Here is a 55,390-nt window from a genome sequence, read left to right as displayed (position 1 = left end):
TGCGCGGCGTGTCCTTTGACATTGCCCCGGGCGAGATTCTGGGACTGGTCGGGGAATCCGGCTGCGGCAAAAGCATGACATCGCTGGCGGCGATGGGTCTGTTGCCACCCGCGATTGGCGTGACCAAAGGGCGCATCCTGCTGGGCGGCACCGACATCACCCGTCTTGCCCCCCATGAACGGGTCGAACGGGGATGTGGCCGGATCGCGATGATATTTCAGGAACCGATGACATCCCTGAACCCCGTGCTGCGCATCGGTGACCAGATAGAAGAGGCGATCCGGGTTCACGATCCGGATGTCGTGCCTGCGGTCCGGGCGCGTGAACTGCTGGATATGGTGCGCATTCCCGACGCGGCGCATCAGCTTTCGGCCTTTCCGCACGAATTGTCGGGGGGGATGCGGCAACGTGTGATGATCGCCATTGCGCTGGCCTGCCGGCCTTCGGTGCTGATCGCGGATGAGCCGACCACCGCGCTTGACGTGACCGTGCAGCGGCAGGTTCTGGGGCTGATCCGCGAGCTTTGCGATACGCTGGACATGGGGGTGCTGTTCATCACCCACGATCTGGGCGTCGTGGCGCAATTGGCCGATCGGGTGGCGGTTATGTATGCGGGCGGCTTGGTGGAAACCGGCGATGTGGTGCCTTTGTTCGCAGCCCCCCTGCACCCCTATACCGCCGGGTTGATGGGCTGCCTGCCAGACCCGGACTCCGACGATCCACTGCTGGCCACGATCCCCGGCAGCGCGCCGCGCCCTGATGAGGTTGGCGACGGTTGTCCCTTTGCGCCGCGCTGTCCGCGCGTCGCCGACATCTGCCGCCGGGGGGCGGTGCCGGTGCGCCACACGGACACCGGACAGGCGGTGCGGTGCCATTTTCCTTTGAACGGCGAGGCAAGCACATGACCGACGACACCGTTCTGGACATCCGCAACCTCTCCAAGGCCTATCATGTGCGGCGCGGCGGCAAGAACCACGAGGTTCGCGCGGTCGACGACATATCGCTGGCCGTGCGGGCGGGTGAAACCCTTGGCATCGTGGGAGAATCCGGCTGTGGAAAATCCTCGCTGGCCCGGGCGGTGATGGGGTTGACCCGCGCCGATGGCGGCAAGGTGATCCACGATGGCGTAGATCTTCTGACGCTGGACCGGCGCAGTTTGGCCCGTGCAAGGCTACGCATCCGCATGGTGTTTCAGGATCCCTATGCCTCGCTCGATCCGCGACGCTCGGTCGGCGATTCCGTGGCCGAGGCGGGGGACATCCACGGAATCTTTGAGAGCAGTGCAGAACGCAAGCGTCTGGTGGGCGAGGCGCTGGACCGTGTCGGGCTTGGTGCGGGTTTCGCCGACCGTTTTCCCCATGAACTGTCCGGCGGCCAGCGGCAGCGCGTCGGCATCGCCCGCGCGATCCTGCCGGAACCGGAGCTGGTAATTGCCGATGAACCGGTGTCCGCGCTGGATGTGTCGATTCAAGCGCAGGTGCTGAACCTGCTGGCCGAGCTGAAAAACCGGCTGGGTCTAACGCTGCTGTTCATCAGTCACGACCTCAGCGTGGTGGCCAAGATCTCCGACCGGGTTGCCGTGCTTTACATGGGCCGGGTCGTCGAAATCGCGCCGGCCCGCCCGCTGTTCAGCGATCCGCGCCATCCCTATACCGAACTGCTGATTCAAGCGATCCCGCGCCCCGATCCGTCGACCCGGATCACCGGCGCAATCGATCCGGACGAGCCGCCCAGCCGTTTCGCTCGGCTTGCCGGTTGCCCGTTCCGCGATCGTTGCCCGCGCCGCACCGAAATCTGCGCCACCGACGCGCCCGAGCTGCGCGAGATCGAACCGGGTCGTTTCGTATCCTGCCACCACGCCTGAAAGACGGTGCGCCCGGTCCACCTGTCCGTCTTAAATCGTCAGCGGGGCCAGAACGGCGCGTCGTGGTCCCATGCGGACCCGGTAATCCATCATTTGAACATGCATCGTGCTGCGAGAGTCGGGCGGGCCGGTTTCATCCCAGAACAGGTTGATCTGAGGCATCCTGATCCGCAACAGTGCATCGACCCTGCGCTGTCGCGCCTTGGTCAAAAGGTTTGACATGGCACCACGTCCCGCGGCTTATGGGTCGAACAGCGGTCCGGTTCGCCTGCAACTGCGCGGCGGGGCCGATGGGTGCCATGCATCGGCATTTGGCTCCGATTCACTTTGGCGGTGCGGGTTTTCAGTCTGGATTGGCGTGCAATCTGTCGCATCCAACAATCTCCGATGAGTCCCCCGGCCCGAACCTGCGGCGCCGGGGGGAGCTTTGGTGATTCCGTGGTGTTTGCCGTTCGGGATCGCTGACCCGTGGCGGGCGACACCGATTCGAGTGTCCCCATGGATGGCATCTGACGGGAGCATAGCAATCGTCTGTACCATCCGGTGCGAAAGTGCCGCGGGCCACTGCCGAGTCGGCGCACCCCTGCCCCTCACGACACCCTGACCGGTCCTTCGCACCTCTTCCCTCTCCCGGTCCAAGTCCGAGCGATGGGTCCACCCTATACGCTGCTGGTTTAGGAGGGCTTACTGAAGTCGGTTCAAACGCCCGGGCTGTGTTAACCTTTGGTCAGAGCGTTGATCAGGTTGAATAAATCGGAATGTGTGGGGGGAAATAACTGTCTGCCCCGGCTGAATCAGTCAAAAACCACGGCTGTTATCCTGAATTCAGGCTTTCCGGGTGATGAAGATTTACCAGTTGGCGCCTGGAAAGGCGGTTTCGCGAAGGTTCCTTAAAGGAGTTGGAAACCCTTGCGCTCAAATCCGGAGGGCCAAAAGACCCCAAAGCAGACGATTCGCTTTCGGCTGTCCGGCCTGTCTTTTGCAACTGGCGACGCCATCAATGGGGCGCCGCCAGATATGCGATGGGCTGGAACTAGCCCTTTTTAAGCACCCGGTTGCCCAGAAGTTCGGCGATCTGCACCGCGTTCAGTGCCGCACCCTTGCGCAGATTGTCCGAGACGCACCACAGGTTCAATCCGTTTTCTACGGTCGTATCCTGCCGGATCCGCGAGATATAAGTGGCGAATTCACCGACGCATTCGATCGGGGTGATGTAACCGCCGTCTTCGCGCTTATCCACGACCATGATCCCCGGAGCCTCGCGCAGGATGTCACGGGCTTCGTCTTCGTCCAGGAATTCCTCAAACTCGATGTTGATGGATTCGCTGTGGCCGACAAAGACCGGCACGCGCACACAGGTGGCGGTGATCTTGATCGATTTGTCGATGATCTTTTTCGTCTCGGCGACCATCTTCCACTCTTCTTTGGTGTCGCCCGAGTCGAGGAAGGAATCGATATGCGGGATCACGTTGAACGCGATCTGCTTGGTGAACTTTCTAGGCGGCTTATGGTCGGTGGGATTATAGATGCTTTTCGTCTGGTCCCACAGCTCGTCTATGCCCTCTTTCCCGGCGCCCGAAACGGACTGATAGGTGCTGACCACCACCCGTTTGATCCGTGCACGGTCGTGCAGGGGCTTCAGGGCGACGACCATCTGTGCCGTCGAACAGTTGGGATTGGCGATGATGTTCTTGTTCTTGACCATGCTGATCGCGTCGGGGTTCACCTCGGGCACGATCAAAGGAATGTCGGGGTCATAGCGATAGAGCGACGAATTATCGATCACGACGCAACCGACCTTGGCCGCCTTGGGGGCATATTGCTTTGTGGCGTCAGAGCCGACGGCAAACAGTGCCATGTCCCAGCCGGTGAAATCAAAGGTGTCGAGGTCTTTGGTCTTCAGCGTCTTGTCGCCAAAGCTGACCTCGGTTCCCAATGACCGGCGCGAGGCGAGTGCGACGATCTCATCAATCGGGAACTGGCGTTCAGCCAGAATGTTCAGCATTTCGCGGCCCACATTGCCCGTGGCGCCGACGATGACGACTTTATAACCCATCTGGGTGGCTCCTTGCGATCGGATGACGTGTCCTGTCGGACGGCGCGTGTTAGCGCAATGCAAGGGTAAAAGGAAGAGGCAGGGCCATGAGGAATGCTGTAACTTCCGATTCCGGCGTGTGATGACGGCGGCAAACCCGTTGCCTGCCGGGCCCGACCGCCCTATCACGGCTGCGAAGAGCAGGGGACAGACATGACCAATACACTGTATCGCGGCGATTTGCCTGACGGGCTGGATCTGGGGCCGGTGGTTGCCATCGATTGCGAAACCATGGGGCTGAACCCGCACCGCGACCGGCTGTGTCTGGTGCAGATGTCGGGCGGCGACGGCAACGCACATCTGGTGCAGGTGGCCATCGGGCAAGACACTGCGCCGAACCTGTGCCGCATGCTGGCCGATCCTGCGGTGCTGAAACTGTTTCACTTTGGGCGGTTCGACATTGCCGCGCTGTTGAACGCCTTCGGTGTGGTCACGGCGCCGGTGTATTGCACCAAGATTGCCAGCAAGATGGTGCGCACCTTCACCGACCGGCACGGGCTGAAATATCTGCTCTCTGATCTGCTGAACGTCGATATCTCGAAATTCCAGCAACAAAGCGACTGGGGCGCCGAAAATCTGACGACGGCGCAACTGGATTATGCCGCGTCCGACGTTTTGTATCTGCACGCGCTGCGGCGCGAGCTTGACCAGCGGCTGGCACGCGAAGGGCGGAGCGAGATTGCGCAGGCCTGTTTTGATTTTCTGCCGGTTCGTGCAAAGCTGGATCTGGCGGGCTGGCCTGAAATCGATATCTTCGCGCACTGATGCGGGATGACTATGCCTGGAAGCGATCAAACCGAGGCTCGCCCGGCCCTTGGATGGCTTCCGGTGCAAATCAAAGTCATCTTGCTCTGGGCGCGCGGGCCTTCGCACCCTAGGTAGGAATGATGGCAATCCGAAACCCTTCTGCGTCACGCTATGACAACGCCTATTCCCGGCTGGTCGCCTGGCTGAAGATTCTGTTGCCGCTGGCCGCGCTCAGCATCCTGTCGACCCTGTTTCTGGTGTCGCGCAGTGTCGATCCCGAGGCGGCGATCCCGTATTCCGATGTCGAAGTCGCCGTGATCCTGCGCGAACAGAAAATCGCCGCGCCGGAATACTCGGGCGTGACACGGGACGGAACGGCGATCACCCTGTCCTCGGACAGCGCGCGGCCTGAAGGCAACAACCGGGTCAGCGCCGAAGCTCTTGTGGCGCGGTTGGACACTTCCGATGGCGGGCGACTTGATATCGACGCGGGCCGGGGCGTGATCGACACCGCTGAACGGGTCGCACGGATGGAGGGCGGAGTACGGATGCAGAGCAGCACAGGCTATGTGATCGAAACCGAAGAGATCACCGCATCGCTGGACGCGACCTTTGTCGAATCCGCCGAGGGTATCGTGGCGACCGGCCCGGCCGGGGATATCCGCGCGGGCAGGATGGAGCTGCGCCGGTCGGATGACGGGGAGGGCAGCCCCTCTTATCATCTTGTCTTCACAGACCGGGTTCGCCTGATATACCAACCCCTACCGGATCAGGGAGGCGAGAAATGACGCGGATCGGACTTTTTGCAGTTCTGGCAGTGCTGGCCGCCGGGCCGGTGCTGGGCCAAGCCAGTGTCGGCTTTGGTGGGCTGAACCATGACACATCTCTGCCGGTCGAGGTGGCATCGGACCAGTTGCAGATCGATCAGGCCGACGGTACCGCCGCGTTCACCGGCAACGTTCTGATCACACAGGGTGAAATGCGGCTGAGTGCGGGGGCAGTCAAGGTGCTCTATGCTGCTGGCAATGCGGGCACGATTTCCGAGCTGCGCGCAAGCGGCGGTGTCACCCTTGTCAATGGCGCCGAGGCAGCCGAGTCAAACGAAGCGGTGTATTCCATCGACAAGGGCACTGTGGTGATGACCGGCGACGTGATTCTGACTCAGGGCGGCAGCGCGCTGACCTCCAACAAGCTGGTGATCGACCTGAACAAGGGCACCGGCACGATGGAGGGACGGGTGCGCACGGTGTTTCAGCCCGGCGCCAACTGATGGCATCGACGCTGAGCCTTGCGGCCCAATCAACCGGTTTGCAGATACGCAACCTGCGCAAGAGTTACCGCAAGCGTCTGGTGATCCGCGACGTGACGCTGGATCTGGCCCGGGGCGAAGTGGTCGCGCTTTTGGGGCCAAACGGTTCGGGCAAGACGACCGTGTTTTATTCCATCGCCGGACTGGTACAGCCCGAAGGCGGGCAGGTGATCATCGACGGGCGCGATGTGACCGCGCTGCCGATGTACCGGCGTGCAAAGATGGGAATCGGCTATCTGCCGCAGGAAATGTCGATCTTTCGCGGCATGAACGTCGAAGACAACATAATGTCGATCCTCGAAATCTCGACGCCCAACCGGGATAGGCGGCGCGACCGGCTTGAGCAGCTTTTGAATGAATTCTCGATCTCTCATCTGCGGCGCACCCCCGCTCCGGCGCTTTCGGGCGGGGAACGGCGGCGGGCCGAGATTGCCCGCTGTCTGGCCGCCGATCCGTCCTATGTGCTGCTGGACGAGCCCTTTGCCGGGGTCGATCCGATCGCGGTGGCCGATATCCGCACATTGGTCGCCGATCTGAAAACCCGCAACATCGGCGTGCTGATCACCGATCACAACGTCCGTGAAACGCTTGGCATCGTCGACCGGGCCTATATCCTGCATGACGGTCATGTGCTGATGAGCGGCACTGCGGACGAGGTGGTGCGCGACGAAAACGTGCAGCGGGTCTATTTGGGGCAGGGTTTCAGGATTTCCTGATTCCGTCCCATGTCTGATTTCTTCCTGAGGTTGTGTGATGGTTTTGATTGACAGATCACCCGATCCGGGCGCCCAATGGGGGGCATGACTGACACCAACCCTTCGATCGAGAAGTGTGCAGCCCCCGGTCTGCAGCTTCTTCAGGCCCTGACCCAGGCCCGCGTGGCACGGCTTGAAACCGGACCCTGGATTTCTTTAATAACCAGTAGAATCACTCAGTTGCCGGAGGCCGCAGGGCAGGCCGTCCGGTTTGGCTATCCCAAGCCCAAGGAGGCAAGATGCAATACCAGATCAGCGGAAAACAGATCGACATCGGCGAGGCGCTTCAATCCCACGTCAAGTCTGTAATCGACGAAATGATTGCCAAATACCCGGGGCGTCCGACCGACGCCTTGGTGGTGTTTTCCCGGGACGGACATGAATTCGTGTGTGAATCGGTCGTGCATCTGTCCACGGGTCTGACCGTTCAGGCGCGGGGTCGAGCGGCCGAAATCTATGCCTGTTTTGACAGTGCGCTGGAAAAAATGGAAAAGCAGATCCGCCGTTACAAGCGCCGGCTCAAGGATCACTACAAGGATCGCGCACAGCCGGTTGAACTTTCCGGTGCGTCTTCGTATATCCTCGCCGCAGGTGAAGACGGGGCCGAAGAGCTTGAGCCCGAAACGCTTGCGCCAATGATCATTGCGGAGATGCAGATGCAGATCCCGCAACTGTCGGTTGGCGAAGCGGTGATGCAGATGGAGCTTGCCGGCGCACCCGTTCTGGTGTTCCGAAACGAAAAACAGGATACCGGGGTCAATGTTGTGTACCGTCGCGAAGACGGAAACATCGGCTGGATCGACCCGAACACGGTGCGCTGAAAGATCGGCGCGGCGTAAGACCAAAGACAGGTGTGCATGCAACTTTCCGCGATTCTCGACCCCAGTGCGATCCGCGTCGTCAGTTCGATGACCAGCAAGAAACGCCTGTTTCAAGAATTGGCCGAGATCGGTCATTCGGTTCACGGCCTGCACGCCCATCGCGCCGTCGAGGCGTTGATGGAGCGTGAGGGGCTGGGGCCGACCGCCGTGGGGCATGGCATTGCCTTGCCCCACGCACGGCTTGACGAGGTAGACAGTGTGCGCGGTATTTTCATGCGCATCGAAAAGCCGATGGAGTTCGACAGCGCGGATCGGCAGCCTGTCGATCTGATCTTTGCGCTGTTCGCGCCTACGGATGCGGGGGTTGAGCACCTTAAAGCGTTGGCGCTGGTCTCGCGCACGCTGCGTGATGCGGCGCTCTGCGCGAAACTGCGTGCGAACGAGGATCCGGCGGTTCTGCACGCTCTGCTGACCGAAGCCCCGACCAAAAAGGCCGCCTGAGAACGGCGGCGGGCTGTTTGGTCAGCCCGAAGACCCGCCCGCGCAGTTCAGCCTCTGGGCTTATTCCACGGTCGATAGCCAAAAATCAGGTAATCCCGCTGATAGATGTCGCGCACCGCCTGTTCGACCGTATCATCGTGGATCTGCGCCAGCAGCTTGGTGTCATCCTCTGGCACATCGGGCGCTGTTGCCCCGATTGCTTCCGCCAATGCGGAGACACCGGCGCCCAGAGATTCGGCGCGCAGGATCATGTCGGGCAGGGCGAATTGCGCCATCCCCTGAATCACCGTGGACTGTGACGCCCAGGCGGGATCGGTGCGGATACTGGTCTGGCCGCCAAGATTGCCGCGCACGAATTTCAAAAATCCGATAAAGGCCGCGCGGTGCTGCTCAGTAGAACATTCCGCGCTGTCGGGCAGCGGCACATCATAACGCGCCTTCAATGTGGTGCGCAGATCGGCAAAACTGTCCGGACCAGTGGCCAGAATATGACGCAGGAATGTGGCGTGGATACGGGCGACCGGATGGCGCACCACGGTAAAGCTGCGGTGGCCGGTGTTCTGACGCATCCATCGGCGCAGGTCTTTCTGCGACATTTCCGGCGCCAGCGGCGGCGCGCCGTCCAGCGCGGTCAGCCAGGCGTTCACCCGGTCCTCGGCCGCGCCGCGCACCGGCATATACAACAGCGGGCTGGTGGCGGCTGTGACAAAGCCGGGCACGTTCGGACCCCGGCGCGGCTCAAAATTCGGAGTTCGGCCGAGATCAAAGTGATCGACCGATCCCAGCGCAGCGATCATTGAATCGTAGTTCACCACTTTGTCGCGCAGGCTGCCGGGATTCTGCACCTTGGTGCGGGTGCTGGTCTGATCCAGCCGTGCCTTGACCCCCAGAAATGCGGCAAGCCCGTTCAGGACGTCGATGTCGTTCAGATCGTCATAGCCGATATGGAATGCCGTCTGACCGCTGGTCTGCAAGCTGCGCTGAATGACCTGGTGAAACGCTTGCAGCCGCGACAGGTGGCGCGAAAAGGCATCGGCGTCAAAGGTGACGCGCGCCGTTTTTGCCGATTTCAGATCACTCAGCCGCCACTGTCCGGTCTGGCGTGCGATTTCCAGACTGACGAAACTGTCCAGTGGATTGCGCGTCAACACCACCTTGGCACAGCGCGGATCGGCCAGACAATGACGCAGGATGCGCGGATCGTGATCATGAAAGAACCGGAACCCCGGCAGCCCGTCGGTTTGTCCCTCGATCGCCGTCAACAGGCGCAGGGGGTCGATCTCGCGTTCCTGCAAGGTGATACCCGCCTGTTCGCTGCGATTCGCGTGACCGACGAAATGCGGATTGAACGATTCACCCCAGCATTTCAGCCCGGCAAGTGTGTTCAGCGTGTCCTCAAGAAAATTGGACCCGGTGCGCATTTCGGCCAGCAAAATGAAAGAGTCGAACCGGTCTGCCATGGGATCACTTTACTAGATAAGGTTTGCGGAGTTCAGGCAGCGGTGCATCAACCACGTCACCCGAGGGAAAGTCGCCCATGAGGTAAGGCTGCATCCCCTGATTTTTCAGGTTCTGAAGAAACTGGCCGAACCCGGTCAGGTCGACCATTTGCGGCGCCTCGGTCAGCCGGCGGGGCGTGCGAGGGCCGATTTCATCAATGATGGTTTGCAGCGGCTCCATCGGGCTGTCAACGAAATCGGCCATTGTCCAGATCCGCACGCGAGCGTTTACCGTGATACGGCGCAGCGACTCCAGATGTTTGCTTTCGATCTGTTGCAGGCGGGCGGCTTCTTTGCGGATGTCAGAAAAATCACCCTTGGCGCGAAACAGCGGCACCGCCCAGGCACCCGAGATCACCGAAATCTGTGCATTGGGGTCGTCGGCCAGAAAATCACCGATTTTCTGCACATCGCGCGGACCGTGCAGGAAACACTGCCGTTCGCCCCGGGTGTTCCAGATCAGATTGGTGAGAAAGGCATGCGGGTTGTAATCGCGCAGCCCCGCATCGTCGGGCAAGGCCCCGGCATAGATCTTTTGGCGATCGGTGAACCGGGCGCGATCGGTGGCATAAAGATGGCCATGCACACGCGCGCCGGTCGCCTTGTGCAACCAGGATTCGAACCCCTCGAACAGGTCGCCGAAGCCTTCAAATACGGAATAGGGCGCGCAGGTCTTGCCATTTTCCCAGCCGGGTTTCGGAAAACGGCTGCTCATGTACAATCCGGCACGGCCACGGGTGCGCCGCTCGATCGCTTTGGCGAAGATCCGGTCGATTTTGCCAGGGTTCGGCTCGGCGCGGTTCTGATCGGCCAATCCGCCAGACAGAAAATTGTCATACAGTCTTGTGGCTCGGGGCCAGATCTTGCGCGCCATGAAACAGTCGGACCGGCGCAGCATCTGCAAATGGTCGTCATAAAAGATGTGCGGCTTGCCCTGAAAATCGAATTTCGACAGGGTGAGCGACCGGCTTTCGACCTGATTGGAATGCAGTCGCACAAGAGTCTGGAAATAGCTTTCGTCGGGAATCCAGACCCGTTTGAAATACCGATCGAACGCCGCGCGGCGCGGATCGCTCAGGATTGCGGCCAGAGTTTGCCGCGTCAGACACCACCACTGCGACCCCATATGCGGCTCGATACCGGCAGGAACGCGGCGTTTGTATCCCAACGCACGTTGCAGGCGGACATATCCGTCGAACAACCGCCGGTGGCGTTTCCACGAAAAGGGAAAGCGCAGGGTAAAACGTTCGGAATCTAGCCCGCCAACCGTCCAAGGGACGTCTTCGGTGGTGACGCTTTCGATAAAGTTGGTGTCGGGGCGGGTAGCAAGATAATCCTTGAGCTCGGCCATCGGGCGCAGCGGCAGGCACGATCCCGACGCAAGACAGACATGCCGCACCTCGGGATATTCAGCCAGCATTCGCGCCGCGCCAGTCTGCGCCGCCGCAACCAGCGACCATGTGCCCCATTCACAGGTGTGGCGGGCGCAAAAGCTCACGTTGTCATGCCCCGCCAGCGCCCGCACCAGAGCTTCGTTGCGGGCGCGGCTGACCCGGCGGTCCACATGGATCACCACCGGGCAGCCGTGACTGGCCCAGTGACCGGCCACCTGAGCCGCACGGTCCAGCGCATCATGGCACATCATGACAAAACCGACCGTCACGCCCAGTTGCCCTTTGACATCAGGCCAAGGATCTCAAGCTGTCGCCAGTTGATGTATTTCTCGCTCCATTTGCACCAAAGATCGGGGTCGTTCTTCAGGCGGGCGTGATAGGCGCGATATTCGGTGGAATTGGCGAAATGTTCGCCGCGCCCCACCTCTTCGCGCGCCTTGTCGGTCATCGTGTCAAGAAATTTGGCGTGCAATAGAATGCCGCTGGCCTTTTCGCCGCCGAACTCGTCATAGACCAGATTCAGCCCTCGGGGCAGCAACATATGGGTCGAGCTGACAAAGGCATAGGAGCGGTCCCATTTCACCAGCGGCAGCTTGTTCAGCGCCGGGGCGCGTTCTGGCTTGTCCGACAGAAACATGCGTGCACGCGGGCCGCCCTGAATCCACAGATTTCCGAATGTCTTGTTGCGGGCGATGGAATAATTGCCGGAATCGAACCATTTGGCGATGTCGAACGGGTTTTGCCCCTCGCCGTAGCGGTGGTTTGAAATCGGGCCCTTGGGATACATGTCGAGCATCATCGTCCCGAAGGATTTGATCGACGATGCATCCAGCCAATCGGTCAGCGCGGTGATCGGTCGGGTGTCGCAAAACGGATAGATGAAGAATTCATCAACATCGACCGTCAGTGTCCAGTGGCCATGGCCGTATTTGCGCAACAGCCAATTCATCCAGTCGATGCCAAAGCGCGACCGGCGATAACTGCGCGACGAGTGCCAGACCGAAACGTCGGGCTGATCTGACAGATATTCGGCCGAACCGTCGTCGGACCCGTTGTCAACAATCAGGAAATGCCCGATGCCAAGATCGCGATAGTATTTCAGGAAATACGGCAGGCGGATGCGTTCATTCCTGAGTGTGGCAAACAGCAGAACGTCCCCGGCACCGATCGCCTTGGTCCGATCCGACCGACGGGCCAGTTCGCGACGTTTGCGGAACGCACGGATCAGCCAACGCTTGCGCTGCCATCTCAGAAGATAGGTTCTCAAGACCCCCAAGACCGGTCCTTTGCCTGTGGCGTATGACGGGGCGCTGCCGACGGGAGTATCAGAGCCTGTTTAAGACAAGGTTGATGTGGTCGTCCCATGTCCATAGTGCCTGATTTGCCGCGACGGTGTCGGGTCGTCTGTCCGAAGTATCCGCCGATCTTTTGCGGATTTCATTCGCCCAAGAATACATATCCCCTGTCGCAAGGCAAACAGGGATATCCCCAAGGAATTCGCGATATACTGAAAGTGGCGCGCACAGCACGGGTGTGCCCAAGGCTGCTGCCTCAAGCGGGGGCAGACCAAAGCCTTCGGCAAGGCTGGGAAACAGCATCGCGCGGGCGTGCTGCACCATTGCGGCGACCTGTCCGTCGGTCATATCGCCATGTTCGGTTATCCGGGGATTGCCCCTGTCGAGCCGGGCAAAGACCGCGTCGTTGTTCCAGCCGCGCCGCCCGAGGATAAAAAGATCGGGAATCTCGTCGGGTGGCAGGGTCGCCGCGAAATGATCCCAGATATCCAGCAAAAGAGCGTGGTTCTTGCGCGGCTCGATGGTGCCGACGGTGACGAAATAGGGCCGCTCGGGGATTGGCATATCCGGATCCGGGCGTGGCGGGGCGATGGCCAGACGGGCGGTCAGCAGGGGCGGGGTGCGCCCGGTTGCGACCGTGTGCCGGGCGATATCGGCCGCCGTCGCGTCGGAATTGGCAAGGATGATATCGGCATGGCGCGCAGCGGTGGCCAGCTTGCGCGCAAAGATCTCGTGGCTGCCGGGGCGTTGGTACTGCGGGAAATCCAGCGGAATCGTGTCGTGGATCAGTACCGCAATCCGCGCGCCGGTGGACTTCAGCGCGGTCATCACCCGGTCGTCCAGATTGCTGTGCCCGGTGTTCAGGTACAGCGTGCCGGGGGGCAGGTGTCGTTTCAGCATCCGGCCCAACCCGGGCCGAAGACAGCGGGCACAGGCAAGGCGGCGCAGATCCGATTCAGCAGCTTGGCGGGGCCGGGACAGGCGGCGCGACAGGTGGCCGACGAGATCGCGGCGTCCCCATAGCGTGCGCCCTTCGATCCGCGCCACCAGCGCCGCCATGCCCGCACGGTCCAGCAGGGTAAAGCCCGTCGCGGTGCGGTTCAGCGCGAACAATTTCCCGCCGCGTGCCAGCAACCCCCGCGCCCAGGCCAGTTCGACCCGGTCCACCCCGGTCAGCGGTCCGTGCCCCGTGCGACTGACCAGCCGCGTCAGATCGAGACAGCGCGCGGCATCGTCAGACGCAGTGTCAGACACCGTATTCGCCAGATTCGTGCCACCGCCAAGCATCCGCGATCATCGTTTCCATGGTCGAGCGTTTCGGCGTCCAGCCCAACTCGTCACGCGCGCGCCGACTGCCCGACACCAGCGCGGTCGCATCGCCCGGGCGGCGTTGACCTTCGGTCACCGGGACGGCGCGGTTGGTGACGACGGCAGAATGATCGACCACCTCGCGCACCGAAAACCCCGACCCGGTGCCAAGGTTGAACACCCCGCTGCCCTTGCCCGCCCGCAACCAGTCAAGCCCCAGAACATGGGCATCAACCAGATCGGAAACATGCACATAGTCGCGGATGCAGGTGCCGTCGGGCGTGTCGTAATCTGTACCGTGAATCGTCAGTTGCGCCCGCTTGCCCTGAATCGCCTGAAGCATCAGCGGAATCAGATGGGTTTCGGGAACATGGTATTCGCCGACCTCGCCTTCGGGGTCAGCGCCTGCCACGTTGAAATAGCGGAAGATCACGTGGTTCATGCCGTGACTTGCGCCAAAACCCACCAACATATCTTCGATCGCGCGTTTCGATGCACCATAGGCGTTGATCGGCATCTGAGCGCAGGATTCATCCAATGTGACGCCGTCCTGTTCGCCGTAAGTGGCACAGGTGGAAGAAAACACCATGTCGCGACAACCGGCGGCCAAAGCGGATTCAATCAGGTTCAACGACCCGCCGACATTGTTGCGCCAGTATTTTCCGGGGTCGCGCATGGATTCGCCGACATCGGAAAATGCGGCGAAATGCATCACGGCATCTATGGAATGATTGGCAAAGGCCCGGTCAAGACCGGCGCGGTCCAACAGGTCACCCTGTTCAAAGGGGCCAAATTTCACGGCCTGTTGCCAGCCTGTCGACAGGTTGTCGAAACAGACCGGCACATGGCCCGCCTGTTTCAGTGCCTTGCAGGCATGGGCGCCGATATACCCGGCGCCTCCGGTGACCAGTACTGTGGACATCTGCGCCGAGCCTATTGCGCGGCTTTTTGACTGGACACCAGCTCGTTCAGATAGGCCGAAAATTCATCGCGCAGGTCTGGGCGCGACAGGCCAAAGGCGACAGTCGCCTGAAGGAACCCGGCTTTCGATCCGCAATCGAAACGCTGACCGCGAAAGCGCAGCCCGAAAACGCCGTCTTCGCCGCCGATCTCGCCTGCGATGGCGTCGGTCAGCTGGATTTCTCCTCCTGCACCGCTCTTCATCTTGTTCAGCGTGTTCAGCACCTTGGGCGTCAGGATATACCGTCCGATCACGGCAAGGTTGCTGGGTGCATCTTCGGCTTTGGGCTTTTCAACCATACCCTTGACGCGGACCAGTGATCCCATGTCTTCGGACACGTCGAGAACCCCGTAAGCGCTGGCTTTTTCAGGTAGAACCTCCATCGCGGCGACCATGTTGCCGCCGGTTTCCTGATACGCCTCGACCATCTGTTGCAGGCAGGGCTTTTCAGCAGCGATCACATCGTCAGGCAGGATAACAGCGAAAGGTTCGTTGCCGATCAGGCGACGGGCGCACCAAACGGCATGACCCAGCCCCAGCGCCTTGTGCTGACGGATATAGGCAATCGCGCCACTGTCCATGTTGGTGTCGCGCAATTCTTCGAGCATCTCCAACTTGCCCTTGTTCAGCAGCGCCGTTTCAAGTTCGGGCGCGTGGTCGAAGTAGTCTTCCAGCGCGGATTTGCCGCGCGACGTCACGAAAATGAACTCCTTGATCCCGGCCGCACGGGCCTCGTCGATCGCGTATTGAATCAGGGGGCGATCCACCAGAGTCATGATCTCTTTCGGGATCGACTTTGTTGCGGGCAGAAAACGCGTGCCCAATCCCGCGACTGGAAATACTGCCTTTGTCACCTTGCGCCGCATGATCTCTCCTTACAAAAAAGTTTTATCGACAATGACACGTTTTAAGTGTTTTCGCCAAAAAATCTAACCGGTGTTAGCGTCCAAATACTCCGATATGGTCACAGGCGCCATGTCAAACTGTTATTGTCGTTATCGGCTTTCGTTCTGGGGCGTTCCCTGTCGATCGCAAAGGCGTTCTTTTTCGCGGTGCACACGGTCAGCCCGGGTGATGGCAATGAACGCCGGACTGTCGCGCAGGGATCGTCCATGGATACCGCCGGTTTGCCACCAGATACCCGGCTGTCTGAATTCCACCCGATGATACAAGGCGGTGCGTGACAGTTGCAAGGCGGTGACGATTCTGCCCTGTGCCCGCAGAGCCGCCGCCTGTTCGCGCAACCGCGCACCATTGCGAATTCCGCCTGAAAGGACCGTCGCGCCAGTGGGACGAAAACTTGGCGGAAGCGGCATGAAATCCGGCGGGGGCGGCAGGTCTACGGATTGCGAGACCCGGACGGTGGCAAGTCCGTCGTGCAGTGTGGCGATCAACCGGCGTACGTCCCGCGGTTCCAGCGTGCCGCGCTGCATCAGGCGCAAGAGGCGCGCCCGTTGTTCGGTCAGCAGCCCGGTGCGGGCGGTCGCATGTTCGATAGCGGGCAGGTGCTTTTGCCAGAACGCGCGGCTGCTGGCGCCGATATCGAACAGGGTCAGCGGCGCGCGGTCGGGGCGGCGGCGGGGCGAGGCGGCAAAGCCGTGGTGAACCAGCGCACGCGGAACCAGTGTGGTGCGGTGGCCGCCTTTGGTCAGTCGCAGGCACAGATCGGTTTCATCGAGATAAAACGCGAAGGCCGGGTCGAACCCGCCAAGCGTCGACAGGACCGTGCGCCGGATCGCCATATTGGTGCCCTCCAGCTTGACCGCATGACCGTGCCGCAGGGCGGGTTGCTGGGGTGAATTCCCTGACATCGGCAGGGCAATCGCGACGCCTGAGGCATCGACCTGACGCGCCGTCCACTGAAAAGAAATTCCGTTCCGCCCGATCACATAACCGCCCGTCGCGTCTGTAGTGGGGTCGGCAAAGGGGGCGCAAAGATGGTCCAGCCACCCAGGTTCGGGCACGGCGTCGTCATCGATGAAGGCGATGATGTCACCGCCGGACGCGGCGATGCCTGCGTTGCGCGCGGCCGAGATGTTCGGTTCGGCAAAGGGCACAATGCGAATATGCGGCCCGACCGCGTGGCGCTGTGCCGCCGCCACCCCGGCAGGGTCGGCGACGACGACGATTTCAAACGCCGGGTGATAAAGTTGCGACAACCCGGTCAGGCAGCGGGACAGGGCATCGGGCCTGTCCCGGCTGACGACGACGACGCTGACCCGCATCCCGCCGCCCTGCAATCAGGCGGGTTTCAGCGCCACGTCGGGCGAATAGGCGATGAAGAACGGGTTGGCATAGTCGGCCTTGCCATAGGTCAGCGGCGTATGGTCGTCGAACCGCACGACACGTCCTCCGGCACCGGTCAGCACGGCATGTCCCGCCGCTGTGTCCCACTCCATCGTCCGGCCCACGCGGGGATAGATATCCGCCTCGCCCGTTGCAATAAGGCAGAACTTCAGCGACGATCCGGCGCTTTTCATGTCTTTGACGGCATATTTCGAGATGTAATCGTCGGTCGCCTGATCGCGGTGGGATTTCGACGCGACAACCATCAAAGCGGTATTGTCGGGCGCCGAGACGGACATCGGCGTGGTGTCGCCCGGCGTGGCCTTGTCAAAGGTGCCTGTTTCCTCGACCGATTGTCCGTCGGCAGTGGTATAGAACAACCGCCCCTTGGCTGGCGCATAGACCACGCCGCGCACCGGCACGCCGTCTTTGACATAGGCGATGTTGACGGTGAAATCGCCGCGCCGTTGCACGAATTCCTTGGTGCCGTCGAGAGGATCGACAATCAGGAAGGTCGTCGCTTTGAGCTCGTGGGACTCCGACTGTTCCTCGGTGATCAGGGGCACGTCGGGAAAGGCCGCGCGCAACCCGGCCGAGATGATCGCATCGGCCGCTTCGTCGGCCTCGGTCACCGGGCTGGAATCGGATTTCGATTTTACCTCGAAACTGTCGGAGCCATAGATTTCCATGATCTTGTCGCCAGCTTCCAGCGCCAGTTTGCGCATCACCTGCGTAAGTGTATCAAATTCCACGGGACCTGTCCTCTTTTCGCCTGAATCGGTATATAGCTTTATGTCTAAGTTGCGCCCCTTATGGTCGGGGGGCAGGGAAACGGCAAGTTTTCCATGCTATATCATTTGCATGGGCAGGCTCCGCGGTCGGCGGGCAGATTCGGGACGGCACAATGTTCGAACGCCATCAGAGAGAGTCGTGGCTGTCTTCGGCAGCCAGCATCCTTGAGCTGATCTATCACAACACCGTGCGGTCGGTCAGAAAGACCCATTCAAACGCGCTGATGTCGATCCTGATCAACATTCTGCAAACCGTGATCTTTGTTGCGGCATTCTTTCTGCTGTTCAACGTTCTGGGGATGCGGGGATCGGCGATCCGCGGTGATTTTCTGATCTACATCATGTCGGGGATATTCCTCTATATGGTGCATACCAAAACCGTGACGGCGGTGCTGGGCAGCGAAGGGCCCGCGTCGGCGATGATGAAACACGCGCCGATGACCACCGCCGTTGCGATCAGTTCTGCTGCGTTGGGCGCGCTTTACGTGCAGGTTCTGTCGATGTCGGTGGTGATGTATTTCTATCACGTCATCTGGGGCCCGGTGCATATCTGGAGCCCGGCAGGTGCCTTCGCCATGGTGATGCTCGCGTGGTTTTCGGGCTTTGCCGTGGGGATGATATTTCTGGCGATGAAGCCCTGGGCGCCGCAGTTCGTCAACATCCTGTCGATGATCTATACCCGGGCGAATATGATCGCCTCGGGCAAGATGTTCGTCGCCAATAAGCTGCCGGCGACCATGCTGGCGTTTTTCGACTGGAACCCGCTGTTTCACGCCATCGATCAGGCGCGCGGCTTTGCCTTTATAAACTATGTTCCGCATAATTCGTCGATTGCCTATCCGGTCTATGTTTCTATTGCGCTGTTGATGCTGGGCCTGATGGGCGAATTCCATACCCGCAAACACGCCTCGCTCAGCTGGAGCGCGCGGCGATGATGCGGGCGCTTGTGCTGTTGGTCTGGCTGGCGGCGGGGCCGGTGTTGGCCCAGACGCTGCCCGCGTTGCATGACGTGACGGGCGTTGCCGCGAATGATGTTCTGAACCTGCGGGCGGAACCGAATGCGACAGCCGAGATCGTCGGCGCGCTGGCCCCCGATGCGCAAAACATCGAGATTGTGGCCGTGGACGAGTCCGCGAAGTGGGGTCTGGTCGGGCAGGGCGAAGGCGGGGGATGGGCCGCGCTGCGATTTCTGGCTCGGCAGGGCGGATCGGAAAGCGGGCAGGCGGGTGATGACAGACTGCCGTTGCCACTGGCCTGCGGCGGAACCGAACCATTCTGGTCACTGAAGGTGGCCGCCAACGGTGCGGTGACCTTCCGGCCAGTGGATGGCGCGATCCTCACCGCGCCCCTGTCATGGTCGGATCGTCCGGTGGGTCGATCCGGCTTTGCCTATGGCCTGACGGCGGCGGGTGGCGCGATCACCGGAATTGTCGAACGCCGCGCCTGTTCGGATGGGATGAGCGATCGTCCCTTCGGCCTGTCGCTGTTCCTGATCGTGACAACTGCTGGGCAACCGGCCCTTTACGATGGGTGTTGCAGCCTGTCACATTAGGGCGCAACCGCCCGCAGGGTGACGTTTACCCGCCCACCCCGGGGCAACAGGGTGGATGAGCCAAAGCGGATGCGATCCACCCCGTGATGTGCCAACCGTGCCGCGCCACCCATCACCACAACATCACCTGACGACAGCCAGATACTCTCGGTTTTTCCGCCGCGTTCGACATTGCCCATGCGAAACAGCCCCTCATCGCCCAGCGAAAGCGAAATCACGGGAAAACTGAAATCGCCCTCGTCGCGGTCCTGATGCAGACCCATGCGCGCCCCGGCCCCGTAAAAATTGATCAGGCAGCAATCGGGCGCGCGCCCGGGTCCCAGCGCCCGCCAGATCGACAGGATGCTTTCGGGGATCGGCGGCCACGGCGCTCCGCCGGGTTGATTGGGCTGATACCGGTATCCCTTTGTGTCCGAGACCCAGCCCAACCGCCCGGCGGCGGTCATCCTGACCGACATTGCCCGCCCGCCCGCCGTAACCGGATGAACCAGAGGCGCGGCGGCAATGACGCCCCGCAGATCGTCCAGCACCGCAGCCTGCGCCGCGCGGTCCAGCCAGCCCCGGTGAATGTGAAAACCGCGAATCGTAAGTGTCGCCGGTTCAGCCATTACAAACCTCCTGCATTCCGCGGACCTGGTGCAATCTTTGGAAACGACTCGGCATTTTGAGCCATTTCCCCTGTTCTCGCTGCTTGCAGCACAGAAATGTGAACCCTATATACCGCCTGACACCACGACGGGCACCCTGTTCCCGACAACACTGAACGGCCGCCGGGGGCCCTGAACCCGGAAGAACCATTGGGATCGCCGGGGACATGCCGCACCGCGGGTGGCCCCGCATGAACATCGCCTGAGAAGAGGACCACATAATATGGCCAAAGTCATAGGTATCGACCTTGGAACGACCAATAGCTGCGTTGCCATCATGGATGGCAGTCAGCCCCGCGTGATTGAAAACTCCGAGGGCGCACGCACCACCCCGAGCATCGTCGCGTTCACCGACGACGAGCGTCTGGCCGGCCAACCCGCCAAGCGGCAGGCCGTGACCAACGCAGAGAACACGATCTTTGCCGTCAAGCGTCTGATCGGTCGTCGTTTCGACGACGTCGCCCTGACCAAGGAAAAGAAGAACTTTCCTTATCACCTCGTCAGCGGCCCGAACGGCGACGCCTGGGTCGAGGTGCGCGGTGAAAAATATTCACCGTCGCAGATTTCGGCATTCATCCTGCAAAAGATGAAAGAAACGGCTGAATCCTATCTGGGTGAAGAAGTGACCCAGGCGGTCATCACTGTACCCGCCTATTTCAACGACGCCCAGCGTCAGGCCACCAAGGACGCAGGCAAGATCGCCGGTCTTGAGGTGCTGCGGATCATCAACGAGCCGACTGCGGCTGCGCTGGCCTATGGTCTGGACAAAAAAGAGACCAAGACGATTGCCGTCTATGACCTGGGTGGCGGTACGTTTGACGTCACCATCCTGGAAATCGACGACGGTCTGTTCGAAGTGAAATCGACCAACGGCGATACGCTGCTGGGCGGTGAAGACTTTGACATGCGGATCGTCAATTACCTGGCTGAACAGTTCAAAAAGGAAAACGGCGTCGATCTGACGAAAGACAAGATGGCGCTTCAGCGGCTCAAGGAAGCTGCCGAAAAGGCCAAGATCGAACTTTCGTCCAGCGCGCAGACCGAGATCAACCAGCCGTTCATCAGCATGGACCCAAAGGGCGGCCAGCCGCTCCACTTGGTCATGAAACTGACCCGTGCCAAGCTCGAGTCGCTGGTCGGAGATCTGATCAAGGCGTCGATCAAGCCCTGTCAGGCCGCGTTGAAGGATGCCAAGCTTACGATTGGTGACATCGACGAGATCGTGATGGTCGGCGGTATGACCCGCATGCCTCGCGTCGTCGAGGAAGTGACCAAGTTCTTCGGCAAAGAGCCGCACAAGGGTGTGAACCCGGACGAAGTGGTCGCCATGGGTGCCGCGATTCAGGCCGGCGTTCTTCAGGGTGACGTGAAAGACGTCGTTCTGCTTGACGTGACGCCGCTGTCTCTGGGCATCGAAACGCTGGGTGGCGTGTTTACCCGGCTGATCGACCGCAACACCACGATCCCGACCAAGAAGTCGCAGATCTTCAGCACCGCCGAAGACAATCAGAACGCGGTGACGATCCGGGTGTTCCAGGGCGAGCGTGAAATGGCCTCAGACAACAAGATGTTGGGCCAGTTCAACCTTGAAGACATCCCGCCGTCTCCACGCGGGCTGCCACAGATCGAGGTGACGTTCGACATCGACGCCAACGGCATCGTTTCGGTTGGAGCCAAGGACAAGGGCACCAACAAGGAACAGAAGATCACGATCCAGGCGTCGGGCGGTCTTTCGGACGAGGACATCCAAAAGATGGTCCAGGATGCCGAAGACAATGCCGAGGCCGATAAGGACCGTCGTGAACTGGTCGAGGCCAGGAATCAGGCTGAGTCGCTGATCCATTCGACCGAAAGGGCGATGGAAGAGCATAAAGACAAGGTGGATCCGACCACGATCGAAGCGATCGAACTGGCCATTGCCAACCTGAACGAGCAGCTCGAATCCGACGATGCTGGCAAGATCAAGGGCGGCATCCAGAACGTGACCGAGGCAGCGATGAAGCTGGGCGAGGCGATCTATAAGGCCGAGCAGTCGAAATCGGGCCAAGGTGATGGCGATGATGGCGGTGACGATGGCCCCTCATCGGTCGACGAAGATATCGTCGATGCCGATTTCGAGGATCTGGGCGACGACAAGCGCGCGTCGTAAGGCCGCTGTAACGAAGTTGGACCGGCCTGCAGCGGCAGGCCGGTTCCTGCGTTTGCGAAGGACATTACCGGATGGCGAAGCGCGATTACTACGACACTTTGGGCGTACCCAAAGGAGCGTCAGCGGACGAGATCAAGAAGGGATTCCGCCAGAAGGCGAAAGAACTTCATCCCGACCGCAACTCGGATAACCCGAATGCCGAGGCGCAATTCAAAGAGGCGAACGAAGCCTATGAAGTGCTGAAGGACGCCGAGAAAAAGGCGGCCTATGACCGCTATGGTCATGCGGCTTTCGAAGGCGGCATGGGCGGACGTGGCCAAAGGCCCGCCGGTTTCGGCGCGGGCGGACAAGGCGATTTCGCCTCGGCGTTCTCGGATGTGTTCGACGATCTGTTCGGCGATATGATGGGCGGGCGTGGCGGAGCGCGGGGTCAACGCGCTACGCGTGGCTCTGATCTGCGCTATAACCTGCGCGTCTCGCTGGAAGAGGCGTACGGGGGCCTGCAAAAGACAATCAGCGTGCCCACTGCCGTTGGCTGTTCCACCTGCAAGGGCAGCGGCGCCGAAGGCGGGGCCGAGCCGTCGATATGCCCGACCTGTTCCGGCATGGGCAAGGTGCGTGCGCAACAGGGATTCTTTACTGTCGAGCGGACCTGCCCCACCTGTTCGGGCGCGGGCCAGACGATCAAAAACCCCTGCGCCACCTGCCATGGTCAGGGAAGGGTGCAAAAGGAACGTTCGCTGTCCATCAATATCCCTGCCGGGGTCGAAACCGGCACGCGCATCCGCCTGTCGGGCGAAGGCGAGGCAGGGCTGCGTGGTGGACCTACGGGCGATCTTTACATCTTTATCGAAGTGACCGAGCACCCGCTGTTCCAGCGCGAGAACCAGCATCTGTTCTGTCATGTGCCGGTGTCCATCGTCGATGCGGCGCTGGGCGGTGATATCGAGGTACCGAATATCGATGGCGGGCGATCCCGTGTGAAGGTGCCTGCGGGCAGCCAGTCGGGCAAGCAGATGCGCCTGCGGGGCAAGGGCATGCCGGTGCTGCGCGGTGGTGGTCACGGCGATATGTATATCGAACTGGCGGTGGAAACGCCGATCAACCTGACCGGTCGCCAGAAAGAACTGCTGCGCGAATTCGACAAGCTGGGCGATGACAATAATCCTGCGTCTTCGGGCTTTTTCAAGAAGGTCAAAACCTTCTGGGATGGCATGAAGGGCTGACCAGCCTTTGACAAAAACGCGCGGGGGCAGGCATTACTTTGCCTGACCCCCGTGCGGTTGTATTGCGTGCAGCACCCGGGCGGTATAGCCACGCGCAATGCTGGCCATTTTCCTGAAAACCCTGCCGTTCTTTGCCGTGATCGCCTTGGGCTATCTGGCCGGACGCGCACGGTTCTTTTCGGCCGAGGCAACGGCCTATCTTACAAAATTTGTGTTCTATTTCGCCTTGTCGGCGATGCTGTTTCGCTTTTCCGCGAACCTGTCATTCTGGGAGGTTCTCGACTGGTCACTGATGCAGGCCTATCTTTTGGCTTCGGTGGCGGTCTATCTGCTGGCCACCTTGGTGGCTGTTGTGCGGCGGGTCGGGGTTGAAGAGGCCGCGATCGAAGCGCAATGCGCCGTGCTCGGCAATGTTGGCTTTCTGGGCGTGCCGATGTTGGTTTTGCTGCTGGGCGAAGCGGCGATCGGGCCGGTCATGTTGATTGTTGCCGTCGATATGATCTTCTTTGGCTCGCTGATCGTTATTCTAATCACGGGTGCCCGCGACGGGCGATTGGCATTTGGAATTCTGCGCACCGTAGGGCTGGGGATGATCCGAAATCCGATGATCGTTTCGGTGGTTCTGGGCTTTTCATGGTCCGCGATGGAATGGCCAATCCCGGCGCCGGTGAACGAATTTCTTGCGATTCTCGCCGGGGCAGCCACGCCCGGTGCCCTGTTTGCCATCGGTGCGTCGCTGGCGACGAAATCGGCGGAACGCGTGCAGGTGGCCGCCTGGCTGTCGTTCTGCAAACTTGTGCTGCACCCCTTGGCTGTGGCGTTTTGCGCGATGGTTCTGTTTTCGGTCGATCCGTTTACCGCCGGGGTTGCTGTGGCGGCCGCCGCTCTGCCTGTGGCTGGTAATGTTTATATTATGGCCCAGCATTATGGTGTCGCACCGCAACGGGTTTCTGCGTCGATCCTGATTTCCACGGCCCTGTCGGTTGTCACCCTTTCCTTGGTGATCGGCTGGATCGCCGGGGGCCTGCCGCCCGTGTGAACCCGGGTGAACTTGTGTCGCAAGCTCCGCCGGGATAGCCATGGATCAAACGGAGGATGCAATGAAGACGATTTCTGAGAATGCCTGTTTCGGCGGTGTACAGGGGGTTTACTCCCATGCGTCATCCGCCACCGGATGCGATATGACCTTTGGCCTGTTCCTGCCCGCCGAGGCACAGGACGGGCCGGTGCCGGTGCTGTGGTTTCTCTCGGGGCTGACCTGCACCCACGAAAACGCGATGACCAAGGCGGGCGCACAGGCCCACGCCGCCGATCAGGGAATCGCGCTGGTATTTCCCGACACTTCGCCCCGCGGCGACCGTGTCGCGGATGACGATACCTATGATCTGGGTCAGGGCGCCGGGTTCTATGTGAACGCGACCCAAGACCCATGGGCGAAAAACTTCCGCATGCGCGACTATATCACCGACGATCTGCCCGACGCTTTGTCGGCCTTTCCGCTGGATATGACGCGGCAGGCGATCACCGGTCATTCCATGGGCGGGCACGGGGCGCTGACTCTGGCCATGGGCCTGCCGGGGCGGTTCCGGTCGGTTTCGGCGTTCTCGCCGATCTGCAATCCGGTGGCATCGGATTGGGGCCGCAAACAGTTCACCGCCTATCTGGGCGCTGATGAGTCGACATGGGCCTCGCATGACGCCAGCCTGCTGATGGCTGACCGGGGGTTTGACGGGCCGCTGCTGATTGATGTCGGAACCAAGGATCAGTTCTACGACCTGCTGCGCATCGATACCCTGTCCACCGCCATCGCCAAGCGGCGCCAGCAAGGCACCGTGCGGCTGCAACCGGGGTATGATCACAGCTATTTCTTCGTCTCGACATTTATCGAGGATCATCTGGATTTTCATGCCGAGGCGTTGTGGCGCTAGCCGCCACACGACCGGAGTTGTGGCGGTAACCGCCGCACGACAGGGGTTGTGGCGCTAACCGCCGCACGACAAGGGCTTTGGCGCTAGCCGCCACACGACAAGGGCTTTGGCGGTGAGCGCCGTACAGAAATGGGTGTGGCGCTAAACGTCACACAGCAAAGGGTGTGGTGATAACATGATCTATGTCGATGCCGACGCCTGCCCGGTCAAGACCGAGGCGGAACAGGTTGCAACCCGGTTGCGGGTGAAACTGTTTCTGGTCTGCAATGGCGGGTTGCGCCCTTCGGCCAACCCGCTGGTCGAAACCGTATTTGTGCCCGACGGCCCCGATGTGGCCGATATGTGGATCGCCGATCGCGCGAAAGCCGGCGATGTGGTCGTCACCGACGATATCCCGCTGGCCGCCCGCGCGGTCGAAAACGGCGCCCGGGTGATCAAGCACAACGGCGAGGCGCTGACCCCCGCCAACATCGGCACGGTTCTGGCCACCCGCGATCTGATGACCGACCTGCGCGCCGCCGATCCGTTTCGTCAGGGCAGCGGGAAAGGCTTTACAAAGGCCGACCGGTCCCGTTTTCTTGACGCGCTGGACCGGGCAGTGCGCGCGGCACAAAGGGATGCGACATGACCGTTAACGCCGTGATCTTCGACATCGGCAACGTATTGATCGAATGGAACCCCGAGCGGCATTTCGATGGCACAATCGGCCCTGATCGTCGCAAGCGCCTGTTCGCCGAAGTCGATCTGCATGCGATGAACCTGTCGGTCGATCGTGGCGCCCCGTTCCGCGACTCTGTGATGGCGCTGGCTGACAGGCATCCGGAATGGGCGGCGGAAATCCGTGACTGGCACGACAGTTGGATCCATATGGTCAGCCCGGAAATGCCCCACTCTGTCCACTTGCTGCGCGCGCTGCGGGCCAAAGGCATCCCGGTTTTCGCCCTGAGCAATTTCGGCATCGACACTTTTGATCTGGCTGCGACACACTATCCGTTCTTTCACGAGTTTGACCGGCGGTATGTTTCGGGCCATCTGAAAATGCTGAAGCCCGAGCCTGAAATCTTTGCCCATGTGGAATCCGACTGTGGCTTGGCGCCCGAAACCCTGCTGTTCACCGACGATGTCGCTGAAAATATCGCCGGTGCTGCCGCTCGCGGCTGGGCCACGCATCTGTTCACCCACCCCCTTGGCTGGGCCGACCGGCTGGTTGCCGAGGGCCTGCTGACCCAATCCGAGGCTACCCCATGATCCGCCATATCGATTTCACAGAAGGCGACGCCGCGCTGGACTGGCTGTCGCTGACCGATGCGCTGGCCGCCGGGCACGCCCTGCCAAGGGCAGAAATCCGCGACAGTTTCCTGTATCGCGGCAAGGACACCATGCTGTCGCGCGCCGCATGGATCGACGGTCTGGGTATCGCGGTCAAGACGGCGACGATCTTTCCGGGCAACCCCAAGGCGGGCAAGCCGATGGTGAACGGCGCGGTCAACCTGTATGACGACGGGGACGGCACCCTGTCGGCGCTGGTTGATTTCCATCTGGTGACCAAGTGGAAAACGGCAGGCGACAGTCTGCTGGCCGCGCGTCACCTTGCGCGCAAGGACAGTGAGGCGATCCTCATCATGGGGGCTGGAACACAGGCACGCGGCGTCCTCGCAGCATACCGCGCCCTGTTTCCCAAGGCGCGTTTCACCGTTTGGAATCGCAGCGCCGCCAATGCACGGGGCTTTGCCGATGACACGGGCGCAAGCGTCGCGTCCGATCTGGAGACTGCCGTGCGCGCCGCCGACATCGTGATCGGCACAACCATGTCGACAGAACCGATCCTGAAGGGCGACTGGTTGCGCCCCGGTCAACACATCGACCTGATCGGCGCCTATCGCCCGGACATGCGCGAGGCTGACGATACCGCGATCACCCGCGCCGCCCTTTTCGTGGACAGCCGCGCCACCACGCTGGACCATATCGGCGAGTTGAAAATTCCGCTGGATCGCGAAACCATCACCCGCGAAGCTGTGCGCGCAGATTTTTATGATCTGCCCGGCGGCACCTTTGCGCGCACCGACGACGATCAGATCACCCTGTTCAAGAACGGCGGGGGCGCGCATCTTGACCTGATGACGGCGCGCCATATCCTCGATACCGTGAGCGCGGCGACATGATGATCCCGAGTGGTCTGCCCCTGACTTCCGGCCCTGCAACGTGAAACCACGTCCCGAACCCTCGCAATTTCTGCCCGGGCAACGGATACAACCGGACGCCAGATTGCGCGACGACCGGGTTCCGCCGGTCCGGCTGAAATGATCTGGCTGCTGCTCGTTCTGGGCGCGCTGCTCATTACCCCGTTGATCGCCGAGCGCCTGCGCCGTCCGCCACGCGAGGCGCTGCGCGCGTCGGGGTCAGATCACCAGCAGCCGCGCAATTTCGCCGATCTGCCCGGCGGGCGCACGCATTACCGCTGGATCGGGCCAGATCAGGGGCCGGTCGCGGTGTGCATCCACGGGCTGACCACGCCTCTCCAGATCTACGGGCCGATCGCCGAAGGATTGGCAGAGGCCGGTTACCGGGTGTTGTGCTATGATCTTCCCGGGCGCGGATATTCCGATCCGGTTCCGGGGCGGCAGGACCGCGCGTTCTTTCTTGCGCAGCTGAACGGGCTGCTGGCCGATCAGAACATCGGGCGGATCGAGCTGCTGGTCGGATATTCAATGGGCGGCTCCATCGCCACTGTGGCGACGGCCCTCGCGCCCGAACGGGTCGGGGCGCTGGTGCTGCTGGCTCCTGCCGGGCTGTTCCACAATGCCGGTTGGCTTGCCGAAACCCTGCGCCGTGTGCCGGTCCTTGGCGATGCAGTCATGCTGACCCTCGGCGGTATCCTCATGCGGCATCAGCTGCGACAGGGCGCTCACACGGCGCTCACCGCGTTGCAGATCGCCCAGACCCGGCAGCGCGGCTTCCTGCCGGCGGTTCTGTCGTCCCAGCGCCACCTGCTGGCCGAAAATATCGGGGTTGATCACCGCGCCGTGCGCGCGGCCGGAGTGCCGACACTGGCGGTCTGGGGACTGGACGATACGGTCATCCCGATTTCAAACATCGGGCGGCTGGCCGAGGTGCAGCGCGATGCGCGACAGGAAACCGTGTCCGGCGCCACCCACGCGATGCCGTACTCCCATCCCGGGGATGTTCTGGATCACATCGCCCTGTTCCTGTCGGAAATCTAGGCCGGCACAGCCGTTCCAGACCCGCGGCCATGTTTCTCCTTGCTCAAATACTCCGGGGGAATGCCTTGGCATGGGGGCAGCGCCCCCTTTCCGCCTGACCCTCAGCGCGCGGCGGCCCGTTGAAATGCGGGGCGGTCGCGCAGCCGGTCCATATAGTCGCGGAATCGTCTGTCCTCGAGCGGGAATTTTGCCGTCACCGCCCAGCTGCCGCAATGGACTGCGATGATATCGGCGATGGTCATCGTTTCACCCATCAGGAACGGCCCGTCGCCCAGCCGCTCTGACAGACGGGCCAGCGACGCCGCAAATTCGATCTTCAGCGGTTCTTTGATCGCGGGAACCCGCATTTCCTCGGGCAGGATGAAACTGTACCGTGCGGCGGTCCACAGCACCGAATCCAACTCGTCAAGCACTCGATGGGTCAGACTGTCCTGTTCCGCCCGCTCCAGCGTTCCGGCGGGAAAGGTGAAACTGCCATGCCGGTCGGCAAGAAAGGTCAGGATCGCGGTTGAATCGGCAATCGCCCGTCCTTCGGCGATCAGCACAGGGATCTTGCCCGAGGGGCTCACCGCCGTCACCTGTTCGGTGTGCGGATTGGCGGCGATATGCTCAAAATCGACGCCCAGTTCCTCAAGCAGCCAAAGCGGGCGCACGGCGCGGCTCTTGACGGTTCCAATCAGCGTATACATCAGCGGTTTCCAAGCATCGCAAGGCGGATCATCGTGCGTTCGACCAGCGCCATCGCCGGTGCGCGCGAGGTTGACCGCAGGGTCAGATCGGTGTCGGTTATCATCTTCAGCGCGGTTTCAAGCCGTTGGATTCCCCACCCTCGCGCCTGCCGGGTGATATCATTCGCACGGGGATGAAAAATGCGCGCGCCGGGATTGGCCGCGGCGCCGTGCATCAAGCGGAAATGCCGCGCCAGCCCGATGATCAGGGTGACGGCGTTCACGCCCTGGCTTTGCAACCGGGTCATCAGTGGACCGATGGCCTGTGCGCGGCCTTCGGCAACGACGGAGAGCAGATCGTCGACCGCCGCCTCGATTGAGGCGGGACCACAGGCCGCGACGTCGGCGCCGGACAGCGGGACGGGATCATCCAGCTTGTACAACGCGATCTTCTCCAGAAGCTGACGGAAATCACCGGGGTCGAGCTGTTCGGCCAGCGCGAACAGCGCTGCTTTACCATCCGCTGCAGGGGCAGGCAGGCCGGATTTCGCCAGTTCAGCCTCGATTTCCGCGGGGGTCGGCGGATTGTCATAGATGGCGATGGCGACGGCATTCAGGTGTTTTTCAAACAGCTTTCTGATCGGGCTGGTGGGCTTCAAATTGCCTGCCGTCACCACGATCTGTGCATCACCGTCGCGCCATTCGGCCAGAGCGGCGGTGAGCGCATCGCCACTCCATTGGGTCGCATCCTCGACCAGCGCCACGCGAGCGCCGGGGAAGAAGCCTTGGGCCTTGATTGCGTCGATCAGTTGCGCGGGATCGGTGCGCAGATCACCCGCCGGTATGCGGGTCAGGCGCATTTCCTTGTCGCCGTCCGGGCCGATCAGCGCTGCGATGGCCTCTTGCCGTTTCAGCGCAACACGCATGGCATCGGCACCAAAGATCAACAGCCCGGCCCGCTTCGGATCGGGTTTCGCCAGATACCCCGCCGCTTCGCGCGCCGAGAGCTTCATTGCCGCCAGGCGGGAGACGTGGCGATCAGGCGCGCAACCAGTTGATCGGCCAGAATCACCATCAACCTTTCGCGCGCATCGCGTTTCGCTGTCAGGATCGACACCGTGTTGCCTGCGATAGAGCCGCGGGTATCGTCGAAAACCGGGGCGGAATAGGCGGTAAAGTTCCGTTCCAACCCGTCGGCGGCGACGCTGTCGTCATCGGTTCGGCGCAGAACCCAGGTCAGTTCGCCGCCCACCCGGTAGCGGGTGATTTCCTGATCCGGTGTGATGCCCAGACCGTCCTGCCCCAGTTTCAGGCTGGCCGACAGACGGTATTGCGGCGCATTGGCGCGGCCCAACCGTTCTTCCAGACGCCGGACAAGATAGTATCCTTCCTCGTCCGACGGGGCATCGACAGCGATGATGCCGCGCAACCCTTCGGCCACGCCGCCGGGGCCATAGGCGGGGGTGAATCCGCAGGCAGGCAGGGCGACAAGCGCCGCAAGAAAAAGGCGTTTAGATAACCACATTCACGATCCGTCCCGGTACGACGATCAGCTTTTTCGGCGCAGCCCCATCGGGCAGCGCCCGCATCACAACATCGCGCGCCAGCACCAGTTTTTCAACCTCGTCTTTGGGCAGATCGCGGGGCACCGTGATTTCATCGCGTCGTTTGCCGTTGATCTGGATCGGCAGGGTGACCTGATCGTCGATCAGCATCGCGGGGTCGGCCACCGGCCAAGGGGCGTTGGCAATCAATCCGGACCCACCCAGATGCGTCCAAAGTTCTTCGGCCAGGTGCGGGGTCATCGGCGACATGAGTTGCGCGAGGGTGCGTGCTGCGGTCTGGCGGGCGGCGCGGCCCGCAGCGGTTTTTTGCAACACGCTGGTGAAGGCATAGAGCCTTGCGACGGCGGCGTTGAACCCGAAGGAGTCGATGCTCATGGTGACGTCGTGAACCGTCTTGTGCATCTCGCGCAGCAGCCCCTCATCGGCGCCTTTCGGCCCCTCTTCGGGGGCGTCAGCGACGTCGGTGATAATCCGCCAGACCCGGGCGAGGTGTTTGGAGGCCGCTTCAGCACCGCTGGACGTCCATTCGACATCCCGTTCCGGCGGGCTGTCGGACAGCACGAACCAGCGGGCGGTATCGGCACCGTATTGCGCAATGATGTCCACCGGATCGACGACGTTGTTTTTGGACTTGGACATCTTGGCCGAAGGGATCACTTCGACCTCGCGCCCGCCCTCGATCAGAAACGCGCCGCCGTCGCGCAGTTCCACCTCTTTCGGGAAATGATAGTGCGGGCGTCCGTCGGGGCGTTTCGTCTGATAGATCGCATGGGTCACCATCCCCTGCGTGAACAGCGCGTCGAAAGGTTCGATCGCCTTTTCCGGCAGGTGACCACAGGCCTGCATCGCCCGGGCGAAAAAGCGGGAATACAGCAGGTGCAGGATCGCGTGTTCAACGCCACCGATATATTGATCGACGTTCATCCAATAGGCCGCATCATCCGCGTCGGTCGGCGTGGCCGCATGGGGCGCGGTGAACCGGGCGAAATACCACGACGAATCGACAAAGGTGTCCATCGTATCCGTCTCGCGCTGGGCCGGTTTGCCACAGGCGGGGCAGGGCACATCGCGCCAAGTGGGGTGCCAGTTCAGCGGATTACCGGGCCGATCAAAGGTTACATCCTTGGGCAGTTCGACCGGCAGATTTTCCTTCTTTTCAGGGACGACTCCACAGGCGTCGCAATGCACCACCGGGATCGGACAACCCCAATAGCGTTGCCGCGAAAGTCCCCAGTCGCGCAGGCGGAATTTTGTCACGCCATGACCCACCGCATTCGATTCGCAGAATGCGATGGCGGTGGTGATGGCCTCATTTCCCGTCTGCTCGGTTTCGCCGGCAAAACCGCGGACATAGACCACCGGTACGTCTTTGGCCGGCACAAAGGCATCGCCGCCATCTTCGGGAAGTGCGGTGCCGTCATCACTGGCGGGCGCAAAAGTAGAGATCACCGGCAGATCGTATTTGCGGGCGAATTCCAGATCGCGCTGATCATGGGCGGGACAGCCGAAAACGGCCCCGGTGCCGTAATCCATCAGGATGAAATTCGCCACATAGACCGGCAGTTCCCAAGCGGTATCAAACGGATGGCGCACGGTCAGCCCGGTGTCAAAGCCACGCTTTTCGGCCTTTTCCATATCTTCTTCGGCGGTGCCGGTGCGGCGGCATTCGGCGTTGAACGCGGCCAGATCGGCATTGTCCTGCTCCAGCCGTTTCGCCAGCGGGTGATCGGGGGATATGCCGACGAAGGACGCGCCCAGCATCGTATCGGGGCGGGTGGTGTAAACTTCGACGCGGTTATGGCCTGCGGGGCCATCGACCAACGAAAAGCTGAACTGCAAGCCGCGTGATTTGCCGATCCAGTTTTTCTGCATCAGTTTGACCTTGTCGGGCCAATGATCGAGCCGGTCCAGCGCCTCGAGCAATTCCTCGGAGTAATCCGAGATGCGGAAGAACCATTGGGTCAGCTCACGCCGTTCAACCGGAGCGCCCGACCGCCAGCCCTTGCCGTCTTCGACCTGTTCGTTGGCCAGAACGGTCATATCGACCGGATCCCAGTTGACCACCGCGTTCTTGCGATAGGCCAGCCCCTTGGCCAGAAAATCGAGGAACATGGATTGCTGCTGGCCGTAATACTCCGGGTCGCAGGTGGCGAATTCGCGGGTCCAGTCAAGCGACAGGCCCAGCCGCGCGAATTGGGTCTTCATGTTAGCGATGTTGCTATAGGTCCAGTCGCCGGGGTGAATGCCACGCTCCATCGCGGCGTTTTCTGCCGGAAGGCCGAAGGCATCCCATCCCATGGGGTGCAGTACCGCATGGCCGGTCGCCAGTTTGTACCGCGCGACAACATCGCCCATCGTATAGTTGCGGACATGGCCGATATGCAGGTTCCCGGACGGATAGGGAAACATCTCGAGCACGTAATACTTGGGCCGGCTGTCATCGCGGCGGGCGGTAAAGGTGCCGGCATCGTGCCAAGCCTCTTGCCATTTCGGTTCGATCTCGGCGGCGGAGTAGCGGGACATGGGCAGAAACCTCTGGAATTCAATGACGCGGTGCCCGGTCGCCATTGGCCGGAACGGGGCAGGGTTGTGATAGGGACTGGACGCGGAATCGTCCAGTGGGCACGGTGTTTCCCCGGTTCGTGCCTCACTTCTGCCGTGACGCCGGGGGATGTTGTCGTATAGCCTGAGCGCCAGATTGACCGACCCGACGAAGAAGACACCATGAACATACTGTTTCTGCACCAGAACTTTCCCGGCCAATTCAAACATCTGGCGCCCGCGCTGGCAGCCCGGAGCCATCGGGTGACGGCCCTGACATCGCGCGTCGAGAAGGCGCAGATGTGGAACGGGGTGCAGATCGTGCCCTATGGCTGGAAAGATCCCGAAGCGCAGGTGCATCACCCCTGGCTGACCAATCTGAACGGCGCAATGCACCGGGGCGCGGCGGTGTACCGGGCGGCGGAAGTGCTGGCGAGCCGGGGATACAGCCCCGATATGGTGATCGCGCATACCGGCTGGGGCGAATCGCTGTTCGTGCAGGATGTCTGGCCCGATGCAAAAGTCGGCGTGTTCAGCGAGTTTCACTATCAGCCCGCGGGGGCCGACATCGGGTTTGACCCTGAATTCGCGACCATCGGCGCGTTCGGCGAAGCGGCGCGGATGCGGATGCGCAACCTGTCCATGCGGATGCAGCTTGAGCGGGCGCATATGGCGCTGTCACCCACCGCATGGCAGGCGGGCACCCATCCGCCCGAACTGCGCGACAAGATCACCGTGGTTCACGACGGCATCGACACCGAAACGGCCAAGCCCGATCCGGCGGCGCGGCTTGCAATCGATGGCCTGACCCTGACCCGCGACGACGAGGTGATCACCTTCGTAAATCGCAATCTTGAGCCCTATCGCGGCTTTCACGTGTTCATGCGCGCGCTGCCCGAATTGTTGCGCCGTCGCCCGAACGCGCAGGTGGTGATCGTTGGCGGAGATGCGATCAGCTATGGCACGGCCCCGAGTGGGGGGGGGACATGGAAGGAAAAGATGCTGGGCGAGGTGCGCGGACAGATTTCCGACGCCGATTGGGCGCGGGTGCATTTCGTGGGCAAGCTGCCCTATAGCGATTTTCTCAGTCTGCTGCGGGTCTCGACGGTTCACGTTTATCTGACCTATCCGTTTGTGCTGTCCTGGAGTCTGATGGAATCAATGGCGATCGAATGCGCGATCGTCGCCAGCAACACAGCACCGGTGGCCGAGGTGATCACCGACGGCGAGACCGGGCTGTTGTTTGATTTCTTCGATGGGGCGGCGATGGTCGACCAGATCGAATCGCTGTGCCGCGATCCAGCGTTGCGCGCCCGGCTGGGCGCGGCGGCGCGGGCGCGGATTCTGGCGGACTATGATCTGCGGACGGTGTGTTTGCCCCGGCAGTTCGATTGGGTCGAGCGCTTGGCGCTCGCATAAAGGGTCGAACGTCTGGCGCGCTTAAAGCTTGCTGTCGCGGATGCGCATTTGGCGCGCGCGGGTCAGGATTGCGTCTTCGATGGCGCGCACGGTGTCGACACTGGCCGGGCCACCCTGGCTTTGCAGCGCGACATTCAGTGACCGCGCATCAAGCGCCGGATCCTGCACATAAACGGTGGCGCGATAGGCGCGTCCACCGCCGGGCGGGCGTCCGTAGCCATAGACCAGCACCCCGGAAAACGGATCTGCGGTTTCCAGCGGCATGAAGTTCAGCACTTCCTGCGCAGCATTCCAGATGTATTTGTTCACCTCAATGGTGGTGTTCGGATCGTCCGAGTTGCTGAACAGGTCGAACAGGGTCGAATCGGTCGGCTTTTGCTGCAACTCGCGATCCCGGAATTCACGGGCGCTCTGTTCGGCTCCGCTTTCCTTGCTTGGATCCTCGCGGAACGAGAAGCCGCCGCAGGCCGACAGCGCAAAGCCGAGTGTCAGCAATAGACAACCGGATGTGATACCGCGAAAATTCATCAGACCCGCCTTTAACCCGTGTTTTTCACGTGTGTATCCGAGCGGTCATGGTGTCACAAGGTTTTTTGCCACCCGCAGGCCTCAAGCGCAGTATAACAGCGCGAATTCCGGGCGTTCCCCGGGGGGTGCGGGTTACTGTGGCAAAGCTGCACCAACTTCTTTCGCTATGCAGTGCGCTTTGACGGTCCGCTTGCAATCAAGGCCGCTGCGAGCGAATTAGGCTTATGTCTCACTTCGGATTCCCTGAAATGAGATGAACCTTTAGAAATACGAGGGAAATCGAAATGAAAAAGGTCCTCCTTGCTTCGACCGCTCTGATCCTGTCCGCAGGTTTCGCAGCCGCCGAAGTTACCGTTGCCGGTGACGGCCGCATGGGTATCATCGGCTTTGACAACAACACGGGCGACGATCTGGCATTCACCAGCCGTATCCGTATCTCGTTCGCCGCTTCCGGCGAAACAGACGGCGGCCTGACCTTCGGTGGTTCGGTTCGCGTCGACAACTACGAGCAAGATCAAGCAACCAATGGCACCGAAGGCAACGTGTTTGTTTCGGGCGCATTCGGCAAGCTGTCGATGGGTGACGTCTCCGGTGCGGCAGAAGCTGCTGTCGGCGATCTGTCCGGCGTTGGCCTGACCGGTCTGGGTGACGAGAACGAACTCACCTACCTGCTGAACACCAGCGTTGCTGGGCAGCGTCCGTCCGCTCGTTATGAGTATTCGACTGGCGACATCACTGCCTATCTGTCGTTCGACAACCCCGTCGGCGCAAACGAAGGTTACGGCGTTGCTGTGAAGTACGCTCCTTCGAACTACAGCGTCTCGCTGGGTTATGAGAACGTTGATGTTGCTGGCGTAACGTTCGATCACGTCATCCTGGGCGGTTCGGCCGTCTTCGGTGGTGCGACTGTTAAAGCTGTCTATGGCAATGCAGATAACAACGTTCCCGGCCTGGACGACGACCAGTATGGTCTGTCGCTTGACTATGTCTTCGGTGCGACCACTGTCACCGCTTTCGGCATCAAGCAGTTCGACGGCGAAACCGACTATGGTATCGGTGGACGTTATGACCTGGGTGGCGGTGCCGCTCTGGTTGGTGGTGTCGTCCGCGACAACAGCAACAGCATCGTCTTCGGCGACGAAACTCGCTACGACTTCGGTATGTCGATGACGTTCTGATCCATTCCGGATTGGTACTTTGGAGAGAGCGGGCCTTGTGCCCGCTCTTTTCTTTTGTGCGGGCCTGTGGCCATCTGCGGCCCATATGACAGGAGCTGCCAATGACCCTTGAAACCATCACCGAACGCATCCATCACGCCGAAATCGCCGCCGAACGTGCGCCCGGATCGGTATGTCTGATTGCCGTATCCAAAATTCAGCCGCTGGAACGCGTCGAATCTGTTCTGCAACTGGGGCATCGTATCTTTGGCGAAAACCGGGTGCAGGAAGCAGCCGGAAAATGGCCGGATCTGCAACAGCGCTATGGTGACTGTGAACTCCACCTTCTTGGGCCCTTGCAAACCAACAAGGCGCGGCAGGCGATGGAGCTTTTCGACGTGATCCATTCGCTCGACCGCCCAAAGCTGGCCACAACTCTGGCCCGGCTGGCACAGGACGCGGGCAAATGCCCCGGATTGTTCATTCAGGTCAATACCGGCGAAGAGCCGCAAAAGGCCGGGATCGCCCCCGCCGACGTCGACCGTTTCGTGGCCGATTGCTCCGGCATGGACCTGTCGATCAGTGGGTTGATGTGTATCCCACCGGCAGACGAGGATGCGTCAGTGCATTTCACCGTGTTGGCCGACATGGCCGCGCGCAATGGGCTTACCGGGCTGTCCATGGGAATGTCCGACGATTTTGAAACGGCCATCGCCAAAGGCGCAACTCATGTGCGGGTCGGCTCGGCGATCTTTGGCACGCGGACCGAGGGTTAGAGCACGATCAGTCGCGAACCGGGGGTGATCCGCTGTGCGATACGCAGCAGATTGCCGGGCGACAGCGCGACACAACCCTCGGTCGCATAGCCCGGTCTGCGCCAGCGGTGCAAAAAGATCGCCGATCCCCGCCCCGGAGTGCTGTGCGGCCAGTTCCAATCGGTCAGCAGCACCAGATCATACAGCGAATCGCCGCGCCACAGCCGTTCGTGGGAATACTGATGCGGCGCACGCACCATCAGGTTGTATTCGGGATCACGCGGATCGTCCGACCACAGATCGCCGCGCCGCACGGGCACTGCCCAGGGCACAGGGCGCGCGATCCGGTCGGGGCGATACAGCATCCCGGTGATGGCGTGGGTGCCGCGCGGTGTCGCGCCGTCCCCCTCGCGTTTGTTCGTCTTGATGCCACCGCGCCCGATGGAGCAGGGCCAATAGCGTCCGACAAACCGCAGCCCACGGGGCGTCAGCACCAGATCGGCCTGACCCATCGCTTGGCCCCTCACAGAAGATGCCCCGATTTCGCCGCCTTGGTCGCCAGATATCCGGCATTCAAAGGGTTTTCGCCTGCCTTCAGCGCCACCCGTTCGGCCACGGTCACGCCGCAAGCCTCCAACATCGCCACCTTGCGCGGATTGTTCGTCAGCAGGCGGACCGTGCCCACCCCCATCGCGGTCAGGATTCGCGCGCCGATCCTGAAATCCCGCTCGTCATCCTCGAATCCCAGACGGTGGTTGGCCTCGACCGTATCGAACCCCTGATCTTGCAGGGAGTAAGCGCGCATCTTGTTGGCCAGCCCGATTCCCCGTCCCTCTTGGTTGAGATAAAGCAGCACGCCACCCGCCGCCATCTGAGCCAGCGCACCATGCAGTTGCGGCCCGCAGTCGCATTTGAGCGAGCCAAGCACGTCGCCGGTGAAGCAGGCCGAATGCAACCGCGTCAGCACCGGCGCGGACCGGTCGATCCGACCCAGCTCGATCGCGTAGTGTTCATCGCCGCCATCATCGGGTCGAAAGATGTGCAGCCGCCCGGTTCCGGCGAGCGCGAGCGGCAATCGGGCCGACACAACCGGGTGCACTGCGGGATCGCCCCCAAGGTTCATCCCCGGATCGCTCAGGTCGATCACCGTCAAATCATTCACCATCTGACCGATCAGCGGAACGATCAGCGCCCCGGGGAGCAGGCGGGCGGATTTCAGGATCGCGATGGCTGCCCGCGCCAACCCGGCGTCGCCGCCGCGCACCGGGCGGAATGGCCCCTTCAATGGCGCGCGCAGGTCGTCCGCCGGATCTATGATGGCTTGCACCCGCGCCAGCCCCATGTCTGCCGGAACTGCGATCCGCGTCACGTCTCCGTCGTATACCGGCGCCTTGAGCGTCTCTGCCCGTCGTCCGGTCAGCACCAGCACCGCGCCACCCCCCGCCACCAGCGCGGCAAAGCGCGCGTCGTCCAGCACTTCGGGTGCGGCGACCAATGCGGCACCGGTCCCGTCGCGCAAAATCACCGGCAGCCCCATCCGAAGATCGGAGCGGGCGCGCGATAGGCGTTCGTCAGGGGTAGGAGCAAAGGACATGCAGGCGGTTCTACGGCCAGAGTGAAGGAATGTGAAACATTTCCCATCCCTGATACACGTCCGCGTGATCCGGATGCAGCATTTCTTGCCCTGTAGGTATTTGCATCACATCTCCGTGCAGTAACCAAGGAGCAGGTCCATGAGCAGTCTCAAGAAAATACTTCTGGTCGATGATGATGACGATCTGCGCGATGCGCTGAGCGAACAACTGGTGATGACCGAGGATTTCGATGTCTTCGAAGCGGTCAATGGCGCCGAAGCGCTCGAAAAGGTCAAGGCGGGGCTGTTCGATCTGGTGATCCTTGACGTCGGTCTGCCTGACACAGACGGACGCGAACTGTGCCGCCTGATGCGCAAGCAGGGTGTGAAATGCCCGACCATCATGCTGACCGGACATGACAGCGACGCCGACGCGATTCTGGGTCTGGATGCGGGAGCGAATGACTATGTGACGAAACCGTTCCGCTTTCCGGTTCTTCTTGCGCGCATCCGCTCGCAGCTGCGCCAGCACGAACAGTCAGAGGATGCGGTGTTCCAATTGGGCCCGTATTCGTTCCGCCCCGCGCATAAGCTGCTGGTCGATGCGGCGGATAAGAAGATCCGCTTGACCGAGAAAGAAACCAACATTCTCAAGTTTCTCTATCGTTCAACCGATGGTGTGGTGGCGCGTGATGTCCTCCTGCACGAAGTCTGGGGATATAACGCCGGGGTCACGACGCATACTCTGGAAACGCATATCTATCGGCTGCGGCAAAAGATTGAGCCGGATCCCTCCAATGCACGCCTGCTGGTCACGGAAAGCGGTGGGTATCGGCTGGTTGCCTGACGCTGTTTCCCGCGCGGTTGGAATGTGCCGCAATTCGCGCGGGTATGGTTTTCCCGACTGTCAAAGCGTCTTGTTCCGGTCAATATTGGACCATATTCGCGGACTGGCTTGATCGATTGACACAGGTTCCCGTCGCACGCCCGGGTTATGGCGTGCAAACCTCCCTGTTGAACTGACCCGGGCCTTGTGCCCGGGTTTTTTTTCGACATCGTATCGCTGGGCACAGTCCGCAGCGGGTGGCATGTAAAACGCGACATCCGGCAGAAGCGGCCCGAACCCGCGCTTTCCCGCCGTGGACGGGCGGGGTATGAGGGGCCATGACCGGTCCCGATTTTTCATTTGAGCAAGTACTGATCGACCGGGGAAGCCTGCGCATTGCCGGGATCGACGAGGTCGGGCGTGGCCCCTGGGCCGGGCCGGTGGTCGCGGCGGCGGTTGTGCTGGACCCGCGTTATATCCCCCCGGGACTGAACGATTCCAAGCGCCTGAGTGCGCGGGCGCGCGATCGGCTGTCGGTGTTGATCGCCGAATCGGCCGAGGTGTCTCTGGGGTCCGCCAGCGTCGAGGAGATCGACGTCATGAACATCCTGCAAGCCAGCCATCTTGCCATGGTCCGCGCGGTCCGGGGCCTGTCGCGCCCGCCTGACGCTGCGCTGATTGACGGCAATATGGTGCCTCGGGGAATGCCCTGTTTTGCTCAACCTGTGGTTGGCGGCGACGGTCGGTCGGCCAGTATCGCGGCGGCTTCAATAATGGCAAAAATACGGCGAGATTTGGGCATGGTGGCACTTGCGCAACAGCATCCAGGTTATGGTTGGGAAACGAACATGGGATACGGGACGAAACGACACGCTGCTGGTTTGCAAACTCTTGGCGTGACCGCTCACCATAGGCGTTCGTTCAAACCGATACACAAGATATTGTATCAAGAAAAGAATCCAACCCGCTGATTCAAAAAGAAATTGACCATGATTCGCTGATCGTCGATCTTGGCTGCAATAAGATCGGACGCCGCAAATGGCGCCAGAGCAGAGGCAAATATGGCAAGAAATTCAATCAGCGGCGCGCAGGCGCGGCCCCGGAAAACATACGCAAAATCTGACGCGAAATCAGGAGATCACGGCGGTTCAGATCTAAGCCCGGCGGCGGAGCTGCCGCTGAACTCGATCATTGCGGGTGACTGTATCAAGGTGATGAACGGGCTGCCGGAATCGTCGGTCGACCTGATTTTTGCCGATCCCCCCTACAATCTGCAACTTAAAGGCGAACTGCACCGGCCCGACAATTCACGCGTCGATGCCGTGGATGATGCCTGGGACCAGTTTTCCAGCTTTGCCGCCTATGATTCTTTCACCCGCGCATGGCTGGCGGCGGCACGGCGGATCCTTAAGCCGAATGGCGCGATCTGGGTGATCGGCAGCTATCACAACATCTTTCGCGTCGGCGCAGCAATGCAGGATGCGGGATATTGGCTGCTGAATGACGTGGTCTGGCGCAAATCCAATCCGATGCCTAATTTTCGCGGCAAGCGGCTGACCAATGCCCACGAGACGATGATCTGGGCCAGCAAGCAGGAAGCGAGCAAATACACCTTCAATTATGAGGCGCTGAAGCAGTTGAACGAAGGCGTGCAGATGCGCAGCGACTGGGTTCTGCCGATCTGCACCGGGCATGAGCGGCTCAAGGATGACAACGGCGACAAGGCCCATCCGACGCAGAAACCGGAATCCCTGTTGCATCGCGTGATCCTCGGCACCACGAACCCGGGCGACGTTGTGCTTGATCCGTTCTTTGGCACCGGAACCACCGGTGCCGTGGCCAAGATGCTGGGCCGCGACTATATCGGGATCGAGCGGGAAGAGGGCTATCGCAAGGTTGCCACCGAACGTCTGAGCCGGGTGCGCAAGTTCGACAAAGAGGCGCTGGCCGTCACCGGCAGCAAACGCGCCGAACCTCGCGTGCCCTTTGGTCAGTTGGTCGAGCGCGGCATGTTGCGCCCGGGCGAAATGCTGACCAACACGCGCGGCCAGATGGCCAAGGTGCGCGCTGATGGCACGCTGATTGCCGATGACGTCAAGGGGTCGATCCATCAGGTGGGCGCGGCGCTGGAAGGCGCGCCATCGTGCAACGGCTGGACCTATTGGAACTTCAAGCGCGACGGCAAGGTCGTGCCCATCGACCTGCTCCGCCAGCAGATCCGCGCCGAGATGACCTGACATCCCGGATCCCGATTTACAGAACACAACAGTTACCGCCGGTGCCCGTGGCCTTTTGCCATGTGGCCCTAACTTGCCCCGCCAGAAATGGCGGGGTTTTTTTTGTGATAGGGGCAGGTGAGGGGAAAGACTGACGACCCCCGCACTCAGAGGTGGCTTAGGCGACCACGTTCGATGAGGATGTTCCACGGGCGTCGTCAGACTCATCCACGCCCGACGGTGTCCGGACCTGGGGCGGAATGCCTTAAAATAGGGTGACGCGGGGGCCGCCGCATTAACGCAGATCAGGCCGGGATCCGTGGTTGAGCGTGTTATCGGTGTTTCGGCCTGGGTGGTCGGCCAGATCTTGCCGATCCGGCGCATCCGATGACTGTCTGCCGGAATGGCCGGTACAAGACCTCTGTCGCGAGGCAGCGCCCGAAGGTGTGGATGTCTATTTCGAAAACGTTGGCGGCGCGACATTGATGTCAGTTCTGCCACAGATGAACATCGGCGGGCGGATCGCGGTGATCGGTATGATCGCCTGGTTTTCCGGTGCGAACATGGATCAGACGATCCCGCTTCCGGCGATGTGGCGCACGATCCTGACCCGGCGGTTGAAAGTGCAGGGGGTGATTGTCTTTGACCACGGGCATCGCCGCCCCGATTTCGAATCCGAGGTTGCGCCGCTGGTCGCCTCGGGTGCGCTGAAATACACGGAATCCGTGGCCGAAGGGTTAGAGAGCGCGCCCGGGGCGTTCATCGAGAGGTTGAAAGGCGGCAACCTTGGCAAGCAGCTGGTGCGCGTCGGCGCGACCCCTAGGCTGTCTCACCCCATCGACGATGCCGGAGCCCGCATGCGGGCGCGGCGGGCATCGTCGCGCCAGCTCCAGGCGGCGATAGCGCCCAATGCGCCGCAATAGGTCGCTCCGGCTGCCAGCACCACCCAGCCGGGCAGCGGCCCGATCGTCGCGCGTTCGACCAATTGCGCCGCGTCAAGCAAAGGCAGCGGATGCACCGCCAGTTTGCCGAGATAGGCCAGAGTCTGGATCAGCAGGATCCAGAAATAGTTGCGCCGGATCCGCCGCCCCAGCGCAACCCACATCGACACATGATACCGCGGACGCCAGTAATCCTCGGCCAGTTGTTTTTGCCAGCCGTCCTCAAGGTGGATATCACCGTCGTGCAGCATCGGCGCAAAGAAATGCGTCTCCATCCAGCGGCAGCGCGCCCGCCAGACGTTGAAATAGCGATAGCGCCGCGCTTCGAGCATCAGGAAGAAGAACACCAGAACCCCCACCAGAACGAGCGGCAGCGCAGATGCGGCGGGCGATGAGAATGCGATGGAAAGCGCGATCCCCAGTGTCACAACGGCCCAGTTGGTCGTCGTGTCCAGCCGGGTTCGCCAGATCGTCGAACGATAGACCTCGCCACGGTAGAGATGCGCCAGCGCGCCGACTTCGGCAGCGTTCAGCGATTTGCGGGTGACAGTCGTATCGGCACCTTCCATGGGAATCTCCCCCTCCGGTTCCATCGTTCCACGGCTCGTGCTGCCGCACAAGTCTGACAATTATCGCGGCATCGGGTTGGTGGCCGCCTTGTAAGCGGCCCAGTCGGTGATTTCAGGATACCATGTCCTGCGCCAGTCGCGCACCCGCGGGTTCATCACCCTGCGCCAGACCGGGGGGATCATCGCCAGCATTGTCATCACCGGATAGCCATAGGGAAGCTGTGGCGCCTGATCGGTGCCATAGGTCTGAAGCAGCGGAAATGGCCGGTCGGGCTTATAGTGGTGGTCGGAATGGCGTTGCAGATTGATCAGCAGCCAGTTGCTGACCTTATGCGAGGCGTTCCAGGAATGGCGCGGCATGACGTGTTCATATTTGCCACCGCCGAGATGTTTGCGGGTCAGCCCATAGTGTTCGACATAATTGGTCAGCTCAAGCTGCCAGACCGCAACAAAAGCCGAAAAGGCGAACAGGGCAAGCCCGGATAGCCCGCCAAGAAGCAGCGCCAGCAGCGCCATTGCGCCCTGTAAAGCCGCATACCGCCAAAACGGGTTTGAGCGGTGCATCGGCCCCAGCCCCTTGCGCGCCAGCATCGCCGCCTCGGCCCGCCATGCAGATGCCGGGCTTTGACGCAGGACACGGGGAAAGAACCGATGAAACCCTTCGTTATACCGCGCCGACACCGGATCGCGGGGCGTGCCGACATAGCGGTGATGCACCAACAGATGTTCGCTGCGGAAATGCGAATAGAACACCATGGCCAACAGCAGATCGGCCATCCAGCGCTCCAGTTTCGATTTCTGGTGCATCAACTCGTGCGAATAATTGATCCCGATGGTGCCGTTCACCACGCCGACGCCGAAGAACAGGCCGATTTTTTCCCATGTACCCAGATGCCCGGAATGGGCGGAATACCAGATCACCCCGAAGGTCAGCGTGAATTGAACGGGAAACCAGATCAGAGTGATCGCGCGATACCAGAACAGCCGGTTGTCAGGGGTCTGCGGATCGGCATTCGCCTTGTCCAGCCCGGCAAAGACGTCGACGATGGAAAACAGATACCATGTGCACAGCGGCATCAGCAGCACCCACCAGCCGCCCATCACCGCGCTGAACATCAGCACCGGCACCAGCACCAGCGACAGCCAGAACGGCAGGGCGCGGGCCAGACCGCCCAGTGCGCGGGTCGGAAATGTTTCGGGAATGCTCATGGTCTGCCTCGTGTTTTGCACCGGTTATAGCGCAGGGTGGTCGCGGCTCAATCGTAGTCAAATGTCGCTGACGCGGCGTCGAAGGCCTTGCGCATCACGGTGGGCAGGTCTGCGGGGCGGAACCGGTCGCCCGGCACAAAGCTGCCGGTGATCGGCGTGGCGGTTTCCGGCAGGGTTGCGATGCGCAGGGACAGGATCAGGTGAAAATGCGTGAAGGTGTGGCGCACCTCGATCCCAGGGTCGTGCCAGTCGGCGGGCGCGGGCGGTTGTTCCTGTGCCGTGTCGCCCCAAGGCGCCCCGGGCCAGCCCAGCATGCCGCCCAGCAACCCGCTGTCGGGGCGCCGCTCCAACAGCCAGGCACCATCGCTGCGCCGCGCCACATAGGCGATGCCTTGACGCACGGGTTTGGGCTGTTTCGCCAGCTTGCGCGGCAGCTCTGCGGCGATGCCCATGAGGCGGGCGCGGCAGGGGGCGATCCAGGGGCAGATGCCACAGGCGGGGGATTTCGGAGTGCAGATCGTGGCACCGAGATCCATCACCGCCTGAGCATAGTCGCCCGGTCGGGCGCTTGGGGTCAGGGTGGCGGCAAGTGCGCTCAGGCGGGGTTTTGCACGGGGCAGGGGATCGGTGATCGCGAAGATACGCGCCATCACCCGTTCGACATTGCCGTCCACCACAGTTTCGGGACGGTCAAACGCGATGGAGGAAACCGCCGCCGCCGTATAGGGGCCGATGCCGGGCAGGGCCAGCAGCCCGTCGCGCGTGTCAGGAAACAGGCCGCCATGATCGGCGACGACCGCACGCGCGCATTTCAGCAGGTTGCGCGCCCGGGCATAATATCCAAGGCCCGCCCATTCGGCCATCACATCGGCGTCTTCCGCCGCCGCCAGATCGCCCACCGTCGGCCAGCGTTCGGTGAACCGGCGGAAATAAGCGCGCACCGCCGCCACCGTCGTCTGTTGCAACATGACCTCGGACAGCCAGATGCGGTATGGGTCAGGGCGCACCCCCGCCTGACGCTGGTCGGGCGGCACCCGCCACGGCATCGAGCGGGCGTGTGAATCGTACCAGAGCAAAAGAGCATCGCTCAGCCCCTGCGCCGATCCCGTTTCTGAATGTGGCCCCGTATCCGGCCCGATATCTGACCCTGACAAACCCGTGTCACGCAAACTTTATGCTCCCCCTTGGATGCAGGGCTTGGTATGCACTCTTGCCTGCGTTACTTCCAGTGCAGCACGGCAAGCGAGGCATCATGCGCCCCAGTTCACCCAGACGCCCAACGACGCGAGGGTTCCAGATGACCGGCGCGTTGCTGAACGCGCGAATCCGCGAGGCCGGAGAGCAGCGCGGCTTTGCCGTCACCCGTCTGCTGACCCATTGGCCCGAGATCGTCGGCGAGGATATCGCGAGCCAGTGCCGCCCGGTCAATGTCAATTATGCCCGGGGCGGTTTCGGCGCGACGCTCAGTCTGCTGACCACCGGTGCACGGGCCCCGATGCTGGAAATGCAAAAGGATCGCATCCGCGAAAAGGTCAATGCCTGCTATGGCTATAACGCCATCGCGCGGGTGCGGATCACCCAGACGGCCGCCACCGGATTTGCCGAAGGGCAGGCCGATTTCTCTCACCGCCCCGCCAAGTCCGCGCCTGCTGCCCCCGACCCCGGGGTTCAGAAGGCGGCGGAACAGGCGACGGCCCCGGTTCACGACGACACACTGCGCGCAGCACTTCAGGCGCTGGGCGAAAATGTCCTTACTCCACGCAGAAAAGATAGGTCTTGACGATGAAACGATTCATTCCCGGTATTCTCGCCATCGCATTGGGCCTTGGCGGCGCATATTATTACTTCTCGTCACAGCCAGTGACCGGCCTCGCGTCGCTTGCCGTCGAGGCGCAGGAAGCCACCGACGCGGATCTGAGCCTTGTTCAGGAAATGTCGATGGGCAATCCCGACGCGTCAGTGACGATGATCGAATACGCATCCTTTACATGCCCGCATTGCAAAAACTTCAATTCCGGGCCGATGAAAGAGATCAAGGCAAACTATATCGACACCGGCAAGATCAATTTCATTTACCGCGAAGTGTATTTCGATCGGTACGGCTTGTGGGCCGGGATGGTGGCACGCTGTGGCGGTCCGCTGCGGTATTTCGGTCTGACCGATATGATCTATGACCGGCAGGCCGAGTGGACCAAAGGCGAACCCGAGGCCGTAGCGGCCAATCTGCGCCGTATCGGCAAGACGGCGGGGCTGTCCGATGTTCAGCTTGACGCATGTATGGCGGATGGCGACAAAGCCAAGGCGATGGTGGCGGTCTGGGAAAAGAACGCCGAGCAGGACAATGTCACTTCCACACCCTCTTTCGTGGTCAACGGCACGAACTACAGCAACATGTCCTATGCCGAATTCGCGACCGTACTGGACAAGGAACTGGGTGAATGATTCAAAGCCATTTCCCCGCACGGTGCGGCTGAACCGGAGCTTCACAACGATGGCACAACTATGACACCGAAAACGGCGACACCGAAAACGGCAGTCGTCACCGGCGCGGCCCGGGGAATCGGGCTGGCCACCGCCGGGCTGCTTGCCGGGATGGGCTGGCGCGTCGCGATGGTTGACCGTGACGCCGATGTGCTGGAACTGGCTGCACAGGGCGTGCCGGACGCGGTTCCGATTGTTTGTGATGTGTCCGACGAAGACTCGGTCGCCAGTATGGCGTACCGGGTGACGCGCGATTTCGGCGGACTGGATGCGCTGGTCAATAACGCTGGGGTGGCAGATTTTGCGCCGATCGCCGAGACGACATTTGCCCGCTGGCGGCAAGTGATGGCGACCAATCTTGACGGGGTGTTTCTGGTTAGTCAGGCACTAACACCCGAACTGGCCATTCGGCGCGGCGCCATCGTGAATATCGCGTCGATTTCCGGTCTTCGCGCCTCCACCCTGCGCGTCGCCTATGGCACGTCCAAGGCCGCGGTGGTCCAGTTGACCCTGCAACAGGCGGTCGAGCTTGGGGAGCTGGGAATCCGCGCCAATTGCGTGGCCCCCGGCCCGGTGCGCACGAAACTGGCGATGGCGGTGCATTCGCCGGAAATCATCGCCGCCTATCACGACGCGATTCCGTTGAACCGCTATGGGTCAGAGCAGGAAATCGCCGAAGCGATCTGTTTCCTGTGTTCTGACAAGGCGGGATATATCACCGGTCAGGTGTTGGCTGCGGATGGTGGGTTTCAGGCGACGGGGATCGGTCTGCCTGCGTTGCGCGGCTAAGTTGCTCAGGCGGTTTTCGCCGGCGGAATTTCAGAGCAGGCGTTCAATCAGCCGCGGGTGCAAGACCGGTGCGGCTGAAAGCGTGCCATCGGTCTGCGGCACCGGGTTGTTGAACAGCAACGGCGCGCCTCTGCGGTCTGACACGGTGCCGCCTGCCTCGGTCACGATCAACGCTCCTGCCGCGATGTCCCATTCCCAGGTCCGTCGCAAAGCCAGCATCGCGTCGAACCGGCCCTCGGCCACCAGACACATTCGATAGGCCAGCGAGGGGCGGAAATGCCGCGTCACACCCGGCGGCACCTGCCAGTTGTGGGCATCCAGCACCGGGCGCGAGGCAAGCATGCTGGCGCCATCGGGGTCTGTTGTTGCATTGGCACGGATCGGCGCATCGTTCAGCGTGGCACCCCGGCCCAAAGCTGCGGCATAAATCTTGTCCAACACCGGCAGATAGACGACGCCGGCGATGATCCTGCCGTGTTCGGCAATCGCGATGGAATGCGACCAGGCCGCCTGTCCATCGATAAAGGCACGGGTGCCGTCGATGGGATCGACGATGAACACCCGGTCGCGGGACAGGCGCACCGGATCATCCAGCGATTCCTCGGACAGCCAGCCATGATCCGGCCGGGCCGACAGAAGGCGATCGTGCAGCATGGTGTTAACGGCCAGATCCGCCTCGCTGACCGGGCCGGTGCCGTCTGCCTTGTTCCAGTGCCGGGCCTTCGCGCGCCAAAAGGGGCGCGCAATATCACCGGCGGCCCGGGCGACGCCGGTCAGCAGGGTCAGATCGTCATGAACATTTTCAGGCGCCTGCAAGCGTCAGACCCTCGACGCGCAGCGACGGCACAACGCGCGACAGATGGCTGCGGGCATCGTTCGCCGCCGTCAGTGACAGCAGCATGTCGCGCAGATTGCCCGCCAGGTTACATTCGTTGACCGGATAGACCGGCACGCCGTTTTCGATCCACATGCCCGACGCCCCCCGGGAATAATCGCCGGTGGTCGGGTTGATCGTGCTGCCGATCATTGATGTGACCAACAGCCCGGTGCCCATTTCAGCCAGCAGAGCGTCGCGGCTCAAGGTGCCTTGGGTCAGCGACAGGTTCGAGACGCTTGGCATGGGGGGCGATGAGGTGCCACGGCTTGCCGAGGCCGTGCTGGGCATGCCCAGCTTGCGCCCCGTTGCCAGATCCAGCGTCCAGCCCTGCAACACGCCGTCATCGACGATCAGGCGGCGCGCGGTGGGCAGACCCTCGCCATCAAAGGGCCGCGACCCTGAAGTGCGCGGACGCCGCGGATCTTCGGTCAGCGACATGCCCCTTGGCAGCACCTGTTCACCCAGCGCATCGCGCAGCCATGATGCGCCACGGGCAATGGCGCTGCCATTGATCGCCTGCACCAGATGACCAATCAGCGAGGCCGCGATACGTTCGTCGAACATCACAGGATAAGCGCCGGTCTTGGGCTGACGTGCCCCCGCCCGGGCGACTGTACGCTCACCGGCGAGACGGCCGATGTCTTCGGGCGACATCAGGTCCGACTGATGCAGACGGGAATCGCCGAAATAATCCCGCTCCATCCCGCTGCCTGTACCGGTGATCGCCACACAGGAAATCGCCCGGTCGCTGCGCCCGTATCCGCCGGAAAACCCATTCGACGTGGCCAGATGTACCTGAGTGCGGCCATATCCGGCAGACGCGCTTTGCACCTGCGATACGCCTGTCACGGCAAGGGCGGCCGCCTCGGCCCGGCGGGCGTCATCCTCAAGCGCGGCGGGTTCGGGTTCGTGGGTCGGGTCGAGCATATCCAGCGCGGCGATGTCCGGATCACGGGCAAACTGTTCCGGATCGGCCAGTCCGATGGTCGTGTCCACCGGAGCCTCGCGGGCCATGGCGACGGCGCGTTCGGCCATCTGTGCCATGGTGGCAGACGATATGTCCGAGGCCGATACACAGGCCTGTCGCTGGCCAATCATCACCCGCAGGCCGATTTCGACCCCCTCGGCGCGTTCGGCCTGTTCCAACTGGCCTTGGCGGACGTCGATTGACACCGAAGTGCCGTCGATGGCGATGGCATCGGCCGTATCCGCACCTGCGACGCGTGCAGCGTCCAGCAGAGCGGCAGTAAGATTGGCAAGGCGGTCGTCGGGCATCCGGTCATCCTCTCGCGGTCGGGGGTTGAGTTAGTGCCCCATGCCCCCGGGCGCAAGGGTTCAGCGGCGCAGGGGCCACATGTCGATGCCTGCACAGGGTGCGGCAGCGCTGTCGTTTGGTGGCCTTTGCCCGCCGGAATCACCATTCCGACGGGCAGGCGGTGGATTACTTCAGCCGCTGTCCGTTGGCCGAGATCGAGCCGTCCGGCTTGACCTCGATCTGGCTTTCCATCGTGTCATCGCCCGTCGGTTTGGCGAACAGGCCCATCATCATCCGCGCGCCCATCGCCTGATCCTGCGGCAGCACGCCAAGCTGTACCAGCTTGTCCAGCAGTCCATTCCCACCGGTGAGTTTCAGATCGACCTTGCCATCGGGGGCGGGAAAGCCACCAAAGGTCAGCGTGTCGGAATTGTCGAAGGTGAAGTCGCCTTTGCCGGTCAGATCGGCCCCGGCAAAGGCCAGACGCAGGTTTTTCACGTTCAGGGACTCGACCTCGCCCGGGGATGCGCCGGCCTCAAGCGCGGCGGTGTCGGTCAGGTCGGTCAGCACCCGGGCCTTGCCCGCGAGTTCGATCAGCAGGGTGGCCGGATCGCGGGGCAGAACCGTTTCGGGGTCGATCATCGACCACAGGAAATCGCTGACCGTCAGCCCGGACAGGTTGAGCAACAGCCCGTAATCCTTGACGTCTTCGCCTTTGAGGATCGGCAGGGTCAGGCCGAATGCCATTTCGTCCATTGCCGCCGTCACTTCGGGCACGGGAATCTGATCACCGGAAACAGTGATGTCCAACCCCTTTCCCACCGCGTCATACCCGATGACGCCATCGGCGATCGTGACATCCAACTGCCCGCTGCGGGTCGTCGCATCGAGCTTAAAATCGCCAGTTTCCGGATCTGTCACCGCAACTGCGGTTGAACCGCCGCCATGACGCAGCATCGCCGTCACGCGGGTTTCGGGTGTGATCGCGGCTGCGGGATCGCCGCCCAGTGCGCCCATCCCGGCGGCTGTCCCGGCGGACGTGGTTTCAATCGCCTTATATGCGGTTTTCAGCGAAAAAGTGCTGCCGCCATCCTCGGGGTCGCTGCCCGAGATGTTGATGGTCAGCGTTGCCGCGTTTATCTGCGATTCATGGTCGCGGTCGCCGGTTCCCTGGATCGCGTACCGCCCGGCAAGGTCGGTAAGTCCGATGGCGGTTTCCATGTCGACCGGGCTGCCGTCGACGATCATTTCCGTCACGTTCAAATCGATCACCGGCGCGGTAAAGTCATAGATTGGCGCGGCGGCATCGCCGGATACGACCGTGTCCATTCCCGGTGTCGCGATCACAATTGTCGTCTTGACTGCTTCGCCATCGGAATCCTTGGGCGGGTCGATCATCATCGTCATTACAAACTCGGGCGACATGCGGATTTCCACCGTTCCATTGCCCAGTTCGGTCAGCGTGATGTTCGGGATCATACCGTCGATCTTCTCGCCCGGCATTTCCATTGTCACGGCAACATCGTTCAGCGTCAGAACACCACCGCTGTTGTCTTCATTGCCCGCAGTCAGGGTCTGGCCGAACGCGGCCGAAGTGGATTTCCAGTCTTCCCACACCTCGGCTGCGGTGATGTCGGCCAGCACTGGCGTGGCCAGGCACAGTGCGATGGCCGATGTGGCGGATAGATGTGAAATGCGGATCATAATAGGGCTCTTTCCTGCAATCGTTAAAGGAAAGATTGGTCATGGCAGAGGGCGAGGTCAAGGGCGACATGGGACTTTCCGCCGAAGTCTCGACGCGCTAGGTCTGCGGTGGCGTAATCGGGAAAGGAATACAGCGATGGACATGACAGGCAAGACGGTACTGATCACCGGAGCCAGCCGCGGCATCGGCGCCGAAGCTGCGCGCGTGTTTGCCGCTGCGGGGGCAAATGTGGCGCTTATCGCGCGCAACGCCGAGGCAGTGGCGGATCTGACCGGCGAATTGGGCGCAGAGCGCGCGCTGGCGATTCCCTGCGATGTGTCGCGCTATTGGGAGGTCGCGGCAGCGGTGGACGCCTGTGTGCGGAATTTCGGCGCTCTTGACGTGCTGATCAACAATGCCGGTGTGATCGATCCGATCTCGCATCTGGCCACCGCCGACCCCGAGGCATGGGGTCAGGCAATCGACGTAAACCTCAAGGGTGTGTTCAACGGTATGCGCGCGGCCCTTCCGGTGATGCAGGCCGCGGGGGGCGGAACGATCCTGACCGTTTCGTCGGGCGCGGCACATAATCCGGTCGAGGCATGGTCGGCCTATTGCGCGTCAAAGGCCGGGGCGGCGATGCTGACCCGCTGCGCCGACACTGAAACGCGGGCGGATGGTGTGCGGATCATGGGGCTGTCGCCGGGCACCGTCGCCACACAGATGCAGCGCGAGATCAAGGCAAGCGGCATCAACCGGATCAGTCAGCTCGACTGGTCCGACCATATCCCCGCTGACTGGCCCGCGCGGGCGCTGCTGTGGATGTGCTCGCCCGATGCCGATGTGCATCTGGGCGAGGAGTTGTCCTTGCGCGATGAGGGTCTGCGCCGCCAGATCGGCTTGATCGAGGAATGAGGCTGCGCGACCACGGGATCACGATCGGCACCCATCCCACCGGGCCGCTGAACGCGATCACCGATGTAGCCGGGGTGCGGGTCGGTCATGTGACACTGATCGAGGGCGAGCGGACCCGCACCGGGGCAACGGCAATCCTGCCCCATGGTGGCAACATGGTCGCGCAAAAGGTGCCCGCAGCTCTGGCGGTGCTGAACGGGTTCGGCAAATTCGCAGGCGCGACCCAGATCGCCGAACTCGGCGAGATCGAGACGCCGATCCTGCTGACCAATACGCTGGCCGTTGGGCGCGGGATCGACGCGCTGATCGCCCACACTCTGGCGCAGCCGGGGAATGAGCTGGTGACATCGCTGAATGCTGTGGTTGGTGAAACCAACGATGGCCGTCTGAACGACATCCGCGCTGCGCGTCCCACGGTGGACGAATTGCGCGCGGCCCTTGCGGCGGCCACGGATGGTCCAGTGGCCGAGGGCGCAGTGGGTGCAGGCACCGGCACCGTGTCCTTCGGGCTGAAGGCCGGGATCGGCACCGCGTCGCGCCGGGTCGGCGCGCATATGCTGGGCGTTCTGGTGCAGGCGAACTTTGGCGGGCGGCTCTGCGTTGGCGGGCGCTCTGCCGCCAATCCGCCGGTACATGACGCGGATGGATCCATCGTGATCATACTGGCGACCGATGCGCCCACGGGCACCCGCCATCTGCACCGGATCGCGACCCGCTGTTTCGGCGGTCTGGCGCGCACCGGGGCCGCGCTTTCGCACGGGTCGGGCGATTACGCGCTGGCGTTCTGCACAACCGGCGATGCGCCACATCTGCCACAATCAGAACTGTCGCCGCTGTTTGAGGCGGCAATCGAGGCGACGGAAGAGGCGATCCTGAACGCGCTTGTCGCCGCCGCGCCCATGACCGGCTTTGACGCGACGACCGGTGGTGTGGGCCGGTTCGACAGTCTGAACCTTGCCGATTTCATCTGACCCTGCCGTTTGACCGGCCCGTCCGATCAGACAGTCCGGTCAGACCGCCGATTCAGTGTTCAGATGGATTCCATAGACGCTGGTCGTGGCCGTTATGAAAAGCTGCGTCTTGCGCGGCCCGCCAAAGGTCAGGTTCGAGACGACCTCAGGCACCAAAATCCGCCCCAGCAAGGTGCCGGTGTTGTCGAAACACTGCACGCTGTCGGCCGAGGACACCCAGAGGTTGCCATGCACATCGACGCGCAATCCGTCCGGCAACCCCGGCTCCAGCGTCAGCAGATCGCGCCCCGCGCCAAGCCCGTTGTCGTCATCAACGTCAAAGGCGCGGACCACTGCGGGGACGGATGCGTCATGGCTGCGCCCGGACTCGGCGATGTAAAGCACCCGTTCGTCCGGTGAAAATGCCAGTCCATTCGGCTGTGCAAAACCCCGGGCGACGACGGTAAGCGCGCGGGTTTCGGGATCATAGCGGAACACATGCCGCCCGTCCTGTTCGGGGGTGGCGCGGTTGCCCTCATAATTTCCCATGATGCCATAGGTCGGATCAGTGAACCACACCGTCCCGTCGCGCTTTACCACCACATCGTTGGGTGAATTCAGCGGCTTGCCCTCAAAACTGTCGGCCAGCGTTTCAATCGTTCCGTCGTGATCCGTGCGGGTCAGTGACCGTGTGCCATGCTGACAGGTCAAAAGCCGCCCCTGCCGATCCAGCGTGTTGCCATTGGCAAACCCCGAGGACTCACGCAGCACGGTGACGCTGCCATCCGGTGTCCAGCGGTGGATGCGCTGGTTCGGAATGTCCGAGAAATACAGGCACTGATGCGCGGGAACCCAGACCGGGCCTTCGGTCCACATATGACCCGACGACAGACGGGTCAGGGCGACATTCATCTGTAAAAGCGCGCGGAACCTGTCGTCGCGGATATCGTAAAGCTCGGTCATGCGGAATGACTCCGTTTGCTGGCAAAGGCGACGACGGTGACGATGATGCAGCCGGTGAGGATCAGCCGCACACCCGCGCCCAACCCATAGCTGTTCAACATCGAAACGATCAGAAACATGAACAGCGATGCACCCCAGATGCCCGGCACGTTGGAGCTGCCGCCGCCGATCGAACTGCCGCCGATCACCACCACGGCAATCGACATCAGCATGTATTCCGTCCCCATGTTCAGGTTCGCACCGCCGGAAAAACTGGCCAGAAGGAACCCGGTCAGCGCCGCCAGAACCGCGCTGCCCACATAGACGCCAAAGCGCACGGCGTTCACCGGCACCCCGCTTAACTGTGCAGCGCGGGCATTCTGGCCGATGGCAAGGATCCAGCGCCCTGCAAGGCCACGTTCCAGCAGCACCCAGGCGGCAATCGCAATCAGGATCGCCACCAGCGCAAGATTGGGCAGGCCCGGGAGTCCACCAGTCGAGAAATCAGCCAGCGGGGCGGGCGGTTTGATCCGCAAGCCCCGGTTCGACCAGATCGCGACCGACTGAAACAGGAATGACGCGGCCAGCGTGGCGATGATCGGCGGGATGCGCAGCAGCAGAATCAACGCAAAGTTGACGATGCCACAGATCAGCCCGACACCCAGAGCAATGCCCAGCCCCGGCAGGATCAGCGAACTGTCGGTTGCCATGAATTTCAGCGCCAGCGTGCCCGCCAGCGTCATCGTGGCCGGGATCGACAGGTCGACGTTGCCGGGCCCCAGGGTGATGACGAACATCTGCCCGACCCCGACGATGGCCGCAAAGGCCGCGAATGTCAGCGCGGCATAGGCCAGCGATCCGGCCCCCTGACCGCCGGAGACATACATCGTGGCAATGAATGCGGCGGCGGCAGCAAGATAGGCCCAGATCCACGGACGTTGCAGGAAACCGGTCATGCCGCGCCCTCGCGCCGCGAAACCAGCAGCCGCACCGCCAGCACCAGTATCAGGATCGCCCCCTGCGCACCGATCTGCCAGTCGGAGGACAGCCGCAGAAACGACAGAAAACTGGCCGCCAGCGTCAGCGTAAGGGCGCCGATCACCGCGCCGATGGGCGACACCCGCCCGCCGGTGAATTCGCCGCCGCCAAGGATCACTCCGGCAATCGACAGCAGGGTATAG

Annotated in this window: 57 protein-coding genes (2 of these 57 only partly in view); 30 read left to right on the top strand and 27 right to left on the bottom strand. The window is 61.8% G+C overall.

Annotated elements, in window-relative coordinates; genetic code table 11:
- Together FQ320_RS11750 and FQ320_RS11745 are read left to right on the top strand one after the other, a co-directional pair.
- Positions 1–905 carry the 3' portion of an ABC transporter ATP-binding protein gene (locus tag FQ320_RS11750; RefSeq protein ID WP_222861604.1) on the top strand. Its footprint begins 79 nt before the window's first position, so the window shows 905 of its 984 coding nt (coding positions 80–984); its start codon lies off the left edge, out of view; its stop codon occupies positions 903–905.
- The gene (locus FQ320_RS11745; protein ID WP_148472416.1) at positions 902–1,864 is read left to right on the top strand and encodes an ABC transporter ATP-binding protein; all 963 of its coding nucleotides are present in this window, start codon (positions 902–904) and stop codon (positions 1,862–1,864) included. Before FQ320_RS11750 ends, FQ320_RS11745 begins: the two co-directional genes overlap by 4 nt.
- A 30-nt stretch (positions 1,865–1,894) precedes the next feature.
- Here FQ320_RS11745 and FQ320_RS11740 read toward each other — a convergent pair whose 3' ends face one another.
- Both FQ320_RS11740 and FQ320_RS11735 read right to left on the bottom strand, forming a co-directional pair.
- Positions 1,895–2,086, bottom strand: coding sequence for a hypothetical protein (locus tag FQ320_RS11740; protein ID WP_148472414.1), 192 nt, complete (start codon positions 2,084–2,086; stop codon positions 1,895–1,897).
- Between the two features lie 811 nt (positions 2,087–2,897).
- Complete coding sequence (locus FQ320_RS11735) at positions 2,898–3,920, bottom strand: aspartate-semialdehyde dehydrogenase (protein WP_148472412.1); 1,023 nt, start codon at positions 3,918–3,920, stop codon at positions 2,898–2,900.
- A 192-nt stretch (positions 3,921–4,112) separates the two neighbouring features.
- On the opposite strand from FQ320_RS11735, the gene FQ320_RS11730 reads away from it, so the two are divergent.
- The 6 genes from FQ320_RS11730 to FQ320_RS11705 all read left to right on the top strand — a co-directional run bounded on the left by FQ320_RS11730 (position 4,113) and on the right by FQ320_RS11705 (position 8,092).
- Positions 4,113–4,724 carry a ribonuclease D gene (locus FQ320_RS11730; protein ID WP_148472410.1) on the top strand — a complete coding sequence of 204 codons (612 nt, stop codon included), beginning with the start codon at positions 4,113–4,115 and terminating at the stop codon, positions 4,722–4,724.
- Positions 4,725–4,846: 122 nt separating this feature from the next.
- Positions 4,847–5,494 carry a hypothetical protein gene (locus FQ320_RS11725; RefSeq protein WP_148472408.1) on the top strand — a complete coding sequence of 216 codons (648 nt, stop codon included), beginning with the start codon at positions 4,847–4,849 and terminating at the stop codon, positions 5,492–5,494.
- Positions 5,491–5,976 carry an LptA/OstA family protein gene (locus FQ320_RS11720; RefSeq protein ID WP_148472406.1) on the top strand — a complete coding sequence of 162 codons (486 nt, stop codon included), beginning with the start codon at positions 5,491–5,493 and terminating at the stop codon, positions 5,974–5,976. Before FQ320_RS11725 ends, FQ320_RS11720 begins: the two co-directional genes overlap by 4 nt.
- Positions 5,976–6,731 carry an LPS export ABC transporter ATP-binding protein gene (gene lptB / locus FQ320_RS11715; protein ID WP_148472404.1) on the top strand — a complete coding sequence of 252 codons (756 nt, stop codon included), beginning with the start codon at positions 5,976–5,978 and terminating at the stop codon, positions 6,729–6,731. Before FQ320_RS11720 ends, lptB begins: the two co-directional genes overlap by 1 nt.
- A gap of 278 nt (positions 6,732–7,009) precedes the next feature.
- Complete coding sequence (gene hpf / locus FQ320_RS11710) at positions 7,010–7,591, top strand: ribosome hibernation-promoting factor, HPF/YfiA family (protein WP_148472402.1); 582 nt, start codon at positions 7,010–7,012, stop codon at positions 7,589–7,591.
- Between the two features lie 36 nt (positions 7,592–7,627).
- A complete protein-coding gene (locus FQ320_RS11705) occupies positions 7,628–8,092 on the top strand; it encodes a PTS sugar transporter subunit IIA (protein ID WP_148472400.1) in 465 nt (154 codons plus the stop codon).
- A 47-nt stretch (positions 8,093–8,139) separates the two neighbouring features.
- Here the strand turns inward: FQ320_RS11705 and FQ320_RS11700 are convergent, their stop codons facing one another.
- The 8 genes from FQ320_RS11700 to cysQ all read right to left on the bottom strand — a co-directional run bounded on the left by FQ320_RS11700 (position 8,140) and on the right by cysQ (position 17,587).
- Positions 8,140–9,552, bottom strand: coding sequence for a sulfotransferase family 2 domain-containing protein (locus FQ320_RS11700; protein ID WP_148472398.1), 1,413 nt, complete (start codon positions 9,550–9,552; stop codon positions 8,140–8,142).
- A gap of 4 nt (positions 9,553–9,556) precedes the next feature.
- Positions 9,557–11,254 carry a beta-1,6-N-acetylglucosaminyltransferase gene (locus tag FQ320_RS11695; RefSeq protein WP_148472396.1) on the bottom strand — a complete coding sequence of 566 codons (1,698 nt, stop codon included), beginning with the start codon at positions 11,252–11,254 and terminating at the stop codon, positions 9,557–9,559.
- Positions 11,251–12,261, bottom strand: coding sequence for a glycosyltransferase family 2 protein (locus tag FQ320_RS11690; protein WP_148472394.1), 1,011 nt, complete (start codon positions 12,259–12,261; stop codon positions 11,251–11,253). The genes FQ320_RS11695 and FQ320_RS11690 overlap by 4 nt, the downstream gene beginning before the upstream one ends.
- Before the next feature lie 49 nt (positions 12,262–12,310).
- The gene (locus FQ320_RS11685) at positions 12,311–13,534 is read right to left on the bottom strand and encodes a glycosyltransferase family 1 protein (protein ID WP_187393872.1); all 1,224 of its coding nucleotides are present in this window, start codon (positions 13,532–13,534) and stop codon (positions 12,311–12,313) included.
- Positions 13,527–14,510 carry a UDP-glucose 4-epimerase GalE gene (gene galE / locus FQ320_RS11680; protein WP_148472390.1) on the bottom strand — a complete coding sequence of 328 codons (984 nt, stop codon included), beginning with the start codon at positions 14,508–14,510 and terminating at the stop codon, positions 13,527–13,529. Before galE ends, FQ320_RS11685 begins: the two co-directional genes overlap by 8 nt.
- An 11-nt stretch (positions 14,511–14,521) precedes the next feature.
- Positions 14,522–15,415 (bottom strand): UTP--glucose-1-phosphate uridylyltransferase GalU, encoded by an 894-nt coding sequence (gene galU, locus FQ320_RS11675; RefSeq protein WP_187393871.1) that lies wholly within the window; start codon positions 15,413–15,415, stop codon positions 14,522–14,524.
- A gap of 129 nt (positions 15,416–15,544) precedes the next feature.
- A complete protein-coding gene (locus tag FQ320_RS11670; RefSeq protein ID WP_148472387.1) occupies positions 15,545–16,774 on the bottom strand; it encodes a glycosyltransferase family 2 protein in 1,230 nt (409 codons plus the stop codon).
- A gap of 15 nt (positions 16,775–16,789) precedes the next feature.
- Complete coding sequence (gene cysQ / locus FQ320_RS11665) at positions 16,790–17,587, bottom strand: 3'(2'),5'-bisphosphate nucleotidase CysQ (RefSeq protein ID WP_148472385.1); 798 nt, start codon at positions 17,585–17,587, stop codon at positions 16,790–16,792.
- A gap of 152 nt (positions 17,588–17,739) precedes the next feature.
- On the opposite strand from cysQ, the gene FQ320_RS11660 reads away from it, so the two are divergent.
- Both FQ320_RS11660 and FQ320_RS11655 read left to right on the top strand, forming a co-directional pair.
- A complete protein-coding gene (locus tag FQ320_RS11660) occupies positions 17,740–18,561 on the top strand; it encodes an ABC transporter permease (protein ID WP_148472383.1) in 822 nt (273 codons plus the stop codon).
- Positions 18,558–19,178: a peptide-binding protein gene (locus FQ320_RS11655; RefSeq protein ID WP_148472381.1), complete on the top strand. Its 621-nt coding sequence runs from the start codon at positions 18,558–18,560 to the stop codon at positions 19,176–19,178. The genes FQ320_RS11660 and FQ320_RS11655 overlap by 4 nt, the downstream gene beginning before the upstream one ends.
- On the opposite strand, the gene FQ320_RS11650 is transcribed toward FQ320_RS11655, so the two are convergent.
- Positions 19,175–19,786 (bottom strand): alpha-ketoglutarate-dependent dioxygenase AlkB, encoded by a 612-nt coding sequence (locus FQ320_RS11650; protein WP_148472380.1) that lies wholly within the window; start codon positions 19,784–19,786, stop codon positions 19,175–19,177. The two genes, FQ320_RS11655 and FQ320_RS11650, sit on opposite strands and share 4 nt — an antisense overlap.
- A 241-nt stretch (positions 19,787–20,027) precedes the next feature.
- On the opposite strand from FQ320_RS11650, the gene dnaK reads away from it, so the two are divergent.
- The 8 genes from dnaK to FQ320_RS11610 all read left to right on the top strand — a co-directional run bounded on the left by dnaK (position 20,028) and on the right by FQ320_RS11610 (position 28,349).
- Positions 20,028–21,974: a molecular chaperone DnaK gene (dnaK, locus tag FQ320_RS11645; protein WP_255509477.1), complete on the top strand. Its 1,947-nt coding sequence runs from the start codon at positions 20,028–20,030 to the stop codon at positions 21,972–21,974.
- A 71-nt stretch (positions 21,975–22,045) separates the two neighbouring features.
- Entirely contained in the window at positions 22,046–23,200 is a 1,155-nt protein-coding gene (gene dnaJ, locus FQ320_RS11640) for a molecular chaperone DnaJ (RefSeq protein WP_148472376.1), read from the top strand.
- A 97-nt stretch (positions 23,201–23,297) separates the two neighbouring features.
- On the top strand, positions 23,298–24,239 hold the full coding sequence (locus FQ320_RS11635) for an AEC family transporter (RefSeq protein WP_148472374.1): 942 nt from the start codon (positions 23,298–23,300) through the stop codon (positions 24,237–24,239).
- A 61-nt stretch (positions 24,240–24,300) separates the two neighbouring features.
- On the top strand, positions 24,301–25,128 hold the full coding sequence (gene fghA / locus FQ320_RS11630; protein WP_148472372.1) for an S-formylglutathione hydrolase: 828 nt from the start codon (positions 24,301–24,303) through the stop codon (positions 25,126–25,128).
- 175 nt (positions 25,129–25,303) lie between these two features.
- Entirely contained in the window at positions 25,304–25,756 is a 453-nt protein-coding gene (locus FQ320_RS11625) for a YaiI/YqxD family protein (protein ID WP_148472370.1), read from the top strand.
- Entirely contained in the window at positions 25,753–26,376 is a 624-nt protein-coding gene (locus FQ320_RS11620; protein ID WP_148472368.1) for an HAD family phosphatase, read from the top strand. Before FQ320_RS11625 ends, FQ320_RS11620 begins: the two co-directional genes overlap by 4 nt.
- Complete coding sequence (locus FQ320_RS11615) at positions 26,373–27,290, top strand: ornithine cyclodeaminase family protein (protein ID WP_148472367.1); 918 nt, start codon at positions 26,373–26,375, stop codon at positions 27,288–27,290. The genes FQ320_RS11620 and FQ320_RS11615 overlap by 4 nt, the downstream gene beginning before the upstream one ends.
- A 138-nt stretch (positions 27,291–27,428) precedes the next feature.
- The gene (locus FQ320_RS11610) at positions 27,429–28,349 is read left to right on the top strand and encodes an alpha/beta fold hydrolase (protein WP_148472365.1); all 921 of its coding nucleotides are present in this window, start codon (positions 27,429–27,431) and stop codon (positions 28,347–28,349) included.
- 101 nt (positions 28,350–28,450) lie between these two features.
- Here the strand turns inward: FQ320_RS11610 and FQ320_RS11605 are convergent, their stop codons facing one another.
- From FQ320_RS11605 to leuS, 4 genes are read right to left on the bottom strand one after another with little or no spacing between them, the layout of a single operon-like run.
- Positions 28,451–29,038: a glutathione S-transferase family protein gene (locus tag FQ320_RS11605; RefSeq protein ID WP_148472363.1), complete on the bottom strand. Its 588-nt coding sequence runs from the start codon at positions 29,036–29,038 to the stop codon at positions 28,451–28,453.
- Positions 29,038–30,030 (bottom strand): DNA polymerase III subunit delta, encoded by a 993-nt coding sequence (gene holA, locus FQ320_RS11600; RefSeq protein WP_148472361.1) that lies wholly within the window; start codon positions 30,028–30,030, stop codon positions 29,038–29,040. Before holA ends, FQ320_RS11605 begins: the two co-directional genes overlap by 1 nt.
- A complete protein-coding gene (gene lptE, locus FQ320_RS11595; RefSeq protein WP_148472359.1) occupies positions 30,027–30,542 on the bottom strand; it encodes an LPS assembly lipoprotein LptE in 516 nt (171 codons plus the stop codon). Before lptE ends, holA begins: the two co-directional genes overlap by 4 nt.
- Positions 30,529–33,105 (bottom strand): leucine--tRNA ligase, encoded by a 2,577-nt coding sequence (gene leuS / locus FQ320_RS11590; protein WP_148472357.1) that lies wholly within the window; start codon positions 33,103–33,105, stop codon positions 30,529–30,531. The genes lptE and leuS overlap by 14 nt, the downstream gene beginning before the upstream one ends.
- Before the next feature lie 201 nt (positions 33,106–33,306).
- Here leuS and FQ320_RS11585 point away from each other — a divergent pair, with 201 nt between their 5' ends.
- Positions 33,307–34,542, top strand: coding sequence for a glycosyltransferase (locus FQ320_RS11585; protein ID WP_148472355.1), 1,236 nt, complete (start codon positions 33,307–33,309; stop codon positions 34,540–34,542).
- A 21-nt stretch (positions 34,543–34,563) separates the two neighbouring features.
- Here FQ320_RS11585 and FQ320_RS11580 read toward each other — a convergent pair whose 3' ends face one another.
- Entirely contained in the window at positions 34,564–35,070 is a 507-nt protein-coding gene (locus FQ320_RS11580) for a DUF3576 domain-containing protein (protein WP_148472353.1), read from the bottom strand.
- Between the two features lie 284 nt (positions 35,071–35,354).
- Between FQ320_RS11580 and FQ320_RS11575 the strand changes: the two genes are divergently transcribed.
- Entirely contained in the window at positions 35,355–36,248 is an 894-nt protein-coding gene (locus FQ320_RS11575) for a porin (RefSeq protein WP_148472352.1), read from the top strand.
- A gap of 101 nt (positions 36,249–36,349) precedes the next feature.
- A complete protein-coding gene (locus tag FQ320_RS11570) occupies positions 36,350–37,003 on the top strand; it encodes a YggS family pyridoxal phosphate-dependent enzyme (protein WP_148472350.1) in 654 nt (217 codons plus the stop codon).
- Here the strand turns inward: FQ320_RS11570 and FQ320_RS11565 are convergent.
- Both FQ320_RS11565 and ribA read right to left on the bottom strand, forming a co-directional pair.
- Entirely contained in the window at positions 37,000–37,494 is a 495-nt protein-coding gene (locus tag FQ320_RS11565) for a L,D-transpeptidase (protein ID WP_148472348.1), read from the bottom strand. The genes FQ320_RS11570 and FQ320_RS11565 overlap by 4 nt on opposite strands.
- An 11-nt stretch (positions 37,495–37,505) precedes the next feature.
- The gene (gene ribA / locus FQ320_RS11560) at positions 37,506–38,576 is read right to left on the bottom strand and encodes a GTP cyclohydrolase II (protein WP_148472347.1); all 1,071 of its coding nucleotides are present in this window, start codon (positions 38,574–38,576) and stop codon (positions 37,506–37,508) included.
- 139 nt (positions 38,577–38,715) lie between these two features.
- On the opposite strand from ribA, the gene FQ320_RS11555 reads away from it, so the two are divergent.
- The 4 genes from FQ320_RS11555 to FQ320_RS11540 all read left to right on the top strand — a co-directional run bounded on the left by FQ320_RS11555 (position 38,716) and on the right by FQ320_RS11540 (position 42,520).
- Positions 38,716–39,402, top strand: coding sequence for a response regulator transcription factor (locus FQ320_RS11555; protein ID WP_148472345.1), 687 nt, complete (start codon positions 38,716–38,718; stop codon positions 39,400–39,402).
- Between the two features lie 317 nt (positions 39,403–39,719).
- Entirely contained in the window at positions 39,720–40,352 is a 633-nt protein-coding gene (locus FQ320_RS11550; RefSeq protein ID WP_148472343.1) for a ribonuclease HII, read from the top strand.
- Positions 40,353–40,442: 90 nt separating this feature from the next.
- Positions 40,443–41,618: a site-specific DNA-methyltransferase gene (locus FQ320_RS11545; RefSeq protein WP_148472341.1), complete on the top strand. Its 1,176-nt coding sequence runs from the start codon at positions 40,443–40,445 to the stop codon at positions 41,616–41,618.
- Positions 41,619–41,926: 308 nt separating this feature from the next.
- Positions 41,927–42,520, top strand: coding sequence for a zinc-binding dehydrogenase (locus tag FQ320_RS11540; RefSeq protein WP_370513052.1), 594 nt, complete (start codon positions 41,927–41,929; stop codon positions 42,518–42,520).
- Here FQ320_RS11540 and FQ320_RS11535 read toward each other — a convergent pair.
- From FQ320_RS11535 to FQ320_RS11525, 3 genes are read right to left on the bottom strand one after another with little or no spacing between them, the layout of a single operon-like run.
- Positions 42,427–43,107 (bottom strand): DUF2270 domain-containing protein, encoded by a 681-nt coding sequence (locus FQ320_RS11535; protein ID WP_148472339.1) that lies wholly within the window; start codon positions 43,105–43,107, stop codon positions 42,427–42,429. The genes FQ320_RS11540 and FQ320_RS11535 overlap by 94 nt on opposite strands.
- Positions 43,108–43,167: 60 nt before the next feature.
- Positions 43,168–44,316 carry an alkane 1-monooxygenase gene (locus FQ320_RS11530; RefSeq protein ID WP_148472337.1) on the bottom strand — a complete coding sequence of 383 codons (1,149 nt, stop codon included), beginning with the start codon at positions 44,314–44,316 and terminating at the stop codon, positions 43,168–43,170.
- Between the two features lie 47 nt (positions 44,317–44,363).
- A complete protein-coding gene (locus FQ320_RS11525; protein WP_148472491.1) occupies positions 44,364–45,362 on the bottom strand; it encodes an A/G-specific adenine glycosylase in 999 nt (332 codons plus the stop codon).
- 251 nt (positions 45,363–45,613) lie between these two features.
- Here FQ320_RS11525 and FQ320_RS11520 point away from each other — a divergent pair, with 251 nt between their 5' ends.
- From FQ320_RS11520 to FQ320_RS11510, 3 genes are read left to right on the top strand one after another with little or no spacing between them, the layout of a single operon-like run.
- Positions 45,614–46,096: a DUF721 domain-containing protein gene (locus tag FQ320_RS11520; protein ID WP_255509471.1), complete on the top strand. Its 483-nt coding sequence runs from the start codon at positions 45,614–45,616 to the stop codon at positions 46,094–46,096.
- Between the two features lie 2 nt (positions 46,097–46,098).
- Positions 46,099–46,758, top strand: coding sequence for a DsbA family protein (locus tag FQ320_RS11515; RefSeq protein ID WP_148472333.1), 660 nt, complete (start codon positions 46,099–46,101; stop codon positions 46,756–46,758).
- Positions 46,759–46,818: 60 nt separating this feature from the next.
- A complete protein-coding gene (locus tag FQ320_RS11510) occupies positions 46,819–47,586 on the top strand; it encodes an SDR family NAD(P)-dependent oxidoreductase (RefSeq protein ID WP_148472331.1) in 768 nt (255 codons plus the stop codon).
- Positions 47,587–47,616: 30 nt separating this feature from the next.
- Here FQ320_RS11510 and FQ320_RS11505 read toward each other — a convergent pair whose 3' ends face one another.
- From FQ320_RS11505 to FQ320_RS11495, 3 genes are all read right to left on the bottom strand, one after another.
- Entirely contained in the window at positions 47,617–48,402 is a 786-nt protein-coding gene (locus tag FQ320_RS11505) for a 3'(2'),5'-bisphosphate nucleotidase CysQ (protein WP_148472329.1), read from the bottom strand.
- Complete coding sequence (locus FQ320_RS11500; RefSeq protein ID WP_148472327.1) at positions 48,389–49,738, bottom strand: TldD/PmbA family protein; 1,350 nt, start codon at positions 49,736–49,738, stop codon at positions 48,389–48,391. The genes FQ320_RS11505 and FQ320_RS11500 overlap by 14 nt, the downstream gene beginning before the upstream one ends.
- 166 nt (positions 49,739–49,904) lie before the next feature.
- Positions 49,905–51,422 (bottom strand): DUF2125 domain-containing protein, encoded by a 1,518-nt coding sequence (locus FQ320_RS11495; protein WP_148472325.1) that lies wholly within the window; start codon positions 51,420–51,422, stop codon positions 49,905–49,907.
- A 136-nt stretch (positions 51,423–51,558) separates the two neighbouring features.
- Between FQ320_RS11495 and FQ320_RS11490 the strand changes: the two genes are divergently transcribed.
- Both FQ320_RS11490 and FQ320_RS11485 read left to right on the top strand, forming a co-directional pair.
- The gene (locus tag FQ320_RS11490) at positions 51,559–52,317 is read left to right on the top strand and encodes an SDR family oxidoreductase (RefSeq protein ID WP_148472324.1); all 759 of its coding nucleotides are present in this window, start codon (positions 51,559–51,561) and stop codon (positions 52,315–52,317) included.
- Complete coding sequence (locus FQ320_RS11485) at positions 52,314–53,288, top strand: P1 family peptidase (RefSeq protein WP_148472322.1); 975 nt, start codon at positions 52,314–52,316, stop codon at positions 53,286–53,288. The genes FQ320_RS11490 and FQ320_RS11485 overlap by 4 nt, the downstream gene beginning before the upstream one ends.
- 39 nt (positions 53,289–53,327) lie before the next feature.
- Here the strand turns inward: FQ320_RS11485 and FQ320_RS11480 are convergent, their stop codons facing one another.
- The 3 genes in view from FQ320_RS11480 to FQ320_RS11470 are tightly spaced (each overlapping or abutting the next) and all read right to left on the bottom strand, a layout consistent with a single transcriptional unit that may run on beyond the window.
- Positions 53,328–54,230, bottom strand: a complete 903-nt coding sequence (locus FQ320_RS11480; protein WP_148472320.1) for an SMP-30/gluconolactonase/LRE family protein — start codon at positions 54,228–54,230, stop codon at positions 53,328–53,330.
- Complete coding sequence (locus FQ320_RS11475; protein ID WP_148472318.1) at positions 54,227–55,165, bottom strand: ABC transporter permease; 939 nt, start codon at positions 55,163–55,165, stop codon at positions 54,227–54,229. The genes FQ320_RS11480 and FQ320_RS11475 overlap by 4 nt, the downstream gene beginning before the upstream one ends.
- A protein-coding gene (locus tag FQ320_RS11470) for an ABC transporter permease (protein ID WP_148472317.1) crosses the window boundary here: on the bottom strand, positions 55,162–55,390 show its end. Its footprint extends 698 nt past the window's final position; the window shows 229 of its 927 coding nt (coding positions 699–927); the start codon falls outside the window, past its right edge; it ends in the stop codon at positions 55,162–55,164. The genes FQ320_RS11475 and FQ320_RS11470 overlap by 4 nt, the downstream gene beginning before the upstream one ends.

This window comes from Oceaniovalibus sp. ACAM 378, from assembly GCF_008085915.1.
Lineage (GTDB): Bacteria > Pseudomonadota > Alphaproteobacteria > Rhodobacterales > Rhodobacteraceae > Oceaniglobus.
Note: the sequence above shows the minus strand (reverse complement) of the source record. Positions and strands in the feature narration are given on the sequence as shown.

Coding starts and splice junctions, on each gene's coding strand:
- FQ320_RS11495 (WP_148472325.1), bottom strand. CDS start 51,422: ATGATCCGCATTTCACATCTATCCGCCACATCGGCCATCGCACTGTGC.
- galU (WP_187393871.1), bottom strand. CDS start 15,415: ATGCGGCGCAAGGTGACAAAGGCAGTATTTCCAGTCGCGGGATTGGGC.
- lptE (WP_148472359.1), bottom strand. CDS start 30,542: ATGTGGTTATCTAAACGCCTTTTTCTTGCGGCGCTTGTCGCCCTGCCT.
- FQ320_RS11635 (WP_148472374.1), top strand. CDS start 23,298: ATGCTGGCCATTTTCCTGAAAACCCTGCCGTTCTTTGCCGTGATCGCC.
- FQ320_RS11535 (WP_148472339.1), bottom strand. CDS start 43,107: ATGGAAGGTGCCGATACGACTGTCACCCGCAAATCGCTGAACGCTGCC.
- ribA (WP_148472347.1), bottom strand. CDS start 38,576: ATGTCCTTTGCTCCTACCCCTGACGAACGCCTATCGCGCGCCCGCTCC.
- hpf (WP_148472402.1), top strand. CDS start 7,010: ATGCAATACCAGATCAGCGGAAAACAGATCGACATCGGCGAGGCGCTT.
- FQ320_RS11570 (WP_148472350.1), top strand. CDS start 36,350: ATGACCCTTGAAACCATCACCGAACGCATCCATCACGCCGAAATCGCC.
- FQ320_RS11530 (WP_148472337.1), bottom strand. CDS start 44,316: ATGAGCATTCCCGAAACATTTCCGACCCGCGCACTGGGCGGTCTGGCC.
- FQ320_RS11475 (WP_148472318.1), bottom strand. CDS start 55,165: ATGACCGGTTTCCTGCAACGTCCGTGGATCTGGGCCTATCTTGCTGCC.
- FQ320_RS11580 (WP_148472353.1), bottom strand. CDS start 35,070: ATGAATTTTCGCGGTATCACATCCGGTTGTCTATTGCTGACACTCGGC.
- FQ320_RS11615 (WP_148472367.1), top strand. CDS start 26,373: ATGATCCGCCATATCGATTTCACAGAAGGCGACGCCGCGCTGGACTGG.
- FQ320_RS11610 (WP_148472365.1), top strand. CDS start 27,429: ATGATCTGGCTGCTGCTCGTTCTGGGCGCGCTGCTCATTACCCCGTTG.
- FQ320_RS11480 (WP_148472320.1), bottom strand. CDS start 54,230: ATGACCGAGCTTTACGATATCCGCGACGACAGGTTCCGCGCGCTTTTA.
- galE (WP_148472390.1), bottom strand. CDS start 14,510: ATGTCCACAGTACTGGTCACCGGAGGCGCCGGGTATATCGGCGCCCAT.
- FQ320_RS11660 (WP_148472383.1), top strand. CDS start 17,740: ATGTTCGAACGCCATCAGAGAGAGTCGTGGCTGTCTTCGGCAGCCAGC.
- holA (WP_148472361.1), bottom strand. CDS start 30,030: ATGAAGCTCTCGGCGCGCGAAGCGGCGGGGTATCTGGCGAAACCCGAT.
- FQ320_RS11720 (WP_148472406.1), top strand. CDS start 5,491: ATGACGCGGATCGGACTTTTTGCAGTTCTGGCAGTGCTGGCCGCCGGG.
- FQ320_RS11655 (WP_148472381.1), top strand. CDS start 18,558: ATGATGCGGGCGCTTGTGCTGTTGGTCTGGCTGGCGGCGGGGCCGGTG.
- FQ320_RS11730 (WP_148472410.1), top strand. CDS start 4,113: ATGACCAATACACTGTATCGCGGCGATTTGCCTGACGGGCTGGATCTG.
- FQ320_RS11515 (WP_148472333.1), top strand. CDS start 46,099: ATGAAACGATTCATTCCCGGTATTCTCGCCATCGCATTGGGCCTTGGC.
- fghA (WP_148472372.1), top strand. CDS start 24,301: ATGAAGACGATTTCTGAGAATGCCTGTTTCGGCGGTGTACAGGGGGTT.
- FQ320_RS11510 (WP_148472331.1), top strand. CDS start 46,819: ATGACACCGAAAACGGCGACACCGAAAACGGCAGTCGTCACCGGCGCG.
- FQ320_RS11520 (WP_255509471.1), top strand. CDS start 45,614: ATGACCGGCGCGTTGCTGAACGCGCGAATCCGCGAGGCCGGAGAGCAG.
- FQ320_RS11740 (WP_148472414.1), bottom strand. CDS start 2,086: ATGTCAAACCTTTTGACCAAGGCGCGACAGCGCAGGGTCGATGCACTG.
- FQ320_RS11625 (WP_148472370.1), top strand. CDS start 25,304: ATGATCTATGTCGATGCCGACGCCTGCCCGGTCAAGACCGAGGCGGAA.
- lptB (WP_148472404.1), top strand. CDS start 5,976: ATGGCATCGACGCTGAGCCTTGCGGCCCAATCAACCGGTTTGCAGATA.
- FQ320_RS11670 (WP_148472387.1), bottom strand. CDS start 16,774: ATGCGGGTCAGCGTCGTCGTCGTCAGCCGGGACAGGCCCGATGCCCTG.
- FQ320_RS11485 (WP_148472322.1), top strand. CDS start 52,314: ATGAGGCTGCGCGACCACGGGATCACGATCGGCACCCATCCCACCGGG.
- FQ320_RS11575 (WP_148472352.1), top strand. CDS start 35,355: ATGAAAAAGGTCCTCCTTGCTTCGACCGCTCTGATCCTGTCCGCAGGT.
- FQ320_RS11735 (WP_148472412.1), bottom strand. CDS start 3,920: ATGGGTTATAAAGTCGTCATCGTCGGCGCCACGGGCAATGTGGGCCGC.
- FQ320_RS11620 (WP_148472368.1), top strand. CDS start 25,753: ATGACCGTTAACGCCGTGATCTTCGACATCGGCAACGTATTGATCGAA.
- FQ320_RS11585 (WP_148472355.1), top strand. CDS start 33,307: ATGAACATACTGTTTCTGCACCAGAACTTTCCCGGCCAATTCAAACAT.
- dnaJ (WP_148472376.1), top strand. CDS start 22,046: ATGGCGAAGCGCGATTACTACGACACTTTGGGCGTACCCAAAGGAGCG.
- FQ320_RS11605 (WP_148472363.1), bottom strand. CDS start 29,038: ATGTATACGCTGATTGGAACCGTCAAGAGCCGCGCCGTGCGCCCGCTT.
- FQ320_RS11500 (WP_148472327.1), bottom strand. CDS start 49,738: ATGCCCGACGACCGCCTTGCCAATCTTACTGCCGCTCTGCTGGACGCT.
- FQ320_RS11550 (WP_148472343.1), top strand. CDS start 39,720: ATGACCGGTCCCGATTTTTCATTTGAGCAAGTACTGATCGACCGGGGA.
- FQ320_RS11525 (WP_148472491.1), bottom strand. CDS start 45,362: ATGCCGTGGCGGGTGCCGCCCGACCAGCGTCAGGCGGGGGTGCGCCCT.
- FQ320_RS11555 (WP_148472345.1), top strand. CDS start 38,716: ATGAGCAGTCTCAAGAAAATACTTCTGGTCGATGATGATGACGATCTG.
- FQ320_RS11745 (WP_148472416.1), top strand. CDS start 902: ATGACCGACGACACCGTTCTGGACATCCGCAACCTCTCCAAGGCCTAT.
- FQ320_RS11490 (WP_148472324.1), top strand. CDS start 51,559: ATGGACATGACAGGCAAGACGGTACTGATCACCGGAGCCAGCCGCGGC.
- FQ320_RS11545 (WP_148472341.1), top strand. CDS start 40,443: ATGGCAAGAAATTCAATCAGCGGCGCGCAGGCGCGGCCCCGGAAAACA.
- FQ320_RS11700 (WP_148472398.1), bottom strand. CDS start 9,552: ATGGCAGACCGGTTCGACTCTTTCATTTTGCTGGCCGAAATGCGCACC.
- FQ320_RS11565 (WP_148472348.1), bottom strand. CDS start 37,494: ATGGGTCAGGCCGATCTGGTGCTGACGCCCCGTGGGCTGCGGTTTGTC.
- FQ320_RS11725 (WP_148472408.1), top strand. CDS start 4,847: ATGGCAATCCGAAACCCTTCTGCGTCACGCTATGACAACGCCTATTCC.
- FQ320_RS11650 (WP_148472380.1), bottom strand. CDS start 19,786: ATGGCTGAACCGGCGACACTTACGATTCGCGGTTTTCACATTCACCGG.
- FQ320_RS11705 (WP_148472400.1), top strand. CDS start 7,628: ATGCAACTTTCCGCGATTCTCGACCCCAGTGCGATCCGCGTCGTCAGT.
- leuS (WP_148472357.1), bottom strand. CDS start 33,105: ATGTCCCGCTACTCCGCCGCCGAGATCGAACCGAAATGGCAAGAGGCT.